Genomic DNA, 51,122 nt, shown 5'->3' on the forward strand with positions numbered 1-51,122 from the left:
GGATACCTATGGAGAACATTCTGCATTTAATGGAGATTTTGATCCTAATTCTACGTTATCGAGTTATAATGGAATGGGAAGTTCAAGTGCTCATGGAATGTATTTCGCTCAGGACGCTGGTGGTGGATAGGCTGGATCGGGATCTACAGGTTCTGTAAATGATCTTATAGATAAGATGTATGGATTAGGAGGGAGCTGGAATAATACAGGTGGAAGCTTTACAAGTTCTGAAAATATTAGTTTAGGGTATAGTGGTAATTTTTTAAGTCTCAATACTGGCTTTTCTGAGGGAGGAATTGGAGATGCAATAATAGATATTCCAGGTGTAACTTTAACTAAAAAAGCAGGATGGGGTAATTTATTACAGAATCATTTTAATTCTTATATGAATAAAATATGGAATGGGACTTTAGAAAGTAATGAAACTATTGATAGAATTATTAACCATCATTTTTTAAGATTTTATTAGATGATAACAATCATAAAAACAATTATTCAATAAAATAGAAAGGAGGTCTTTTTTATAAATGACCTCCATTTTTGTATGAAATAAACTTATTTTTGCATAAGACCGTCTAGACCTTGGCTCATTGCCTCAAACCCGCTTTGCTCTGCATCTTCATAAGTCATTTCTGTAATGAAAACTTCCTTACGGGTTCGTACTTTCTTCATATGGACCAACCAATCATTTGCTTCATCGCGATAGCCTAAAGGCAAGAGTACTGTGCTTCTATATCCTTGCTCCTTCAATTTGAGAAGAATGTCCAGTTGATCTGGCAGGAAACCTTCTATCGGTGTTGCATCCACCTTCTGCTCGGCTGCGGCAGCAATTGCCAAACCAAAAGAAATGTAACTTTGTTTTGCTGCGTGATGAACTTCCCATTCTTTTCCTTTCGTTTCAAACAAGTCCAGAATGACAGATTTGTAACTGTCCATCGTATCGTGAGGAAGTTGGCGTTCATCCATCATATCATTAAAAACTTGTGTGATTCGTTCATCAGTATATTCATCCCAAGCTGCAAATACAAGCAGATGAGAACAGTCCGTGATCTGGCTTTGATTGTATGCAATCCCCTTGATCTTTTCCAATAATCTAGGGTCAGAAACTACAATTATTTTATACTGTTGAAGACCCGATGATGAAGGTGCCATACGGGCAGCTTCTAAAATATATTCTAATTTTTCCTGAGGTACTTTTGTACCGTTCATTTTCTTTGTCGCATAGCGCCATTGTAAAGCTGTAAGTAAACTCATTATCTTTTTTTGTCAAAATTAAAGACTATAAATTAAAAAAAGTAACTTTGTGACAAAAAGTAACTGTTACTTGCGGATACCCTATGTGACAAAAAAGTAACCACATCAAATAAACTTAAGAATTATGGAGCCAATTCCTTTTAGTGAATGTCAAATTAAAATCCGGGCTATTGATGATACCATGGAGCTCTTGAGTGGAAAATGGAAAATTTCCATCATTGCAAGATTGTGCTATCAGCCGATGCGTTATTCCGAACTTTTAAAAAATCTCAACGGAATATCCGGTAAAATGCTCAGCAGGGAATTGCAGGAATTAGAGATCAATGGCGTTATTGATCGTACTGTAGCTTCCACTAAACCTCTCGCTGTAAGTTATTCTGTTACAGAATACGGAATGTCACTAAAAACTTTGACAGATACCATTGCTGATTGGGGACTTCTGCACCGCAAAAGAATTTTAGAAGACTTTTAAATCGAAACATCTTTAATCTCTTTGGCTGCTGGAAAATTAGTTTTGGTTTCCGGATAGTTTATCTGTATATTTCTTACTTTATTTTTGAAACTAAATTTTCAATCATCCATTCTTTAATAGTTGTTGACGTTGTACTGGCCTCCGTTCGCGGTTCTCTTTCATACAGCCCGCTGCCAATTGCCGTCAACATTTCTGTCAGAGAGATGGCAAATGCTTCGCTGGTATAATGTTGTTCTAAAAGCGTTTTTATATAGTCTTCTTTTGAAACTTCTTGAAAACGAATAGGCCTTCCTGTTAAATCACTCATTTGTTGCGCAATCTCATTGTAGCTTAAATCTGCCGGACCGTGAACTGCAAACCCTTCAACACCTGTCCAGGTTGTGTCGATTAGTAATTCTACCGCTTTTGATGCGATGTCTTTTATAGCAATTTGCGGGAATTTATAATTTCCATCTATGGGCAAAAAGAACGTTCCTGATTTTTTAAGGGATGCAGTCTGATACAATAGCGTTTCAAAAAATACCGGACAACGCAATGACCTTACCGATGCCCCGGATTGACTGATTATATCTTCGCCTCTGTGCAATGCTGTAATGAGACCTGCCCGCAGATCACTTTCTTTGCCGAGACCAGATAAATAAACAACTCTTTTTGTCCCTGTATTTTTAATGGCCTTTGAAGCTACTTTTGCAAAGTTTTCGTAATAGGTATTTACATCTTTCTGACTATTGCTTTGAGGTACACAGAAATAAAGAGTATCACAGCCTTTCACTGCTTCTGTGAATTCATCCTCATTCAGCAAAGAGCCTGTGGCAACTTCTACCCTTTCTAAAATGTCAGCTGGTATTTTATTCGGGTCTCTAACAAAAATTCTTACTTTTTGTTCTTGCTTAATCAGTTGTTGCAGAATCAGTGAGCCCGTATTGCCTGTTGGCGTTGTTACTAAAATCATAATTGAACTTTTAATTGTTTAATGAAGTACAAAGATGATAACAGTTAATTTTGTAAACGTTGTCCTATGTTCACATTTTCAGACCTTCGATTTTAATCTGCTTAACGTCTGAGGAGTGAGCCCTAAGTAAGATGCGACCATTTTGTTTGATAATCTGGTCAGTAATTTTGCTTGATTCGTTAAAACCCAACGAACTTTCTCTATCGCATCTAAACCTTGAAAACAGTAAATTCTTTCCTGTGATTTGATGTAAGCCAATTCTAAAATTTCTTTGTACACAAATCCAAACTGAGGAATTGTTTCAACCAGATGAAAGTAGTCTGCGTGAGTTATAATCAACAATTCCGATGGTTCAATGGTTTGCATAAATTCAAATGCAGGTTTTTGATTGATAAAGCTTGATAAAGCAGTTCCAAATGTATCTTCAAAATGAAAATATCTTGTTGCCTCTTCTCCTTCCCTATTAACGCTGAAAAGTCGGGCGCAACCTTTGTTTAGAAAATAGAAATGTTTACAGATCTCGCCTTCCTTCAAAAGAAATTCGTTTCTTTTGGTCTTTTTCAATTTAAAGTACGAAGAAATATAAGATAGTGTTTCATCGTCAATTTCAGTTCTTGCTTTGAAATATTTTTCTAATTGTCTATACATTTAAATATTTTATGGCTTTGTCAGTTGAATTGCAGTCTCAAAGTTACACATTATGTCATCTCTTTTATGATTTAGATAAATCCAGACAAGTTGATCCATAGTCCAGGCTCTCATAAATATTTTAAAAATGATAACGGAAGAAACATCACTGTTGTTATAGGAATGGCTCAAGGAATCCACCACGAATTAATTTTCGAGAAATACTGAGAAGCCGGAATGATCGCGTATAAGTTTTTCAGGGAACTTAAAAATACGATAATTTCCAGAAAAAAAAGATTTTCACAAAAAACATGTAGATCAGGAGATGGCTTTTGGCTACAACCAGTCAGGTTTTGGATACGTTTTCATTTCCGCATCGTTTTACCTTTGCTTCATATAAATATTAAAAACAAAAAAAGTATGTCATCTAAAAACAAAATTGCTATCGTTACTGGTGGAAGCCGTGGTCTCGGAAAAGATATGGTGCTGAGTCTTGCTAAAAATGGATTGGATATCGTTTTCACCTACAACAGTCGAAAAGAAGCTGCAGAAGAAGTGGTAAAACAAATTGAAGGACTGGGACAAAAAGGAATTGCATTGAAGCTTGATGTTTCAAATTCTTCAAGTTTCGATGAGTTTACAAAAACTTTGACATCCGAATTGCAGTCTCAATTCAATACAGACAAATTTGACTTTCTAATCAACAACGCAGGTTTCATCCACTATGCAGAATTTGAAAATATTACTGAAGAGCAGTTCACAGAAATGGAAAACGTACACTTTAGAGGACCATTTTTTCTTACTCAAAAACTGTTGCCTCAAATCAATCCTTTCGGTGGTATTGTGAATGTTTCGTCGGGTCTCACCCGTTTTGCCACACCAGGTTTTGCAGCCTATGCCGCATTAAAAGGCGCTATGGAAACACTGACCAAATATCAGGCCCAGGAATTAGGCAAGAGGAATATCAGGGTTAATGTGATAGCACCCGGAGCGATTGAGACCGATATTATGGGCGGTGCCGTTCGGGACAATGTGGAAATGAATCGACATTTAGCCTCTCAAACTGCTCTGGGGAGAGTTGGTCTTCCTGAAGATATCGGGGGCGTTGTGGCTTTTTTGTGCAGTGATGCCGCGGGTTGGATCAATGCCCAGCGTATTGAAATTTCAGGAGGTTCTAATCTTTAATACCTAAATCAAAATGGGAAATGGAGAAATTGAGCATGTTAAAGCATTAACGGAAACAGAAATAGATACGATCAAAAAATTTTACGGTGCATTCAAGATGAAGAATCCTGAAATTTTGGATGAGATCTGTATGCCGGATTGGAAGGATATTCCGCTGGCGCCCGGTCAGAAGGAAGGTCCGAAAGGTCTTCAGGAAATAATGAAACACCTTTTTGGGCTCTGCCCGGATATCGAGGTCGTCATTCACGAGATTTTCGGAACTCGCGAGCGCGTAGCGGTAAGGGCTTCAATGGAGTTCACCCACGTCAATGAAATTATGGGAATCCCGCCAACTCATCAAAAGGTTTCCGTAGCATTGCACGAATTTCATTACTTGAAGGATGGCAAGCTTACCCATACCTGGCATTTGGAGGACTGGTTCGGACTTTTAATGAAAAGTAAGTCAGCGGAAATCATATAATGGTCTTTCAGCATCTGAATACTGCCTTTTTTTTAAACTGTCTTTTTGCAAGAGGCAGATAAAACTTTAAATTTGCTTATATGGAAATCACGAGAATAAAATCCATCACAGAATATCATCGTTTCAGAGCACTCCACCAACCTGAACATCCCCTGATCAGCCTTGTCGATTATTCGCTGTTGCAGTTTGACGAAGATTCCCAAGCGGTGAATATCGTTATGGATTTTTATTCGATCGCTTTAAAGCGGGATATTGGCGCAAAGCTTTATTACGGGCAGCAAATCTATGATTTTGATGAAGGACTGATGTCTTTTATCGCGCCTGGCCAGGTTTTAAGGATAGAAAGAGATCCGGATTCGCAAAACAGCGGATCCGGTTATCTGCTACAAATCCACCCTGACTTCTTATGGGGGTCGCATCTGGCACAGAATATTAAAAAGTATTCCTTTTTCGATTATTCGATCCATGAAGCGCTTTTTCTATCCAGTAAAGAAGAAACGATCATCCTCAATATTTTCGAAAACATCAAACAGGAATATCACGCAAATATTGACGGCTTTTCCCAAGGTCTTATTATCGCTCAGATCGAACTGTTGCTCAAATATTGTGAACGGTTTTACAACCGGCAGTTTATCACCAGAAAAATCAGCAGCCACCAAATGCTGACCAAAGTTGAGAATTTTCTGAATTCCTATTTCTCTTCTGAAGAACAAGCGGAAGGTGGTCTTCTTTCTGTCAAAAAAGTTGCCGATGCTATGAATGTTTCATCCGATTATCTGAGCAGTATGCTGAAGCATCTTACCGGTAAAAATGCTCAGGAACACATCCACCAGAAACTGATCGAAAAAGCGAAAGAGAAATTATCTACCACTGATCTTTCAGTAAGTGAGATTGCCTATGAACTGGGATTTGAGCATCCCCAGTCTTTCAGCAAACTTTTCAAATTGAAGACGAGCGTTTCACCATTGGAGTTTCGGAAATCATTTAATTAAAAAATAATCGTGTTTGCCTAAAGTAAATCTCAATTTAAAAAATTGAGATTATTTAACTCTTACCATAAGTGAAAAATTATTATATTTTGCATGGCTAGATTTATCAGAAGCTTCAGAAATATCACCTATTGTTAAAATATAATCGTAGTCATCATCTTCCTCAGTATTGTCAATATTATAATCAGGAATTCTTTTAACAACCTCGTGACCTGAATCCCACAAGAATTCTGATATTGAATCTATTATATTCTGTTTACGCTCATTATGGTCTTTAAGTAATAAGAATTTCATTGGTCAATAAAATTATAATCCTTTTTTTCCTTCAAGCCAATATCCTTTAACATAGATTCTACCCTTATGGTTATTTAATTTCAAAGCTTTTCTGAAGTTCTGAACTGACTTAACATTACCTGTGAGTATTACATTTGCGTCTGACCATTCAGAATCATTTAATAGAGTCAATTGCTGTATTTCTTCTACATTACGAAATACATCCCTTTTCGAAAAAACCGTATAATTGTATAGACCAATTTCTTCAGGAATAATCATATTCTCCTCTTCTAATTCGATATAAAACATAAATTGATGATTATTTTTTTTGAGAAAGGGCAGAAAACTGAGCATTAAACTTAGGGAAGTTTCATCTCCAAAAATAAGTTGCTTTTCTACCTTTGGGTCATATTGTTTGTCACTTCCTAAGACTGCCAGCTTTATTTCTTGATCGTCGGGTTGAAGATTGTTTATATAATCAGCTCCAGCCGCATTACCGTGCAAATGGGCTATAAATTCAATGTATTTCTTTGAATCATCTGCACAAACAGTATAGTGACGCGACTCTGTGGGAGTAACCCGAAATGAAATCGTGAATCCCGGAGCAAAATCCAAAGAGGTAAAATTACCTTTTAAACGTACTTTCTTTAGATGAGGATTAAGATAAACGGATTTTTCCACTTTTACGAGTCGTATAAATGAAGGGGCTATTTTTTCAAGGGCATCATTGAGCCATTTTGGTGCTGTTGGCATATCTTTAATTTTGTTGTACAAAGAAATAAAGAAATGCAAAGCGTGAAAATAGACTGGAGAATGTAAGTATAGGACTATTCGAAGCTTTTCTTTCTGAATGTTAAAGCAGTCATCCCTGTTGATTTACTAAACAGACGTGAAAAATACGAGTAATCTTCATATCCCAGATAGTTTGCAATCTCTTTAACCGATTTTGAAGAATGAGACAAAAGACGTTTTGATTCTAAAATAATTCTTTCCTGAATATGATAGGAAACGGTCTTGCCTGTTACCTTTTTGGCGCATTCATTCAGATAAGATGTCGATATATTCAACTGCTCAGCATAAAACTTTGGATTCTTTTGTACAATGAATTGATCTTCCAATAAAGATTTAAAATTACTCATAATAACTTCAGAACGGTTAGGTGACTTAATTTGGTCAGAATCCGTTAGAAAGTTTGAAACAATCAGTCCTATCAAAGCGTTGCAACTATTTTTCAATATCGGATAATATAATTTCCTTTCATAATCCTTATACATTTTAATACAAATTGCTACGGTATCTGATAAAACATCGAAATTCTCAGTTTGCAACGGCAGGGGATCTGCCGGAGCTATTTTCTTTAAAAGATCAAGATATTCCGTATTCAGGTTTTCATCGTTTATAAGAATGACCGTAAAAATCCCTTCTTTAAAAGAAATTCCACGATGTACCTGATAAGGCTGAATATAGAGTATAGAAGGTGAAACGATGGTATACTGCCTGAAGTCTATTTCAAATATTCCACTGCCTTGTTCCAGAATAAAGAACAAATGGTAATTATCCCGGTGCGCTTTTTTTATTCTGTCTAATTCGAGATTTTCAACGGATGATCTTTCAATGATGATGCCTTTGCTTTCAACATCAGGAAAAGTATTTAACGGAATAAACTGTGGCTTAAATGACATACTTAATTATTACAATTCCAAGTTACAACACTTTATGTAGAAATAAGAACCAGTTCTTAATTTTTAGCAATCCTCTTTATTATTTTTCTAAGTGATTACGAAACCTTGTCCAAAATATCGGAGGCAATTTCAAAATTGATCTGAATAGTACTGATAAAAGATTTACTGAAATGATAACAACGACCTGGCATTAAGAGCTAGCACAAGACAAAACAACGATAATAAACCATACATTATTCCTATCAAAATAACCATCCTCACATCCTTAAGTACATAAAAGGCAAGTAATGGCAATAGCTGCAAAGCGTGCATCCCTACAAAATGGGCGATGCGCAGATCGCCATAGGTAAGGCTCCAGTTCAGAAACGGAATTGCGCCGCCGTCTGTACCGCCAACTCTTGGCGAACCATGAGCACCAATAACAGCACCTTCCAAAGCAAATATCACAAATAAAAAGATTCCTAAGCGAATGGCCCAAACATAATAATCCGGAAGTTCAGGGAACTTCTCGGTACAAAACAAAATGCCGATATAACCTGTATATAATGTAGCTGCTATTGCCGAAATTGCCATTGCAACAGTCAGTAAAGTATATAAAGTCGAACTGGTATTATAATGTGACAATTGACCTCGAGAAGCCTGAAGTGCAACATAGAAAACTTCGAATCCCAGGAAGATAATCAATGACCAATTGTACAGATTGATGCATTTATAAGAAAGATACCCTGTATACCAGCCCATCGTCCAGCTGAATATACCCATTGACAATGCAAATTTAAGTGGTTTGTACCAGGCATTTACCCCATTGATCTGGACATCGCTAAATTTTGATTTCATCAATATTAAAACGGCAGTGATCAGACATACAAATCCAAAGTAAAACAAGTATTCATTTTTTGATTTCAGTGATGCTAAAAAGTCGATCATAAGATGATTAGTGATTAAATTTAATTGAAAGAAGTCCGGAACTCCACCGGAGAAAGGTTGGTCTTACTTTTAAACAATTTGCTGAACGACTGCGGATACTCGAACCCTAGTTCAAAAGCAATTTCGCCTACACTAAGCGTCGTGGTCGAAAGTTTCTCTTTTGCCTTTTCAATGATCTTCTCGTGAATGTGTTGTTGAGTATTCTTACCGGTAAGGTTTTTCAACACACCACTGAGATAGTTGGGGGAACAATTGAGAAGTCCGGCAACATACGGTACGGTCGGCAACCCTTTATTGATGACATCTTCATCATCAAAATAATCATTAAGGATTTTTTCCAATTTGTCCAGGATTTGATTTCCCGATATTTTACGTGTAAGGAACTGACGCATATAAAACCTGTCCGAGTAATTAAGGAAAGATTCGATTTGTGAGATAATGATTGCTTCGCTGAATTTATCGATGTGTGAATAGTATTCCTGCTCGATATTTTTGATGAAACTGTTTAAAACAAGTTCTTCTTTTTCAGAAACAAAGAGAGCTTCATTTACCGCATAATTGAAAAATTCGTATTTCTTAATGGTTTTTGCTAACGGATTTCCCCACAGGAAGTCAGGATGAATGAGCAACATACTTCCTGAACTTTTAAAACCTTCATCCGCCCTAAATGAAAATACCTGATTGGGAGCAATGAAGAATAAAATGCCGTTATCAAAATCATATTTCTGCTGACCATATCCATAATACACCTCCCCACCCTCTGCTTTTTTAAGTGAGATGATGTAAAAATCAAAGATCACCCTTATCGTTTCTTCACTTTTGTAAGTTGTTATTTCGGCAAGATCTACGACACTTATCATTGGATGTTGCGGAGCACCAATTCCTAATATTTTATGGTATTCTTTGATGGTTTTTATTCTGTAAGGCTGCTGAGCATTCATTTTATTGAGTTTACAAGATTTAAATATAAGATTATTCTGCATCAACTCTTTCCAAAGTAAGACCTGGATTCAATCCGAAGAAGGAAAGTCCCCAAAATCCCTTAATATTTAGATGACCATTTTTGTTGATGGTAATATAAGAATCGTACGTATTTCCCTTATTCCCATCATAATCATAAAGCTTTCCTTTCCAGCTTTTCTTCTTGGCATCAAATGTAATATCAGTTAATAATAGAATTCCGACCAATGGCAATTTGCGTTTTAGCTCATCAGGATTATTCACGTCCAAAAGAGGTTTTCCCTGGCTGTCCAAAGAATGTTTTAGATAAATGAGTTTCCCAAAATAATTTTTTCCGCTTCTGAATATCTGCACATTACCTTCTTTCACCGGACTGTACCAAGTGCCTACAATATCATCGGCTTTCGATTGTGAAGATAGCCTTGTTGATAAATTAAGAAATAGAATGGTTAGAAATAGATGTTTCATTGTTTACTGTATTTGATGGCAAATTCTTCTGCAAAATCTTTTATTTTCACCCTGCCCAATATCGCTGGTCTGTTTTTAAAGTAATCCTCAAACAGGCTTCCATCGTGTATTGCCACATTCATTTCCGTAAATTCTTTGGCGATTTTGTCTGATGCTCCTATTTTTATAAAGGCATCCTTCATTTGCGCATCGCTGATAAGCACCCATTTCAAGTACGGCTTATCAATAGCATTCCCTAAAATGGTGGCTATTTCCTGGCAAGTAAGTTCTTCACTGGCAACATATCTTATTTTTCTGCCTTTCTGTTGAGCATTAATTTCCTCTGCGATGGCTGATGCTATATCGATCGGTGATACCCAGGCTATTTTGTCGGTTCCTCCGTAATTTGACAAGATGATTCCGGAATAGCCTTTTAGAAGGCCTTTAAAACCATAATGTTTAAAGTAAAGTAATTTCCCGATAATACCTTTCAAAAAACCATTGCCCTTTACCATATCCAGAAAGGCATACAAATTATAATCGTAAGATGCGGGACGAAGATGCGTCACATAAACGTCTTGAGAAAGTTCTTTAAAAACATTTTCTGCAATATAATGAAAAACCAAGACCCCTGTCCCACTTTGTTTTTCAGCACCCACACTGCTTAGATGGATCACCTTTTTTATGCCTGATTTTTGAATCGCCTGAACATAATTCGTACTGATCTTCAATGCCTTTTCCCTGTAATCAAAGTTTTGGTTCCCGAAAAAGTTAAAGGGTGGAATCATACAGTACGCCGCATCATGACCTTCGAAAGCTTTGGTCAGAAAAATGCGATCTTCAATTTCGCCGATTGCCGCTTGTGCTCCCAACTGCTCTATTTCTGATTTCCTCGCAGCCGAACTGCTGACTACGGTAACCTGATGCCCCTGTTTAATTAATTGTACTACCAACGGCTTGCTGATATTTCCTAGTGAACCTGTTACAATTATTTTCATTTTAATTTGTCATTTATTATGATAACAAATTTCAGTTTATTTAATTCGTAGCACGTGTTCAAATCCACGCTTTTTGTGTTCAAAACTTTACTTATCGTTGAACAATGGAAGCGAAATTAAGTAATACTAAGAAGTTAGAATTAGATTGACATATAATCTAGAATACTGATAGCCAATTCAATAATGATGATTGTAAAATTTCTTCCGTACCTTTCAGATATTACTTTGATTATGGATACAAGTCCAGAATTTTGCCCTACACATAAAATAGATATGATGATTTGAAAATAAAAGTTTAATATCTTACATTAGCAATATAAATTTAGAAGTAAATATGGATTCATTTCAGCCGCTCATCGATCACATCAGTAAAAAAATATCCTTTAACGAGGAGGAAATGAAAGAATTTATCTCCTATTTCAAAGTTACCAAAATCAAGAAAAGACAATTCATCATCCAGCCGGATTTTATTCCAAAATATAGAAACTATGTGGTACAGGGCGCATTCAGAGCATATGTTATTGGTGATGAAGGCGCAGAACATACGGTTCAGTTTGCCATTGAAGACTGGTGGATTTCAGATTACAACGGATATATCTCTCAGCAACCGGCATCAATGTTCGTTATGGCTTTGGAAGACAGCATCATTCTTCAGATCGATTACGAAAGTGAACAAAATTTAAAAGCTGCCAATCACAAATTCGAAACTTTTTTCAGAAAAATGGCAGAAAGCTCTGTTGCCGCAATGCAGAGAAGACTCATCAGCAATCTTACAAAAACTGCTGAAGAACGCTATGAAGAATTCGAACAAAAATATCCTTCCATTGCCCATCGTGTGCCTCAGTACGCACTGGCCTCATTTCTGGGAATGACTACACAATATCTGTCAAAGCTCCGAAACATCAGAGTTTCAAAAAAAAGTTAATCCAGTTTCATTTTTTATGTTCAACTGGTTTCTGTTGATTTCCTAATCTAGTTGATTGTACTCGCAGCGGTGATTGCAGCACCTTTGTAATGTCAATAATGACAAATAATTTACATATAAAGCATATGAGTACAACAGACAACAGAACATTTACAGTTCCTAAACGCAATGAAGTTTCTTCCAACAACCAAAACATTTTCGACAATCTTCAGAAAGGTCTTGGTTTCGTACCGAATCTATACGCCTATTTTGGTAAAAATGAAACCGCATTAGGCGATTATCTCGCTTTACAAAATCGCAAAAGCACCTTAAGACCTAAAGAAAGAGAAGTCATCAATCTTGTAACCAGCCAGATCAACGGATGTCGTTATTGCCAATCTGCCCATACGGTTTTAGGTAAAATGAACGGCTTTTCAGACGAAAATATTGTAGAGATCCGAGGATGTAAAGCTACTTTTGACAGTAAATTAGATGCGTTGGCAAAATTCACCGCTTCTGTCGTTGAAAACCGTGGTAAAGCGACCCAGGAAAACGTTGATGCGTTCTTTAAGGCTGGATATAGTGAAATCAACCTTATCGACGTCATTATGGTAGTGGGCGACAAGATCATCAGCAATTATATCCACAATCTTACGCAACTTGACATTGATTTTCCTTTAGCTGATCAGTTATAATCATCATTAATTAGTAAAACAATGAAAAATACAGAAAACTTTCAGTTAGAAACACGCCTTAAAAAACACAGAGATTTTTGGGGATCCAAATTATCACCTGAAGATAATGAAACCATGGAAAGACATATTGAATTTCTCCGCAATTCTGGAGCGTTGGATAAAGTGTTAAAGAAAGGCGATGCCGCTCCTGAATTTGATCTTAAAAACCAAAACGGAAAAATCATCTCATCCTCCGAATTATTAAAAAAGGGATCTTTGGTTGTTAGCTTTTACAGAGGAAGCTGGTGTCCCTATTGTGTGGAAGAAATAAAGGCATTAAACCTATTCTATCCTGAAATTCAGGAAAACGGGGCAGATCTCGTCGTATTGTCGCCACAAAGTTTTATCCGAACAGAAGAACAAGCCGAAGAATTACATCTCAAGTATAATCTGCTTGTAGATAATGACAATAAAACCGGAAAAGCATTCGGATTAGTATATGAATTTCCTCAATATTTACAGGATCTGTATATGGAAAGATTTAATAACAATATTCAGGAGATTAACGAAGGTTCTGCCTGGGAACTTCCTATCCCTGCTCGATTTGTAATCGGACAGGACGGAAAAATCCTGGACGTATTGGTAGATCCCGATTACCGTTTCCGTCCGGAACCTTCTACTACATTAGCATTTATCAAAAATTTAGCAAAATCATAGGACCTAATCCAAGCTGATTATGAATAAAGGTGCCAAATGAGGTTAAGGCCGTCAGGAAGAATCATTTATTTCTAAAATTCTTTCCAAATCTTTCACCAAATAATTTAAAATTGTTTGGTTTTTGGACAAGACCTGAACAGCCAATTAAAGGCTTGCTATTCCAATGATGAATGGTAGCAGTTCTCATAATTAAATTGCATTCATATTAGCTAAAAGAATTTGTTTGATAATTTTGAGGTTTGTAATTGATTTTTAATTTGGCTCAATCGAACCAAATCATCAATAAAAGTGTTTGAAGATACGCTCGTCTTGGTCACCTAACAGGATTATTTAATTCTACAATTCTTTCTAAATCTTCCACCAAATGTTTCGATATCTCTTCGGTTGTGGGTACAAAAAACCTCTGAAATAGATCATTTCAGAGGTTATTGCTTTTTATATTTTTATACCAAAAAATTCAAACGTGTAAAATATCGTGTAAAAACATATTTTCTCTTCAATGCATAAATTCATTGATAAACAAATTCTTTTAATCAAAAATTAAGGCACATTTCAAATCTTAAGCAAAAAAAAAAAGAAACTACCAAAAGATAGTCTCTATAATAAATTTTAAATTGGTTCACCATCAGGATCACCTGGTGATTTACAAACTTCGCCCACAGGGGCACAATAATAAGGTACTCCTCGCGTACAGCATTTTCTGTATCCTACAAAACAATTCTGAACACAAACTTCGATTCCTCCATTAATAGAGATTAATCTTTTTCTGGAAAGTTTTCTTAAATTTTTCATGGTTATTAATTTTTGTGATTAATTACGTTAAAAACGCTGTAACAAGTTACTAATTAATTTAATACAATTCTAAAATTCGGGAAATAATTAACAAAAAGAAAATCCTCAGCAAAAACTGAGGACTAATCGTAAAAATATATTGGTGTGTTTTTTCAATGTAAAATCCTCACAAAACTGCGAGGATTTTAATTTCATTTAATATTGTGTATGTGATTTGGTATTTATTCTTATTCAATTGCTGTGCCATAAAATTGCATTTTACTTAAAATTTATTTTTTGTGGTATTTTATTCTAATTTTAAGTAGTACAATTTAAAATATTCACAATAATAAATTAAAACAACACTAATCATTCATTACCTCCACTATTAATTATCAATGCTAAAATTATTATTTTTAAAAAGTAAAAAAGTTTCTTTTACATCTTTCGGAGTTTCACTCTTCAAAATTCCTTTGTCATTAATAATTTTAAAAGTTTTTGCTGCAGCGGAAGAAATATTGTTAGAAAGACCATCAAACTTTTGCATTTCAGACAGACCTTGCATTTCATCAATTCTTCTCAAAATATGATCAGGATATGTAGGCGTTGTTTTTTGCAAATCGTTGTAAGTTCCCGGTAAAAAATCTTTAAGACTTTCGATCATTTCATCAACAATGCCATAATGAGAAGCACCCATCATGGCTTCAAAGAAAACAGCATTAATTCCTTTATTCACCATCGAAAATAACAATTTGTAAGCGGAGGCAGATTCTATTTTTTCGCCCGCATCTTTTAATTTAAATATTCCATCAAATAAATCCATCAGCAAAACTCTTTCCTTCCCGCTAATGACTATCACTGCATCATTTTCCACACTTTTCGCAACTCCCATAATAGCTCCATTAATGAAAATTCCATTCTTCAAAGTTATAAGTTCTTCTATTTTTTTCGCCGATTGCGGAGTATTGGAATTGAGATCTACAAAGATTTGATTTCTTTCTGAATCCGACATATAATGAGAAACCTGTTCGGCAATCTGAATGCTACTTTTAGGACTGTTCACCGATAATATGATATCGCTTTGCTTCACAACGTTTTGTAAAGCTCCCACATCTTTTATCTGAGATTTTTCTATATTTTCTAATGTCTTCGCAGACCGACCTTCACCCGCCGTAATGACTTCAAAATTATTTTTTATCAATACATCAGCAACTGCCGATCCCATATCTCCCGGAAATAACAATCCTATCACAGGTTTTACTTTCATCATACTTTATTCGATTTTAACCAAAGGTATTAAAGTATTTTTGAAAAAGGCTTTACAACCATGCTAAAAATCCAACAATCCATCCGTCAAACATTTCCATTGAATTTTGGCAAATCCCATCATGCCTCCGATTGAGATTATGATGTTTCGAAGCATGTCTAAAAATGACGCGTTAAAATTTGGAGTTTCATTTCTTCCATAAATTCCAGCTTCGATAAAATCATTTTTCTTAACGATTCTAAATGTCGAACTGGCTCTTGATGAATAAAAATGAGCAATTTTAAAACTTTTTCTTTTTCCTGGTTTCATCGTTGGTTTACATGTAATTATAACCTCATCATCGTCACTAAAAATACTGATTACCTGAACCCAATCGTAGCCTTTTGCTTCCAATTCACCCGGTCCTGGAATATCGATTCTGATAAAATCTCCTATTTCACAAAATCGATTAACCTCATCTCCATACGCATCAAATAATTTAAAATCGGCAAAATCTTTATTACAATAGCTTTTCCATTGATTTACAGAAAATAATCTTTCTTTTAAAACTTCAAATTGCTTCTCACCAACTGCTTTATCAGCAAATGTTTTTCTGCTTTCGGTATCGTGAAATCCACCTTTTTTTTGCTCAGGAACTCCGGAAATTTTCTTCGCTTTCATTAGTTTAAAATTTTAAATTATTGAATTAAAGATGCTTTCAATCAAATTTAAAAATCAAAAAAACAAGGTTTTATGAGCGGAGTCATAATCAACAAAAAAAGCCACCATAAATGGTGACTTAAAAAAAAATTTGACAAAAATATTAATCTAACTTCCCTCCCAAAGCTTTAAACAACAGAACATTATTTCTCGTGTTCTGATGTCTGAACTGCAAGAGATCCAACTCTGCTTGCAATTTGCTTTTCTGGGAATTAATTAATTCAAAATAATTGGCATAACCCGTCACATACAAATCATTGGAAACCTCAACACCACGGTCGAGAAAGCCAACTTCTTCAGATTTTAGCTGTAAAACTCTTTCGTAAATTTTCGTTTGCTTTAAAATTGATTGAAGTTCATTGAATGCTGTAGTTACACTTTTCTGATAGGTTAAAAAAGCAATTTCCTGCTCTTTACTTGCCACATTGAATTCATATTTCAACTGGCCTTTATTAAAAACCGGAACCATTAAACCTCCTAATAATTGCCCGGCAAGCGAACTCGGATTAAAAAATGTTCCTGCCGAAAATGAATTCAAACCAAAACTTGCGCCCAGATCGATCTTCGGATAGAATGCCGCTCTTGCCGCTTTAGCATCAGCCTGAGAAGCTTCCAACACATAATAATTGGATGCCACATCCGGTCTGGAATGAATGACCTTTTCAACATTGATGTTTTTATTTAAAATTTCCATATTGGTGGGCATCAGCACGTTTCCGCGTTTGATCTCGCCGCCATAACTTCCCGTTAAGGTCGTGATCGCCTGCTCTACCGTAACAATTTCAACCTTAATATGTTCAATTTCTGCAAGCCAGTTGTTATTCTGAGCTTTAAACTGCTGAACCGCCAATTCTGTCGCTTTTCCGACTTCTCTTTGGGCCAAAACAATCTCGAAAGCTCTCTGCTGAAGATTATAGTTTTTCTGATAGATTGCCAATCGGTTATCTAAAGTCACCAATTGATAATACAGATTCGCAATATCGGTGAACAATTCAACCTGTAAAAGCCGTAAACCTTCTGCCGAAGCCAGATATTTCTTCTGGGCGGCCAGCTTTTTATTTTTCAGTTTTCCCCAAGCATCGACCTCCCAGCTGCTTCTTGCTCCCAACCAGTAATTAGGTGTAAAATCACTGTTGATTTTCTGATCTTCTGTGATGTTTTGTGAAAGATTGGTATCGTAATTTCCGACTCCATCCATCGTATATTTTCCGTAGCGGTCTCCTGAAGCTGTAGCTCCGATTTCCAGAGACGGTAACAGATCCATTTTAGAACGTTGCAGAAAACTATTAGCAATGTCAACACGTTGCTGCGCGATTTGAAAATCCTGATTCTCACGAACTACTTTATCAAAAAGAGCCAGCAAATGTTCATCTTTAAAATATTCCTTTAAATTAATCTGCTGAAAATCTGAATTTTCGGAAGCATTTTCTTTATTAACAATATGTTCAGGTAATTCTTTTGATTTTTTTAATTCCGTCACTTTTGGAACCGCACATGAAACTAAACTGAAAGCTGCGATTCCCAATATGATACTTCTATGATTTAATCTTTTCATCTTTCTTTTTATTTTCAAGTTTTGCAAAAAATATATACAATCCCGGAATGATGACCAATCCGAAAACGGTTCCGATCAACATTCCTCCCGCGGCAGCCGTACCAATGGAACGGTTCCCCACCGCTCCGGCTCCGGAAGCGATACATAAAGGAATTAATCCCGCGACAAAGGCAAAAGAAGTCATTAAAATCGGACGAAGACGCTGTTTTGCCCCTTCAATGGCAGCAGGAATAATATCAAAGCCTTCTTTATTTCGGGCAACGGCAAACTCTACAATCAGGATAGCATTTTTAGCTAAAAGTCCGATCAGCATTACCAAAGCCACCTGCGCATAAATGTTATTATCTAAACCTGCTAAAACCAACGCGATATATGAACCGAAAATTCCGGTTGGCAGACTTAATAAAACAGGCATCGGAAGAAGGAAACTTTCATATTGTGCCGCCAACAGAAGATACACGAAAAGAAGACAGATCATGAAAATATAGATCGTCTGATTTCCTGATAAAATTTCTTCTCTAGTCATTCCAGACCATTCAATATCAAAACCTTTAGGAAGGGTTTCTTTCGCAATTCTTTCCACCGCTGCGATGGCATCTCCTGAACTGTATCCTTCAGCAGCTTCACCATTAATCATCGCTGACAAATACATATTATATCGCGTTAAAACTTCAGGCCCATACACTTTTTCAATCGTAATAAATGTTGAGAAGGGAACCATTTCACCTTTATCGTTTTTCAGATATAAATTCAAAATACTTTGGGGGGTATCACGATGCTCCGGACTTGCCTGAACCATCACTTTATACATCTGGCTGAACCTGATAAAATTGGTCGCATAATAAGAACCCAACATGGTTTGAAGGGTCGACATCGCATTATCTACGGAAACCCCTTTCTTGGCAGCCATATCATAATCAATATTAATCATGTATTGCGGGAAAGTAGCATCAAAACTGGTAAAGTTGTTTTTAAGCTCAGGCGATTCATTCAGTTTTTTAACAAAATCTTTTGTGATCTTATCTGTATTTTCTACTGTTCCGCCAGTTCTGTCCAATAATCTTAGTTCAAAACCACTGGTATTACCAAAACCGGGAACCGTTGGTGGTGCAAAAATCTCAATCTGAGCATCCGAAATTCCTTTTGTTTTTTCTGAAAGCTCTGCAATAAAATCATTCACGGAAATATCTCTTTGTTTCCAGTCTTTAAGATTAATCATCGCCATTCCGTAAGAAGAACCTGCAATTTCCGTCACAATACTGTATCCGGCCAATGTTGTCACGTTTTCTACCCCTTTGATTTTCTTGGCAATAGCCGTCACTTCATCCAGTACTTTTTCAGTTCTTTCCACCGTTGCTCCCTGAGGAGTGGTAACACTTACATAAGCCATTCCCTGATCTTCCATCGGGATAAATCCTGTTGGTAAAAATCTACTGGTAAGCGCCGTTAATACAATAAACAGGAATAATAATCCAAAAGTAACCACAGTTCTTGTCGCAAATTTGGATAAAATACCGACATATCGGTTAGTTAATTTATCAAACCCTCTGTTAAAACTTTCGAAGAATTTATCAACAATATTTTTCTTTTTATGATGATTGTGAGGTTTTAAAATGATGGCACACAAAGCGGGAGTAAGTGTTAAGGCATTCACTCCTGAAATCACAATACTGATCGCCAGTGTTAAAGAAAACTGTCGGTAAAAAACTCCAACCGGACCATCCAGAAATGCTACCGGAATAAATACGGCAGACATCACAATCGTAATCGCCACAACAGCTCCCGCAATTTCTTTTGTAGCACTAATGGTTGCTTCCAAAGGCTGCATACCTTCTTCCATCTTTACGTGAACGGCCTCGACGACGACAATTGCATTATCGACCACAATACCGATGGCCAACACTAAAGCAAATAAAGTCAGTAGGTTGACGGAGAAATCCAACATATTCATGAAAGCAAAAGTTCCCACCAATGCCACCGGAACGGCTAGAACCGGAATTAAGGTGGAACGCCAATCCTGAAGAAAAATAAACACCACAATTCCCACCAGAATAAAGGCTTCAACAAGCGTTGTTAATACCGCACTGATGGATGCATCCAAAAATCGGGAGACATCATACGCCATGTTATATTCCATGCCGGGAGGAAAAGAAGACACCTTTAATTCTTCCATTTTGGTCTTTACACTTTCTATTACTTCAGATGCATTGGAGCCAGGACGCTGCTTCATCATAATCGATGCAGAAGGTCTTCCGTCGGTTTTGGAAACCATTCCGTAGTTCATAGCGCCAAATTCTACTTTCGCGATGTCTTTAAGCTTTAAAATAGTTCCGTTTTCATCAGCACGAATCGGAACTTCTTCATACTCTTTAGGCTCATAAAATTTACCTTTATATTTAATTACATATTGCAGCTGACTCGATGTTTTCCCAGAAGTTTCCCCCACTTTTCCGGGAGCTGCCGAAATATTCTGTTTTTGCAAAGAAGCAATGACTTCATCTGCCGAAATACGGTAGGCTGCCATCTTCTGAGGATCCAGCCATACTCTCATCGAATATTCTTTCTGCCCCATAATTTCTGCACGTCCTACTCCATCAATACGTTTCAATTCCTGAAGAACATTAATATCTGTAAAGTTGTAAATAAACTGCTCATCCTGGCTTGGGTCTGTACTGGTGATATTCAAATACATCAACATACTGTTCACCTCTTTTTCCGTGGTAACACCCGCCCGGATTACCTCTTCCGGCAATTCATCCAAAATGGTTGTCACCCTGTTCTGAACGTTTACCGCAGCAACATCGGGATCAACCCCTACTTCAAAGAAAACCTGAATCAGCGTTAGCCCATCATTGGAAGTCACTGTCGACATATACGTCATTCCAGGAACCCCGTTAATGGCACGTTCTAAAGGAAGCGCCACTGCATTCGCCGAAACCTCGGCATTAGCTCCCGTATATTTCGCCGTTACCGTTACGGAAGGCGGCACAATATCGGGAAATTGGGTAATCGGCATCTTCATCAATGCCATAATTCCCATCAAAACAAAAAATATGGAAATAACCAGCGAAAGAACCTTTCGCCTTATAAACATTTCTACCATCGCTATTTGATTTAAATTTTATGAAAGATTAAAGCTTCTTTTTAATGTTAACCATATCACCGTCTTTCAAAGACTGTGTTCCTTCATAAATGATCAAATCGCCATTTTTCAGACCGCCATCCACCAAATAAGAATCTCTTAAAGTGCTTGCAATCTGAATATTGGTCATTTTTACTTTATTTTTACCATCCACGGTAAAAACATACGTTTTATCCTGAATGGAGAACGTAGATTTTTGTGGAATTAAAATAGCATCCGGTTGATTTTCAGAAATAATCAATTTTCCGGATGTTCCGTGCTTTATTAAATGTTTCGGATTTGGGAAAGCTACTTTATACTGAATTGAACCTGTGGCTCTGTCGATATCTCCGTCAGCAGTTTTCAAAGTTCCATTATATTGATAATGTGCTCCGTTCGGAAGAGTAAGTGCGATATTTTGCTGTTTTCCCAGCTTGTCATTCGCCAACATTTCGAAATATAAGTTTTCAGGAATTGAGAAATAAGCATACACTTCATCTAACTGAGAAAGCGTGGTTAAAAGCGAACCGTTTTCTACCAAACTTCCATCTTTAAAAGGAATCACATCGATTACTCCGTCAAAAGGGGCTACTAGATTGGTAAAACTGATCTTTTGTAAAACCGTTTTCTTCTCAGCATCTGCATAAGCGCGCTTTGCTTTTGCTGAAGAAAGTCTTGCCTTCACCATCTCAAGCTCGTTATTGGCAACAAATTTTTTCGCGTGTAAACTTTCGATCTGTTTCAATTCTACTTCTGCAATTCGAACATCGGCATCGGCTTGTTTTAAAGCTGCATTGGCCTTTAAAAGATCCATTTGAAGTTCAGAATCATTGATTTTAAATAAAGGCTGTCCTTTTTTCACAAACTGACCTTCATTCACATACATTTTTTGAATAATTCCCGCAATTCGGGAACGGATCTCTACATTTTTCTTTGCCTGAATATCGGTTACAAACTGATTGCTCACCAGGGTATCTTTCACCTTTACTTTAAGGACAGGAACATCCTTTATTTGCTTATCATTTGTTTTTTTCGCTTTACTGCATGACACAGCGAATAATATTGCCGTACAGCAAATTATTATATTTTTTAAATACATCTTAGGTATATTAAGTTATAAAATTTGGTTGAAATAAACTGAATTTTAACAACTTAACTAATAGAGCTGGAGGAGATGCAGAAAAGATTTGACCCCACAAACGGTGGTCACGGAAATAATAGGAAGCGTAATCTTCTGAACAACTTTAATCGTTTTGAAAGTAGCTTCTGTGTAATATTCTTCTCTTTTTTGTGCTAGATATTTTACAACTTTTGAAGTGGCAGGAACTGCCTTGGCATTCATATCTGCCTGTTCGTAGACATCAAGAACGCAAATATTGGTAATCGGCGGTATGCAAGGAAGTTTATTTAATGATTTTTCTGCCCATCTCGAATTGAAAAGGGTAAAAACCAACATAAAATAAAAAAATATATACGACCTCAGACTTGCCATGCCAAATCAGAACATTTCGTTTTTTTCGAATAAAAACTGTGAATAGGGCAAAAATAGGGATTTTTTGAGGAGAAGGGAGAAAGATTTATGTTAAAAAAACTTAAACTTAGTATTTATTTTTGGTTAATAGTTTCTAGTTGATGGATATAATTTCGCTCTGCAATCTATCAACTAAAAACCATCAACTATAATTTAGCTTAATTTTCCTTTACAGCTTTTCCATATACTTCCAGCGCCCTTTTTCTTGCGAAAGTATGTTCCACCATTGGATTAGGATTATTAATTTCATCCTGAGAGAGCCAAGTTTTGATGTATGTTAAATCTTTATCAAATTTTTTAGTTTGCTCTGAAGGATTAAAAACCCTGAAGTAAGGAGCAGCATCACATCCACAACCTGCCGCCCATTGCCAGTTTCCGTTGTTTGATGACAATTCGTAATCGAGTAATTTTTCGGAAAAATAAGCTTCACCCCAACGCCAGTCGATCAAAAGATGCTTGGTTAAAAAACTGGCGACAACCATTCGTACTCTGTTGTGCATAAATCCGGTTTCGTTCAGTTGACGCATTCCGGCATCTACAATGGGATATCCCGTTTTTCCTTCACACCAGCGTTTGAATTCCTTTTCATCATTTCGCCAGGCGATATTTTCATATTTTTCTTTAAAAGAATGATGAACCACTTTTGGGAAGTGATATAAAATCTGCATGAAAAACTCTCTCCAAATCAATTCTTTCATCCATGTTTGATTATGCTGAGCTGCAAATTCCACACATTCACGAATGGAAATTGTTCCGAATCGCAGCGCAACTCCTAAATGCGTCGTGTGATCTAATGCAGGAAAATCTCTGTATTGATCATAATCATTAATAATTTTCTTTTCTAATGTTGGCTTTTTGAATTCAATTTCAGTTTTTTCAAAGCCAATATCTTTAAGTGAGAGTAATTTTGGTGCAGAATACTGTAGAAATTGAGAAAAATCTATTGTAAAGGTTTCAATTTTATTTTGGTGAAAATTTTCAAGCCATTTTTTAGAATAAGGTGTAAAGACGGTATAAGGATTTCCGTCATTTTTTACCACCTCTTCTTTTTCAAAGATTACCTGATCTTTACAATCATTAAACTCAATATTATTTTTAATCAACAAATCTTTGATCTCCTGATCTCGCTTTATTGCTTGTGGTTCATAATCTCGGTTACAGAAAACAGCTTCCACATCATACTCTTTCATCAATTTTTTAAAAACATCTAAAGGTTTTCCTTTAAAAGTCGAAAGTCCGCTTTTGTGAGACTTTAACTCATGATGAATTTCCTCCAAAGCCTGATGAAAATAATCAACTCTCCTATCCGATTTATTTTCAAGCTGATCTAAAATTTCTGTATCAAATATAAAAATTGGCAACACTTTCAGTCCGGATTTCAACGCATGATGCAAACCTGCATTATCATTCAATCTTACATCTCTGCGAAACCAAAAAATAACAATCTTTTCCATATTAATGATTAAAACGTTCTTCTAGGATTTTGTACCGATAATTAAAAATATCTTCCAGTTTCTTTTTCACCAAAATAGTATGCGCAATTTCTCCTAAAAAGCCTAAAGGGAGTTCATAATCAACCGTATCTTTCATTAAAACGCCATTTTCATTTTCAATAAATTCATGATGATGATGCCAAAGCTTGTAAGGTCCTTTTTTCTGGAAATCAATAAAACTTTTCTGAAAATCAACTTTGAGAATCTCCGTCTGCCATTTCATTTTAATTCCGAACAAAGGCGAAACAAAATAATCAATGATCATTCCTTCATAAATCTCATCGTTTTCAAACTTCGTTAAAACGATGAATTTCATATCTTTTGGCGTAATTTCTGGAAGATTATTGGCAGAAGAAAAAAATTTCCAGGCCGTTTGGATGTCACAGTTTAATTGCTGTTTGCGATAGAGTTGATGCTTCATTGATAAAATATTATTTTTCTTTAACAACAAAAATAAAACCGCTTCTCACGAAACGGTTTTTAAAATTATTATTTTTTAATGAATTTAAACGTTTTGCCGTTACTCAGTTTTAAAATATAACCACCGTTATTTAATTTTTCAATATTAATAACCTCATTTTGAGAAATATTTCCTGACAACACATTCCTGCCTTCAACATTATAAATTTCAAATTTTTCTTTTGTAGAAAGTCCTGAAAGTTTTATAAAATCTTGTGAAGGATTAGGATATAATGAGATTTTTTTTGCTGCTTTACGAGTTTCTCCCGTAGAAAGTGTAGAGGTAAAAGTAATTGGAGCACTGAAATTCTGTATAGCAGCTCCGCTTCCCTGTGCTGTTCTCCAAGAAAAATTATATGTTCCGATCGTAGAAGGATTTTTGATTAACCCTGAAACAATGATCTGAATTTGTGCTCCTGCAGGAATTGCTACTCCTGAAGTTCCACCGCTTGTCGAAAGCTGGATACCGGAAGCCCACGCTCCTCCTACACTTCCAAATGAAGTATTACAAGGATATGTCACCCCATTTACCTTAAAAGTGACATACGGATTTAGGTTTGCTCCTCCGGAAACGATTTGCGATATTGACGGATAGCCAGAAGGAAGCCCTAAAAAGAATACATTTGGCGTATTGGTTCCTGTTCCGATCGCCTGAGATGTTGTATACGTAAAAGTATACACTGCCGGCTGACCCAGGTCGTTATTACTTACCGAAAGAGTTTGTGCAATAGAAAAATTAAAGTTTAATAATAATCCTAAAATTAGCAAATAAAAATGCTTGTTCATAAAGTATATTTAAATATTTTTTTTGAGACACATACCACAAAAATCCTTTATTCATAGTATTTACAAAAGATTTAAGGGTCGCAAAAGTAGTATTTAAATAACAATATTTAAACATTTAAGATTATAAAGAAATAACAAAAATCGTAACTCTCACAAACCTATAAATTTAGAGAGTATTAAATTTTCATGAAAGATTTTAAAATTTAAATTATTTATAATGTAAAAATATCCCCGAATCGGTTGGTGTCCAAAATGCAGCTTTTTGTCCGGCAGCTTTCAGAGCATCATTTGCCCAAGTATTACAAGTATTCAGAAAACTATATTTTCCTTTGGCATCATAAAATGCGTCGTTATCGCTGTAAACCGCATTGGTAGGAATCAAAATAAAATTTCCTTTTTGATCTTTATCAAATTTATCATCCACAAACGTTACCAATTTTTTGTACTCATCACGGCTGATCATAATCTTCTTGCAATCATCACCTTCCTTCATAACTTTATAATAGGTACAATGCATCGCAGATTCGCTTAACCAGAATGCTGCTTTAAATGCTGTTGAAAATTTTAGATCTGCCCAGGTTGGTGTATCAAGATAAAAACCTTTATCGCCCCAACCGACCCCGACATAATTGTAATCTGTTCTTTTAGAAAGTGTATTAGCAAAAGGGATTTTCGTACTCCAGTCTTCCAGATCATTTTTCACGGGCATTACAATATCTGTGTGAACTCCGTTGGTATAAATATAAATCGGAATTTCTTTTTTCTGTCCGTCATCTTTTGCCGAAACTTCAATGAAAGGTAAAAGGTAGCCCAGAGCAACATACAGAACAACAATTCCTAAAATAATTCCTATTGTTTTTATTAAAAGGATGAACATTTTTCTCACCGTGATATTTAATTTAAGATTAATAAAACTTAATTTGTAATTTTTAGTAAAAGTATTTGTTTTAATCGAAAAAATCACTACATTTAGTTACGAAATATTCACAAATATGCGTAAAAATACCAAATCCCAGAAAAGATTTAAAGTAAGAGTAAAAGTAGCTCCAAAAAGAGTACAAAAAAGACGTTGATTTTCAGGAGAAATACTCTCATGAAAGTCAATTTTTCTTTTTAGGAAAGGCTTTTACAGAAATTTATTCAGTTAAATCTTAACCTCCTTATAACGTAAAGTGTAAGGAATGGACAATTATCCTCTTTAACTTTGGAAAGACAAAATTCCAAACGAGGTTTTATCACCAAAAATCTGAACTATTTTTTAAATGAAGATTTTTCCAGGAACTCAATATTTCTTTTCAAGCCCGCAAATTTGGTTCTTTTGACTGGAGATTTTCTGAAAATCTCTGAGAAAAGTTCCTGCGTAAGTTCCTTCCATTCTCCCTTTTTGAAATTTTTCAATGATTCGTTGGGCTGAAATTTACTTTGTTTATTAGGCGCTGAAAATCGATTCCACGGGCATACATCTTGGCAAACATCACATCCAAACATCCAGTCATCCATTTTATCGTGAAAATAATCCGGAATTTCATTTTTTAGCTCAATCGTTGCGTAAGAAATACATTTGCTTCCGTCTACAATTTTTTCAGAAATAATGGCATTCGTCGGACAAGCGTCAATACATTTCCGGCAGGAACCGCAATGATCTGTTGTTGGATGATCGGGAATAAGTTCTAAATCACAAATAATTTCTGCCAAAAAATAAAACGATCCGCTCTGTTTGGTAATCAGGTTTGCATTTTTGCCCACCCAGCCAATTCCTGATTTTTTGGCCCAACTTCTCTCCAAAACAGGTGCTGAATCTACGAAAACACGAAATCCAAATTCACCGATTTCATCCTGCAGTTCGGAAACCATTTCTCGGAGAATATCTTTTATCACCTCATGATAATCTTCAGCATAAGCATATTTTGAGATCTTAAAATTCTCTAAGGTGGAAATTTTTTCTTCGGGAAAGTAATTATAAGAAAGCGAAATAACAGATTTTGAACCTTCTACCAGTAATCTGGGATCTAATCTTTTATCGAAATGATTTTCCATGTATTTCATTTCTCCATGAAAATTATTCTTTAGCCATTGTTCGAGTTTAGGAGCTTCTTCTTCTAAAAAATCTGCTTTTGAAATACCACAATTCTGAAACCCAAAACTTTTCGCTTTGGCTTTAATAAGCTGTGAATATTTTTCGGCACTTGAATTCATAATTCGCCTTGCAAAACTAAGATTATTTTATAAATTTGTTTAGACTTTGGAATATTAAACAAAGGTATGCATCTTTGGAATACTCCATTTAATATTTTTTTTAACTCTAAATAGTAACAATTATGTCTTTAGCAGAAGTAATAAAATCAGGAAATTATGAATTAATTGATGTTCGTGAGCCAATGGAATTGGAAATGGACGGAAATATTGAAGGGGCTAAAAATATCCCGCTAGGTGAAGTAGAAGACAGACAGGAAGAAATTTTATCTATCGAAAAACCTGTTATTTTGTTCTGCAGAAGCGGAAACAGAAGCGGAAAAGCGTTGGAATATCTTAATTCGCAAGGCTTAAAAGACGGCTATAACGGCGGTGGTTGGGCTGAGCTTAAAGCGAATCTGGAAGCAAATCAAGGAACTTTTTAAAAGTTCCTTTTTTTATCTAAAATACTCAATGATGGAACTGAAAGAAAGATTTACACAAACCTGCTTTCCATTTACACAAGATCAAAATTTGATTGACTCTTTATGGCAGGAAATCGAAAAGAAATATTCTGGGAAAAGCAGACATTATCATAATTTGGAACATCTTGAAAATATGTTTGCAGAAGTTGACACCGTAAAAGATCAAATTTCAAACTTCATCAATATTTCATTTTCTGTATTTTATCATGATGTTATTTATGATGCTTCATCCAAAACCAATGAAGAGAAAAGTGCCGATTTTACAAGAAAAAGGCTTCAGCAATTAAACGTAAACACGGCTGATATTTCTGAAATCCATTTTCAAATCTTAGCCACAAAATCTCATCAGAAATCGGAAAACAAAGACACGAATTATCTTTTGGATGCAGATCTGTCGATTCTTGGGAAGGACTTGGAACTCTATTTAGATTACACAAAAAAGATTAGAAGAGAATATTCTATTTATCCTGATTTATTGTACAAACCGGGAAGAAAAAAGGTTTTGAAACATTTTTTAGAACTTGAAAATATTTTTAAAACGGATGTTTTTAAAGAAAAATATGAAAATAGGGCAAGAGAGAATATTTTATTTGAAATTGAGACTTTATAGATGAATTTTAAGCTTTGGCTAAAGCCAATTACTATCTGTTTTAAAAAAGTAAAGCGGACTAAAGTCCGCTCCTATTGATGCTTTAAGAATTCAAAACTGTAGTGATAAATTCTTTTGACCTTTCTAAAACTACCTCCGGCTTTTCCTTGTGCGGTGTATGCCCGATGTTTGGAATGATAAATTTTTCTGCGTTTCCACTTACTTGAGAAATTGTTTTTTCAACCTGATCCAAAGTGCCGTATTCGTCATCTTCGCCTTGAATGAATAATAAAGGAGACGTTATGTTTTTCAGCAAATATTCAATATTCCAGGTTCTGAATCGATCGCTTAACCAGATTTCAGTCCAAGCTTTTACGATTGTTTCTACTTTATCACCATGGTATTTTTGTAAACGCTCAGGAAGATTAGTTGTTTTGTAAGCTTCCAACACATCTTTTACGCCTTTTACCGTTACATCTTCCACGAAAATATGTCCGGCTTCGCAGAGGATAGCTTTTATTTTTTCAGGGTATTTTGAAGCTGTAATTAATGCAATTGTTCCGCCATCACTGTGACCGAAGAGAATGACATCATTTATATTTAATTCCTCCAAAAGACCATTCAGTAAATCGGCTTCTGATTCCATGTAATTATTTTCTCGTTCATGGGTAAGCATGGGAAAAGATTTCCCGTAGCCTAAACGATCATAAACCAAAGTATTACATTGCGTAGCTTCTGCCAATTTTGCAGGAAAATCTCTCCAAAGCTGAGTTGAACCTAAAGAATCATGTAAAAAGACAATTGTTGGTTTATTTTTAAATGAATTATTATATTCTGTATAAAGTTTTTTACCATTTACATCGATAATCCTTCCTTCCATTACTTTAAAATTTAATTATAAACTCGGATTGTTTGTTTCGTTAAATTCTTTCAATAAATTTTGGAAAACAGTTTCCACAGGGAGAACATCATCAATCAAAGCAGAAACCTGCCCTATTTCTAATTCACCATCTTCCATATCCCCTTCGAACATTCCTTTTTTGGCTCTTGCACGGCCTAAAGAAGCGATCAGAGATTCTTTATTTCTTCCAACGTTATAAATTTCTTCAAGCTCGTTAAAGAAATTATTCTTGACCATTCTTACAGGCGCCAATTCTTTCAAAGTTAAATGTGTATCGCCTTCCTGAAGTTGTGTGATTTTTTGTTTCCAATTATCGTGTGCACTGGCTTCTGTTGTTGCTGCAAAACGGGAACCGATCTGAACGCCGTCTGCACCCAAAATCATTGCCGCTTTCATCTGAGAACCTAAAGCAATTCCACCGGCTGCGATTAATGGTTTTGAAATATGTTTTCTGACGTTTGGAATCAAACAAAAAGTTGTTGTTTCGTCTCTTCCGTTGTGACCGCCTGCTTCAAAACCTTCCGCAACAATAGCATCAACTCCTGCATCTTCACATTTCACGGCAAATTTCGTAGAAGAAACTACGTGAGCGACTTTTACACCTTCCTTCTGAAGTGTTTCAGTATACGCTTTCGGGCTTCCGGCTGAAGTAAAAACGATCTTCACGCCTTCTTCCAAAATAATATTGATAATTTCTTCTAAATTCGGGTAAAGCAAAGCAACATTTACCCCAAAAGGTTTATCCGTAGCTTTCTTACATTTTTGAATATTTTCACGCAAAATATCAGGATACATACTTGCTGAACCAATTAATCCCAATCCTCCACAATTGGAAACCGCCGAAGCCAGTCTCCAGCCTGAATGCCAAATCATCCCAGCCTGAATGATAGGATATTGAATATTAAACAATTGTGTAATTCTATTTTGATTCTGATGCATATCGTGAAGTTTTTTAGCTGAATTGAAATCTATAAATTGGCTCATATTGTAAAAATAATAAAAACCACACTTCCACAAAGTGTTTCAGCACTTTTTTGCATAAAAAAACCTCCAGAACTTCTGAAGGTTTTTTGTTTATTTTTTTATGGCGTCTTTATTCCAGTTGCCTTTCAGCTGACAAGTATCGTAACGCTTGTCGATGGAAATAAAGGTAGTGGGCAGTTTTGAATTCACAAACTTTTCAACCATTTCACTTTTCTTTTTATTAAGCGCCATTTGCTTTATTCTGTCATAGTCAGTTTCAAGCTTAATCTGGTGCGCAGGAATTACGTCTTCCACTTTAATGATCTTTACCACTTTTCTTTCTCTGTCATCAACGTCATCAAAAGCTGTTGTAATATCATCTTTGTTAAGACCAGCTAATTCGTAGCTGATTGTTCCCGGAATACTTTCTCTTTCCAGTTTGTTTGAACCGTCAGATCCTGGAATTACCCCTCCGTTGAACTTCGTTCTTTTATCATCCGAGAATTTAAACGCGGCATCTTTAAAGGTAATTTTACCATCAAGAATTAACGTTCTGATACTATCCAGTTTCTTTTTAGCCGTTGTAATCTCCTCGTCTGTAGGAGTCGCTTTTAAAAGAATATGTCTTGCATCATACTGCTTTCCTGATTTTTTTATCAACTGAATTAAATGATAACCAAATTCAGATTCTACAGGATCAGAGATTTCTCCTTCCTGAAGGTTCAAAGCAGTTGCTTCAAACGCTTTTACCATCTGCCCTTTGTTGATGTTTTTATACAAACCACCGTTAGACGCAGATCCTGTATCTTCAGAATAAATTCTTGCCTGGCTTTCAAAAGTTTCACCTCCCTGAATATCTGCTTTTACTTTCTTCAGTCTGTTGATAATCTCCTGTTTGTGAGCTTCGGTAAGCTTCGGAGCCATCTCGATCTGAGCTAAAGAAACCTCATCCTTAATCTCAGGAAGCTGGCTTTTATATAAGTTATAGAAATCTGTTACCTCGTTTGGTGTAACGTCTGCCTTTTCAGTAACTCTCTGGTATTTAGCCTGTCCGTAATATTGGTCGGTATCAATTTTTTCAATGGCATTTTTCATTTCATAGCCATTTCTGAATTTATACGCTGCCAACATTGTTTTCTCGTCCGGAAACTGAGAAAGCATTTGCTGATATTTAGCATTTGCCTGATCTTTGATAGCCGCAGAACGGTTTTCAATTAAGGTATCTTTTTTAGCTTCATATACCAAAAGCTTATTGTTAAGAAGATTTTCAAGGAAATCGCACTTATCAACATTACTGGATGCCCCCTGTTGTTTTGCGTAATTTATCTGCTCGTTGATATCAGACTCCAAAACAATTTCATCACCAATTACAGCAGCAATACCATCCACTAATTCTCCTTGTTTTAACTGAGCTTTCATGGTATTTGTAGCAAATAACATGATGAAAACTCCAAAAAGAAAAGTGATTTTTAGTTTATTTATCATTTTACTATTTTAAACAAGTTGCAAATTTAGAATTCTTAATGAATTACACTAAATTTTTTATTATAAATATTTCTTAAAAAGATTTATTTATTGCAGTTCTACATCAAAAGTCGTCAATTCTTTAAATTGTCTCAATCTGTTGAACATATCCGCTTCGTTTACTTCCTGAATTCTTTCTGTTCCGAATTTTTCAACCGTGAAAGAAGCCATTGCAGAACCTACGATTAAAGCAGACTTCATAGTTTCGAAATCAATCTTTTCTTTTTTAGCCAAGTACGCTGCAAAACCTCCCGCGAAAGTATCTCCCGCTCCTGTTGGATCGAATACATCTTCTAACGGCAATGCAGGAATCGCGAATACTTTGTTATCATGGAAAAGTAAAGCTCCGTGCTCTCCTTTTTTAATAATTACATATTCAGGACCCATTGTATGGATTTTCTTCGCCGCTTTTACCAAAGAATATTCTCCTGAAAGCTGTCTTGCCTCTTCATCATTGATTGTGATCACATCTGTTTTAGCAATCATATCCATTAAGATATCCAAAGCAGAATCCATCCAGAAATTCATAGTATCAAGAATAACCAGCTTCGGACGCGTATTCATCTTTTCAAGAACTGAAAGTTGTACTCCCGGGTGAAGGTTTCCTAATAATAAGATCTCTGCATCCTGCATAGAATCTGGAATTTTCGGGTCGAAGTTCTCTAAAACGTTTACTTCTGTAGCCAACGTATCTCTCGTATTCAAGTCGTTGTGGTATTTACCTGCCCAGAAGAAAGTTTTTCCTTCTTTTACGATCTCAATACCTTCGATGTTTACGTCTCTGTCGGTAAACATATCAAGGTGTGCTTGTGGGAAATCTCCTCCTACTACAGAAACGATTCCGGATTTTACGCCTAAAATAGACGAAGTAATACCAATATAAGTAGCAGCACCTCCTAAAATTTTATCTGTTTTCCCAAATGGCGTTTCGATTGCGTCAAATGCAACACTTCCTACAACTAAAAGTTTCATATTTTTTTCAAAGTATATTTTAAAGACTAAATTATTTTTTCCATTCAAATGTATCCAGCAAATGCTTCATATCTTTTTTGATATAATCTACTGCCGGCGCTAGAGAATCCGGTTTCGGTCTCGTATTAAAGTATAGATAAGCAGTGACGAAATGTTTCGTACTGTCTGTAATGTAAAATTGAAGATTAGAAGCCGTCTGCCCTTTCAGTTCATAGAAATTTCCGTAAACCTTTTTTTCAGGATATTCGAAAGATTTCGTATCGATTGCACTGGCTTTAATGGTATGTTCGTACACCATTTTTTCAGCTTCTTTGATGTGGGCATCAAAATCATTTTGTATCGGATAATACGTCACAAAAACCTTTGCCTTCATTTTCGGATAGTTCAGATAATACCAACAAGGTCTTTTGGCATCCGCAATCTTGGCAAAATCTGAATATTCAAAAGTATAAGCACAGTTGTTTTCAAATTTCTGATATTTCGGAGCCGGATATTCTAAACGAAGTTCTCCGTATGGCTTGGGAATAGGATCTTTTCCACAAGACAGCAGCAGTAACGACGCGAAAATAAAAATGACTTTTTTAATCATTTTGCAAAAGTACAAATTAGATTTCAGATTTTGGGAGACAAATTTCAGCATTTCAATGCGTTTTGAATTTGAAAATTGAATTTTATTAAGATGGCTTTGTTTTTAACGCAAAGGGCACTAAGATTTTTTCGACTGGTATGCTTTTTTAAGTTCACAAAGGCGTTTCACTTAACTAAGATCGCAAAAATTTTAACAGTATGAATCATCATACGGTTTGTCATTCCGTAGGAATCTAAGCAATCATTTTTTTAATTCAATGCTAATACTTTGTCTAGATTCCTACGGAATGACAACTACGTGTGATTTTTTGTATTACAAAATTCCGTAAGCCTTATCATAACTCTGAATATAATTTTCCAACGGTTTTGGAAAAGACATTTCGTGAGAGCCTTCAACATTGGTTATTTTATATTCATTTTCAGTTACAAATTTATTCCAAGCGTCTTCTGAATCTACCTCAACATTAAAGATTTCTATGCTTAAATTCTTGTGTGTAAGTTTATGATTAACCGTTTTTATGCTTTTAATAAAAGGAATTAAATCATCCGAAATCGTCGGCGGAAATTCAAACAGTTTCTTCCAGATAAAATCATCTTTTCTCTGTTGAATTAAAAACTGTCCGTTTCTGTGAACGAAATAATATTTCAGATCTAAATCTTCTGCTTTTACTTTTTTCTTCTTAACAGGAAGTTCTGAAATTTTATGTAATGAAAAAGCTAAACAATCATTATTTAAAGGGCATTCTCCGCAAAGAGGATTTTTAGGCTTGCAGATTTCCGAACCTAAATCCATCATCGCCTGATTAAAATCGCCCACATTTTCAGGTAAGATTAAATGAGCCAGTTCAGAAAAATAATTGAAAGCTCTGGAATTGGAAATATCAAAGTCATCCGCAAAAAGTCGGCTTAATACACGATAAAAATTACCGTCAACCGCAGGAATCTTTCCATCAAAACAAATACTGGAAACCGCAGCAGCCGTATATTTCCCTACTCCTTTCAATTTTAAAATTTCATCATATTCATCAGGAAAAACACCTCCAAATTCGTTCATAATCTGCTGAGCCGCTTTATGAACATTGATCGCTCTTGAATAATAACCCAAACCTTTCCAATATAATAAAACTTCATTTTCATCGGCTTCTGCCAAAGTTTTTGCATCGGGAAACCTTTTGATGAAATTATTATAGTGATTCAGCCCCTGTTGGATTCTCGTCTGCTGAAAAACAATCTCACAAATCCATATTTTATAAGGATCTTTGGTTTGTCTGAACGGTAAATCACGGGCATTTTTTTTATACCATACCAGAAGTTGATTTCCGATATGTTTGAAGTCTGCGTTTTCTATCTTTTCCAAAAGTTTTTGTCTTCTTCATTTTAGATGCTTCGACAAGCTCAGCATGACAACGCTACAAATTTGCTGCTATAAAACAGCTATCATGCTGAAGCCTGTAGAAGCATCTATTTATTAATGCAAAGATAATTTAATTATTTTTCACAGGATAAACAGGAGCGCCGGTAACCCATTGATATTTTATTTTCTTCTCTTCCGCAATAAATTTAAAGCCTTTTAATTTTTGAAGGAAAATATAAGAAGAATCTTTTTTAAACTTTAATTTTTGCGTCGAAAGAATTTCAATCGGAAAAGTCACTATAGAATCGCGTGTAGTTTTCTTTACGCTTCCAGCATTAATTTTATAAATGAAAAAAGATTTTCCGCGTCCTGCAGAGCTGTCGATGAGCTGTGTATTTGTGCTGGAAAGTACCATATCGCTTTTGTCATACGCTTCATCTTCACTCATAACGTAAGCTTGATTTTCAGATCTTTCGTCTTTAAAAAGATCAACCTTATACTCATCCGGTCTTTGATATTTTTTTTCACAGCTGAATAAAAAACCCATAAAAAGTACAGGCAAAAAATGATTCAGCCTTAATTTCATATTCAATTTCATAAGATTTGGTAGAAAAAAACCGATGTTTGAAAGCATCGGTTTAGTATTTATAATTCGGTTATATTTAATCCTGAATATATTCAGCGTCCCACTCGTTACCATCGTCTCCCTTATGTCCGTCCAGTTTAATAACGAAACTTTTTGTAGGGAAATAAGGCGTTAAACGAATATCCAGCCAAACTCTGTCTTTGTTCACTTTATCCTGCTCGAAACGAACAATTTTGAACTTTTCAATCAATTTATCAGCACCTTTGATACCATCTAAGAACGTCACAATCTGTCTTCTCAAATCGTCCTCGTTTCTCGCATTCCAGTTTTCGAAAGCTCTTCTGTTCAGGAAATCAAGCAAAACTTTGGTTACGTAATCGAATACACGAACCACAGAATAAGTCTGAAGCCCGATATTATCTCCTGTAAACAATGTTTTTGCCGAGAAAGCCATGATCTTCCCATATTCGTTGACCATAGGAACCAGTCCCATTTTTTCCAACTGAGAAATTTCACTTTTCTTCAATTCAAATTTCACGGCATCTACTTCATTGATATTACCATGCTTTTTACCTGCCGCAACCTGAGACATCAATGTTTTATGAATCTTTCCAGCCAATGAAGTTGAAGGCGGAAGCTCTACATTTTCCTCTTCTCCTACTTCTTCAGCTTTTCCACGACCTACAAGCCAGTTACACGTCATGATGACATTACTTCTGTGCAACTCACCACCAGTCAAATTAGCAGAATGGAATAAATCCACAACATCATCCGGCTTATCAAGATTAGCAAAATCCGTAACCATCATTACTTTGTTTTCGTTACAGATTTTAGCCCATTTTTCAATGACTTTATTCGATCCTAAATACCCTGGAATTGCCAAGATAGAATAGTTATCTCGAAGATCTAAACGGTCATAATAATTTTTAAATTCTTCGGAAATCGCATCGATAAACAAAGGATTGTCTAAATCTGAAACCTGCTCCAGACTTGCATTAACAATACTTACGTTATCAACCTTATCAAGCTCGGTATTTTTGTAGAATTGCGCTACCGTTCTGTAGTTGGTTTCCAACAGACGTACTGCATCCAAAGCGTTTTTTAAGTTTGATTTTAAATTCTGATCTGCAGCCTGTGCTTTAGATTTGCAGGTATCTGCCATTTTATCAGCCGATTCATTTTTTTCCAAAAGATCTATCCAAAGGTTAATTTTTTGAAGCAATTCTTTTCTTTCGTCTGATTTATTATTATCGTTAAGGAAGATTTCTTTCCTCGCCTTTCTCGTAGGGTTCATATTGGCGATTCCGTCTACAACAGATTCCACAAAACCAAATCCTCCTATTTTATTGAGTTCGGCAAGCGGATTACCTTTCGGTTGCCCCGCATGTTGCTGCTGTTGTCCTTGTTGTTGGTTCTCAGCTGCCTGTAATTTACTATCCATGATTAATGTAAAGTCTTTAGTTATTTTTCAAGTTCTTGTGCCACTTCTTTCAATACTTCCACAAACGCAGCTCTTGTCTGATCGTTTTCCAGCATATTACGCAGAATTTTATTTGTTTTCAGCTGGCGCACAATTTTGTTGTATTGCTCCTGCTCCATGCTGAGTTGCTGTAAATAGTCAGATTTTTGCGTAAGATTTTTTGGGGTGAAGTCCGCAAGATTTTGAAAACGGAACTCCTCTTCCACCACATTACCGTCCTCCGTTTCGTGTTGTACGCTTACAGAAGGTTGGAAATGTTTGAAGACGTCGTCCACAGTTTTTAATCCTGTTACAATTTCAGGAACGTATGTCTCGTCTGTTGTAAGCTGGCTCACAATCAGCGACTTATTTTCCTGAATTTCCTGGATAGCTTCATTAGCGTCTACTTTTACTTCGTTTCCGCCAACGCCATAATTAAACATTGCCATATTATTGTTATTTTGAGATTTGCTGTTTTGGTATGAATTGGTTTTATCTGCATCAAATAACTGACCAATCCAGTGTTTAAATTTAAAAAAAAACTGTAACATACAAAATATTGTTAAGATTTTTCTTGAAATATTTAATATAATTAACTAAATATCGGTTTAAAATTAATATTTTATGGATTACTAAGCTAAGGAAAAATAAATAAAAAAACGCACCATTTCTGATGCGTTTTTCTTTTCTAACAATTTTTGGCTTGTCTTACCAAATTTTTATTCTGTCTGCCGGAGCTTTATACATTTTATCCCCAGGCTTGATATCAAATGCTTTGATGAAGGCGTCCTGATTCACCAATGGGCCGAACGCTCTGTAAATTCCCGGCGAGTGCGGATCTGTCTTCACCTGATTCGTCATATACTGATCGGTAGCTTTTGTTCTCCAAACCGTTGCCCAGCTCATGAAAAATCTCTGATCTTGTGTGAAACCACTGATTAATCCAGGATTTCCTTTATCTTTAAGATACATTTGAAGTGCATCGTAAGCCACTGCTACACCACCAAGGTCACCAATATTTTCTCCGCTTGTAAATTTACCGTTTACAAAGCTTCCTTTTACGGGTTCGTAAGCGCTATATTGAGCAGCGAGCTGACCAACTTTAGCATCAAAGTTTTTACGATCTGCATCCGTCCACCAGTTATTCAGGTTACCATCACCATCGAATCTTGAACCGCTGTCGTCGAATCCGTGAGAGATTTCGTGACCGATAACTGCTCCGATTCCACCGAAATTAACTGCAGCATCTGCTTTTGGATTGTAGAAAGGAGGCTGAAGAATCGCTGCAGGGAATACAATTTCGTTGTTTGAACCGCTATAATAAGCATTTACCGTTTGCGGAGTCATTCCCCATTCTGTTTTATCAACAGGCTTTCCAACTTTGTCTAAACTTCTCTGATACTGCCATGCCGCAACATTTTGCAGATTAGAATATAAAGTTGCTCCTTCTTTTGGTGCATCTACTTTCAATTGAGTATAATCTTTCCACTTATCCGGATAAGCGATCTTCACTGTGAATTTTGATAATTTTTCCTGAGCTTTAACTTTGGTTTCAGGAGACATCCAATCCATATCATTAATATGTGTTTTGAATGATTTTAAAATATACTGAATATACATCTCCATCTGCGCTTTTGCTTCAGGTGTGAAATATTTTTCAACATATAATTTACCGAAAGCCTCACCCAAAACGCCATTCACTAAAGAAAGACCTCTTTTGTTCATCGGGCGCTGCTCTTTTTGTCCCTGAAGATATTTAGAATAGAAATCAAATCGTATTTGCTCTAATTTTTCGTCCAAATTGCTTGCGTTTCCGTTAATCAGATGATATTTAAGATAATCTTTCAACAACGGAAGATTCTTTTGAGTAATGAACTGATCCATATTCTGGTAATATTTCAGTTCACCGATAATTACTCTGTTTGTATCTACACCAGCATCTTTAAGATATTTAGCAAGGTTTACATTTTTAACCAAACCTCCCAATTCAGATATATTTTTAGGATTATATCTTAAATTGGCATCTCTGTTTTGCTCAAGCGTCAATAAATAATTTCCTAATTGCTTTTCGAAATCAACTACATTTTTTGCAGAAGCTTCAGCATTTTTATATCCTAAAACACCAAATAGCTTTCCTACATACGATTGATATTCTGCTAAAGTTTTGGTGTTGGCTTCATTTACTTTCTGATAGTAATCTCTTCCCAATCCCAAATCTGGACCGCCAAGATATACGGCATTCATTTTAGAATCTTTCAAATCTGCACCAACTCTCCATCCGTAGAAAGAATTGTCACCTAATTTTGTAGCATCTAAAAGATATTTCTGTAAATCGTTAAGATTTTTAATGGCATCGATTTTTGCTAAATCAGCTTTGATAGGTGATAATCCGTCTGCATTTCTTTTATTGGTATCCATAAAAGAAGCGTATAAATTCTGAATTTTCTGACCTTCAGAACCAGCAGGATAAGATTCGGATAAAATTCCGCTTAAAATTTCCAATGAAGCATCGTCTACATTTTCTCTCAACGCATTGAAAGATCCCCAACTCGCTTTATCAGAAGGAATTTGAGTAGTTTTTACCCAATTTCCGTTTACGTAGCTAAAAAAGTCATCTTGCGGACGCACACTTTTATCCATATAAGATAAATTGATCCCCTCCTCTTTTACTTCTTCTTGTCTCACCGGTTCTACAGATATTGTTGATTCAGTTTTTTGAGCTGCATCTGCGGTTTTGGTTGTACCACATGAATTTAAAAATACCAAACCCGAAAAGGCAAGTATTCCAATATTTAGCTTTTTCATTAAAGATAATTTTTGATTTTACACAAACTTACCAAATATACGAATTAGTTTATAAATGATAAGGGATAAATAATAATTGATGAAAAGGATGAAGTTTAATTCTTTATATGGTTTAAAATTAATGAAATAAGTTTAGGCTTTCCATGCTTCAATAGGCAACTGTTTTTATAATGACACCTTCCCTAGCCCCGATTGACACGACATCCTTTTTGGTTGCGGGCGCAGCGAAGCGGAGCCCGTAACCAAAAAGATAAAGTAGAAAGCGGGAAAAAGCTTCTAAAAAAAATTAGAACATCTTCCAACAAAAAAACCGCTCATTGCTGAACGGTTTTCAATATTATTAATCTGATGATTACCAGATTTTAATTCTGTCTGCAGGAGCTTTGTATAATTTATCTCCTTGCTTCACGTCGAATGCTTTGTAGAAAGCATCAACATTGATGATAGGTCCGAAACTTCTGAAATATCCAGGAGAGTGCGGATCTGTTTTTACCTGGTTTACCATGTATTTTTCGCTAGATAAAGTTCTCCAAACGGTTGCCCAGCTTAAGAAGAATCTTTGGTCTTGTGTAAATCCGCTGATTGATCCAGGATTTCCTTTATCTTTCAAATACATTTGCAATGCATCATAAGCGATATTTACACCACCAAGGTCAGCGATATTTTCGCCGTTTGTGAATGTTCCGTTTACGAAAGTTCCTTTTACAGGCTCATATTTATCATACTGAGCAGCAAGTGCTTTTGTCGCTTTTTCGAAGTTAGCTTTATCTTCTGGAGTCCACCAGTCTACCAAGTTACCGTCTGCGTCGAACTGCGCACCTGAATCATCAAATCCGTGGCTCATTTCGTGACCGATTACAGCACCAATTCCACCGAAATTAACCGCAGCATCAGCTTGTGGGTTGAAGAAGGGAGGCTGAAGAATTGCAGCAGGGAATACGATTTCGTTGTTTACTGGGTTGTAGTAAGCATTTACCGTTTGTGGCGTCATTCCCCATTCAGATTTATCAACCGGTTTTCCTATTTTTGCTAAATCTTTGTTGTATTGCCATTCTGTAATATTCTGAAGATTTGAATATAAATTTCCACCTTTTGCTTCAGAAACAATATTTAATTTAGAATAATCTTTCCATTTATCAGGGTAAGCAACTTTTACCGTGAATTTGTTTAATTTCTCCGTTGCTTTCACTTTTGTGGTAGCAGACATCCACGCCAGGTTATTGATGTGAACGGCAAAACTTTTCTTTAAATAATCAATTAGCTCAACCATCTGCGCTTTAGCTTCTGCAGGGAAATATTTTTCAACATATAGTTTTCCGAAAGCTTCACCCAAAGTACCGTTGATGATCTCATAACCTCTTTTGTTAAGCGCTCTCTGCTCCTGCTGACCTCTTAAATATTTACCGTAAAAAGCAAACTTCATGTCACCTAATTTTTCGCTTAGGTAGGAAGCACTTCCGTGGATCATGTGGAATTTAAGATAATCCTTGATTACAGGAAGATTTTTAGCATTGATGAAGGTATCTAGGTTTTTGTAGTATCCTAATTCCCCAATGATTACTTTATCTGTATTTACTCCTACTTTTTTAAGATAAGCCGGAAGATCTACATTTTTCACCAAAGCTGAAAGTTCAGCCATTGTTTTAGGATTGTACTGAAGCGTGTTGTCACGGCTTTGCTCATTCGTTAAATACGTTTTAGCAATGCTTTTTTCGTAATCTACGATCCCTTTTGCAGCTGCATCAGCATTTTTATATCCCAATTCTTTCAACATAGAAGCCACATATTTTGTGTATTCTGCGATAGCTTCTGTATTTTTTTCGTTTACTTTCTGGTAATAATCTCTTCCTAAACCAAGCGACGCATTTCCTAAATAAACAGCGTTCATTTTAGAATCTTTCAAATCTGCATCTACACCCCATCCGTAGAAATTATTTTCACCTTCTTTCGTTACAGAAGTTAAATAATTCTGAAGATCAGCAACTGTTTTAATCGCATCGATTTTGTTGATATTCTCCTGAATAGGCTTGATTCCATCAGCGTTTCTCTTCTGCATGTTCATATACGTTGCATACAGATCCTGGATTTTTTTACCTTCCGTTCCGTCAGCAAATTTGTCTTTCAAAAGAGAATTCAAAATCGTCATGGAATTATTGTCTGTATCCTCAGCCAATTTGTTGAAACTTCCCCAAGTCGGTTTATCAGAAGGGATTTTAGCAGTCTTCATCCAAGTACCACTTACGTAGTTATAAAAATCATCTTGCGGACGTACAGATTTGTCCATCAAGCTAAGGTCAAGACCTTTATCCGTTCCAGCTACCGCCGTTTTTGTAGCAGTTGCCTGAGCATTCACATTTTGTGAGCAAACTCCTGCCAACAAAAATAAGGAAAGCGTTAATTTTTTCATTATAATAACAATTTTTACAATATGTCTACTTTTTCTACAATTTGTTACGGGAAATTTTCATTTTTCAAAAATCGCCATTAACAACTGATTTTCTTTAATTTATGATTCGAAATTTTACTCAGAAATTAAAATTCCTACCACATCCTGAATAATTTTCTGCGAAACAAAATTCATGAAATCCCCACGATCGAGATGCGGCATATATAATTTTGAAGTCACCACTTTATCATTCACTTTAATCGCATAGAAAACCGTTCCGATATCTTTTCCGTCCTCTCCTTTTCCGGGGCCGGCAACACCTGTGGTTGATAAAGAAATATTCGTATCAAATAATTTCTGACAACCTTCCGCCATTTCAGCAGCTACCTGTTCGCTTACCACAGTAAACTCATCAACGGTTTCTTTTTTTACATTTAAAATCTGAATTTTCTTTTCTGTAGCATACGGAATAACTCCGCCAAGAAAATATTTCGAGCTTCCGGAATTAGAGGTAATTAATCTTGCCAATTCTCCGCCTGTACAGCTTTCTGCTGTTGAGATCGTCAGTTTTCTTTCATTTAAAAGTTCACCCAGAATTTTTTCAATCTTATCTTCAGACGTTGCGATTACATTCTCTTTAATTAAAGGCAACAATTTTTGAATTTCTTCTTCCAATTGCTGTTGTAAAAACGCTTCATTCTCACCACTCGCCGTGATTCTCAACTTTACACGGGTTCCCACCGGAAGGTAAGATAAAGCCATGTTTTCAGGCAACGCCAGTTCCCAATCTTCAATGGTATCAGCCAAAATACTTTCAGGAATTCCGACAACAGAAACAATTCTTGTGGAAATATAATTTAAACTAAATTTTTCCTGTAAATATGGAACAATCTGGTCTTTTATCAATGGTTTCACCTCATAAGGAACGCCGGGAAGACTGAACAATAACTTTCCGTCCTGCTCCATCATCATACAAGGTGCTGTCCCGAAATGATTCTGAAAAACCGTAGATTTCGTAGGCACAAAAGCCTGTTCGCGGTTTCTTTCCAGAATTTCCAGACGACCGCGTTTTTCCATATAATTTTTAAGATGATTAAAAGTAACCTCATCCAAGGCAATTTCATCATTAAAAAATTCGGCAATGGCTTTCTTGGTTTTATCGTCTCTTGTAGGACCTAAGCCGCCTGTTGTAATAATTAAATCACCAATTTCAAAAGCAGATTGAATGGTATTTTTAATGGTTTCAATTTCATCAGAAATCGTAAAAATCTGTGAAACTTTTATTCCTATATTTTTAAGTTCGGTAGCAATGAAGTTAGAGTTGGTATCAATTGTATTTCCGGACAGGATTTCGTCACCAATAGTGATCAGAACAGCATTTTCCATATTTATTTTCGAAAAAAATCTTTTTTACAAATGACGGAAAATTCTGTATCACGGACAATATAAATTGATTTTTTCTATTTTTGACAGAAATTGTTTAAAACTATAATTAAAGATTATGTCTAAATATGATGATGCTTCCTGGCATTATGGCGGTGATTTTCCGGAAGGTCTTCCCGAAAAAAATGGAGCTACACACACCGGAATGTTTTTGAATTGGTGTATTGAAAAAGATTTAATTTCTGATGAACTTAAAGAGGATGGTGAAGAGGAAATTGAAAAATTAAAAAGAAGAGAAATCACCGGAGCCGAGTTTATCATGGATTCTATGGATGGTAAATTTTCCGAATATGATCTGAACGAGCTGGGAAATGCTTTTGCGCAGGATTATTATAAAGATGACACAGATTTTGGCAATCGTTTCAGTTCATTTGCTGATGATTATGTGAATATTTTTGATGCGAAAGCCGAAGAAAACGACTATGAATATGAAACATTTTACCACATCGAAGATAGCTATGATAATTATGATTTGATGAAATTAGTGATTGATCATCGGTATGAGGAATGGAAGGAATATAGAAAATTGAGCTAAATTTCTTTTGTTTTTCTGAAAAAGTCGTAGTTTATTTTCATATTAATTTTGAATCATGTTTGTCATGCTGAAAGCATCTAAACAACACTTAAATTAAAGGTTGAGATGCTTTCAGCATGACAAATTAAATGTATATTTCTTTAATGAGTTTGCTTTATTTCGGCAGACTCATTGCCATAATTTAATCATGCTTCACCCAGATAAGATCATCTACATTATAGCCGATATTTTTAGCTTTTTCTAAAAATCTTTGTTTGATACTTTCAGGAATTTCTTTTGTTCGGGATAAAATCCAAATATATTTTGTACTGTTTCCGACAACTAATGCATATTGATAATTTTCATCAATGTCAATAACATTATAACCCGCCCAAATTGGCTTGAAGAATGAAACTTTCAATCGCGCCTCGGTTTCTTTATTCACAAATTTTGCTTCGCCAATAGATTCTTTCCATTCTTTTTTAATATAGTCATAACCTTTATTGTCAACGCGAATGGTTCCCTTCTCATTTTTGGAATACGTTGCGGTTACATTATCCATATTTTTCTCGAATTTATAATCGAAACGAGCAATTTCATACCATTTTCCAAGATATTTTTCAGCATTAAAATTTTGAATGGCAGTTGCTCCCTTTGGAATTCCGACTGAGCAGGAATTGAATATTAATAATCCTAAAACACCCAGCGATACTGGAACTGCTATTTTTTGAAAGGTTGTCATAGTAGAATATTTTGTGTGGTTATTAAGTAAATGTTCAAAAATAATGCCTGACTTTTTAAAAGTAAAACACTTGACGTTTTTCCAGAAGACAAAAGCTTAACATCAATTCAAATTCTGTTAACAGTCAATGATTTAGCATTGATTATCTTTGATAAAACAACATAGCTATGAAAAAACATTTTTACTTTTTACTCTTTCCCGCATTGTTTCTGCAAAGCTGCTCTTTCCTGGAGCAAAGTAATTTTATCGAAACAAAAATTATTTCGAGTGATCTGAACGAAAAGATCATTTATAAGTATTACCAAACCGGAAATGACAACTACAAGGTGGATTTCTACTCCATTCACCAATCTGATTCTACAAAACTGTTTGAACATTCCATTGATAAATCGCTTTTCAGTTCAAATATGTACAAAATTTCGGAAGATGAAAATGAAATTACCATCAGCACCCAATTGTTTTCCGAAGCCAGAAAATTCGTCACCCGAAATGGTAAATCTATTATTCTAACCAATCAATAAGCAGTTCTTTCTGAACTGTTTATTTTATTTTCCTAAAATTATCTTCCAAATTTAAAATATTTTGAAAGCGGATGCTTTTTCCCTTTCATAAATTGGGAAGCCATTTCCATTCCCGCAACCGAAAAAGTAATACCATTTCCTCCAAATCCGAGTACAAAATAGGAGTTTTTAAAGTTTTTGTGCTCCCCGATATAAGGCAGTCCGTCTTTTGTTTCCCCGAAAGTTCCTGCCCAGACAAAATCGGTGTAGAAATGATAATCTGGTTTTATTTTATTGAGAACTTTTAAAATTTCTTTTTCTTTTTTATCAAGAAGAGCATCGCGTTTTTTAGCATCATAAAAATCTTCATCACCTCCACCAATCAGAAGTCTTGCATCGTCTGTGGTTCTCATATAAATATAAGGATCGTCGGTATTCCAGACTAAAGTATTGGTTATATTTTTGAATTTATCGTGGTCTATTTCAGAAACAATAGCGTAAGTACTTTTTAAATCAACAAAACGTTCTTTGATTAAATTTTTACTTTCATAGCCAATACAATAAATAATCTTTTTTGCTTTAATCTGATATCCGGAATCAACAGTTATCAAATTATATCCTTTAAAATATTCAACTTTTGTCATTTCTGTTTTATCGAATATTTTTAATCCTTTCTTAGTATTCAATTCAAATAATTCATGAGAAAATTTAAAAGCATCGATGCTTGCTCCCTGCTCAGAAACAATTCCGCCAAATGTATTTTCGAATCCGAATTTTTTAAATACCTCATCAGATTCCAGCCATTTCACTTTAAATCCTACCTTTTTTCGGGATCTATATTCCTCCTTCAACCAATTAACATCTTTCTTTTTGGAGGCAAAGTATAAAGACTGTTTTCTTTTAAAACCCGCTTTTGATTTAATTTTTAATGAAAGTTTTTCCAGCTGATCAATAGAATCTGAACACGCTTTATAACTTTCCACAGCTCCTTTTTCACCAATCTTCTCTATCAATTCAAAAAGAGGAACATCAATTTCATACTGAAGCATAGATGTTGTTGCGGAAGTGCTACCATTACAAATTTCACGTTTATCAATCAAAATTGTTTTATGACCGTCGGCAATCATTTGATGAGCAATTAAGCTTCCGGTAATTCCGCCTCCGATAATTAAAACATCACATTCTTCATTAGATTTTAAGGACGGATATGAAGAAACCAACCCGTTTTTTAACAGCCAAAAAGGTTCATTAGATTTAAGATTCATAGAATATTTTTCATAAAAACATTCAATAACCTTGCCTTTTATGAATTCATAATTAAATAATGGTTTAATTATTGTTATGACTTAAAAATCAAACCACATTAAAATATATACTATGATAACGATTATTCCAGAAGCTCCGGAGAATGTTGCGGCATTCAATGCGACGGGCGAGGTAACGAAAGAAGATTTTGATAATTTAGTAATTCCGCGTGTAAAAAAGAAGGTCGACGAGTTTGGAGAGTTGAATTACTTGCTGTATTTGGATACCGATCTGGATAATTTTACCATGGGCGCGTGGATTAAAGATGCTCTGCTGGGTCTGAAAAATTTAGCAAACTGGAACAGAGCGGCTATCGTAACGGATAAAGAGGGCGTACAAAAGTTTACTGATATTTTCAGTGTTATTATGCCCGGAGAATTTAAATCTTTTCCGAAAGAAAATTTATACAATGCCTTGTATTGGTGTAAAAACGGCAATGAAGTAGAGGCATAAGCATTATTTATTAAAGAGGAAGGGAAGCAATTTGCTTCCCTTTTTTTATTTGTCACATGTCACAGCTTCCACAGGAATTTCTTCCTGATGAAGAACCTGCGATCCGTATAATTGTTTATATCTGAAAGCGATAATCAATCCTATTAAAGTCATCCCAACCCCAACCAGAGACGGATAATTATAAGAATATCCTTTTTCAAGAGGCAAACCTCCCAAGAAAGCTCCCATTGCATTGGCACAGTTGAACGCTGCCTGCATAAATGCTGCGGCCATCATTTCGCTTTTGGGTGCGGCTTTCATCATCATAATGTTGATAGGTGCTGCTACCGACATCGATAAAGCCCCACAAATAAAGGTTAATGCCAATGATAAATAAGTATGTTCTGAAAGGAAAAATACACCTGCTAAAGAAACCATCATTAATGTAAGTAGCAAAACGCAGGTTTTTTCAGGACTTAATCTGTCGGATAAATAACCCCCAACTAAATTACCAACTACCATTCCGCCGCCGGCAAGAATCATGACGTACGCCATCTGGCTTTCTTTGATACCTGACATTACCGTCATTAAAGGCGTGATATAACTGAACCAAGTGAAAAGTCCGCCAAAACCAATGGCTGTAATCATCAATACAAACCAAGCCTGTTTTCTTTTAAGGAATTTAATTTCTTCTTTAAAATGCGTGTCTTCATTGGTTTCAATTACCGGAAGCCAAAGTTTCAGGAATAATAGGGCAATCAATCCGATCACGGCAACGATTGCAAAATACCATCTCCAATGGAAAGCATGCCCGATATAGGTTACCAAAGGAACCATCGCGAGATTCGCTACGGTGAGACCTGTGAACATTAAGGAAATATAAAAAGCTTCTTTTCCTTTGCCCGCCATTCTCGCAGCAACCACCGTTCCTACTCCGAAAAATGCACCATGCGGCAATCCGGAAAGAAATCTTATGATGAGCATCGTTGTATAATCAGGAGCTACTGCCGATAATGCATTGAAAAGTGTGAAAATCACCATCAACGAAAGCAATACTTTTTTGGGTGGAAACTTTACTGAATAACCAATAAGAATCGGAGCTCCGATCACCACTCCCAATGCATATGCAGAAATTAAATGTCCTGCTTCGGGAATCGTAATCTGTAAGGTTTTTGCAATATCCGGAAGCAGACCCATTACGGTAAATTCTGTTGTTCCAATACCTAAACCACCGATAGCCAGCGGTATAATTCTTTTATCTATCTTCATTTTTTATGTAAACCTTTTTTTGAAACTATTGTAGAAAGAGTTAATTATGATAATTAACTCTATTTTGAAAGTGCAAAAATCGTCAGAAATTATGATTTAAACTTTAACTCAGCTAACCTAAATTTGCTCCGTATTAACCTTTTTAATTAAATTTGAATTAAATATTAATCAAAAGAGAACATAATGAAAATTCAGAAAGAAATCATTGAGTTTGAAGAAGGTAAGTCTTTTAAATTATTTTCTCCATCACTGAAGAATTGCTTTTTCTGGCATTACCATCCGGAAATCGAGCTGGTATACGTAGAAGCATGCAACGGCATCCGCCATGTCGGAAAAAATATCTCGGATTTTGAAGGAAGTGATCTTTTATTGATTGGCTCTAATATCCCGCATCTTAATTTCGATTATAAAATACAGACCGAATGTAAACAGTTGGTTCTTCAGATGCGTGAAGATTTTCTTCAGAATATTATTCTTCCCGTTCCTGAATTTGATATGATAAAAAAATTACTGGATCGTTCTTATTTAGGTTTATCTTTTTCAGGAGAAACCAAAAGAATTGTGGTTGAAAAACTTCATCTTATCAAGGATAAAAATTCTTTTGAGTCTTTGATAGGTTTGATTAATATTTTACACATTCTCGCCCATTCCACCGAAGTGAAAGAATTAAACAATGAAGATACCAGAATCAAATGGTTTTTAAATGATAAAATCAGAATGGGAACGATCTACGATTATATTCACGAGAATTATGATAAAAATCCGAACGTGAATATTATTGCTGAAAATGTGAATCTGAGTACGCCCGCTTTTTGTCGGTATTTTAAAAAACAAACGAATATGACCTTCACTGATTTTGTGAATAATTACAGAATCAATCAGGCGAAATTGCTGCTTCTTCAAAATGAAGGCATAACCGAAGTCTGTTTTCAGGTGGGTTTTGAAAGTCTTTCTTATTTCAATAAACTGTTTAAAAAATTTATGAATGAAACGCCTACAGAGTTTAAGAAAAAACATTTGAGTAAAGTTGTATAATTATTTTTTGAACTTAAACACGAAAAGCACTAATATTTGCACAAATAAACACAACCGTCTGCGAGAGATTGCTTCGTCGCTTCGCTCCTCGCAATGACAAAAAAAATCGCTCCAAAAATTGAAGCGATTTATATATTAATGAATATGTTTCTCTGCGTGATAAGAACTTCTCACCAAAGGTGAACTTTCAACGTGTCTAAAGCCTAAGCTTCTTGCAAAATCTCCGAATTCATCAAACTCTTCAGGAGTAATGAATTTCTTTACCGGAAGATGTTTTTTCGTTGGCTGCAAATACTGACCTAAAGTAATCACGTCAACATTTGCATTTCTGATGTCCTCTATAGTTTGGAAAACTTCATGTTTTTCTTCACCCAAACCAAGCATTACACCAGTTTTCGTTCTTCTCTGTCCTGCTTCTTTTAAATATCTTAGAACCTCAAGGCTTCTTTCATATTTTGCCTGAATTCTCACCTCTCTTGTCAAACGTTTTACGGTTTCCATGTTGTGAGAGATCACTTCCGGAGCCACATCTACCAATCTGTCAAGGTGTTTTGTCAGACCTTGAAAGTCTGGAATTAATGTTTCCATCGTGGTTCCCGGAGAAATTCTTCTTACCGCATTTACGGTTTCCCCCCATAGAATAGAACCCATATCTTTCAAATCATCACGGTCAACAGACGTTAAGACGGCGTGCTTAATCTTCATTAATTTGATCGAACGTGCTACTTTTTCAGGTTCATCCCAGTTTACATCAAGCGGCTTTCCGGTTTTTACCCCACAAAATCCACAACTTCTTGTACAGATATTTCCAAGAATCATAAAAGTGGCTGTTCCTTCTCCCCAACATTCGCCCATATTCGGACAGCTTCCGCTTTGGCAAATTGTATTTAATTTATATTTATCAACCAAAGATCTTAATTCTCTGTAATTCTTACCAGTAGGCAATTTTACACGAATCCATTTTGGTTTTTGAACGGTAGTATCTTGAACTAAATTTTCCATTTATTTCTCAAATTGAGGTTCAAAGTTAGTGAATTTTTTATCGACTTCATCTACGATATGAATTGATGAAAATGATAATTTATTTTTAATTATTTATAGCCACGAATATTAGTTCATAAAATTAATTATCCTCAAACTCGTTATTCTTCAGCAATTCGGCTAAGACTTTTTTCGCTCGCATAACCCGAACTTTCGTATTGGCAACAGAAATCCCCAATTCATCAGCAATTTCTTTGATGCTTTTTTCTTCAAAAAATCTCAGTTTGATAATATCCTGATAATTGGCATCCAGAGATTCGATGGTCTTGATGATTTTTTTTTGTTCTTCATCTGAAATCATCAACTCTTCAGGAGATTTGGCATATTGATTCTTTACTTCATCTAAATTTTCCGTCGGATCTTGGTTTTCTCTTGATTTTTTCCGCCAAAAATCGATGATAGTATTTTGAGCAATCGTTAATACCCAAGTTTTAAACTGAAAATGCGGATCGTACATCTCCAGTTTTGAAAGAACTTTTGAAAAGACATTCACCGTGATTTCATCTGCATCATTTTCATCCCTTACTTTTTTCATCACAAAAGAAAAAACATCCACCCAAAAGATATTGATGAGCTTAGTCTGAGCTTTCTGGTCTTTTTCCTTTGCCTTACCGATGAGCTGGAATAATTGTTCGTCGTTCATTAATAACAAATATAATTGATTTTGGATAAAAATACAATGGAATTATTTCTATGAATTTTTTACTAACTTTTGTTTAGATGAACTGCTCCCTAGCCCAGATCGCAGCATTTGTTTGAGCTCATTTTGGTTGTTTTTTTTTGGGGGGGGGGGGGGGGGGGGGGGGGGGGGGGGGGGGGGGGGGGGGGGGGGGGGGGGGGGGGGGGGGGGGGGG

The 51,122-nt window shown here is 35.6% G+C and carries 53 protein-coding genes; 14 read left to right on the forward strand and 39 right to left on the reverse strand.

Annotation, left to right across the window (positions count from 1 at the left end):
• The first annotated feature begins 175 nt into the window (after positions 1–175).
• Positions 176–469 carry a hypothetical protein gene (locus ABEG63_RS17810; RefSeq protein WP_346586602.1) on the forward strand — a complete coding sequence of 98 codons (294 nt, stop codon included), beginning with the start codon at positions 176–178 and terminating at the stop codon, positions 467–469.
• Between the two features lie 86 nt (positions 470–555).
• Here ABEG63_RS17810 and ABEG63_RS17815 read toward each other — a convergent pair whose 3' ends face one another.
• Positions 556–1,254 (reverse strand): nitroreductase family protein, encoded by a 699-nt coding sequence (locus ABEG63_RS17815; protein WP_346586604.1) that lies wholly within the window; start codon positions 1,252–1,254, stop codon positions 556–558.
• 124 nt (positions 1,255–1,378) lie between these two features.
• Here ABEG63_RS17815 and ABEG63_RS17820 point away from each other — a divergent pair, with 124 nt between their 5' ends.
• Positions 1,379–1,726 carry a helix-turn-helix domain-containing protein gene (locus tag ABEG63_RS17820; protein WP_346586606.1) on the forward strand — a complete coding sequence of 116 codons (348 nt, stop codon included), beginning with the start codon at positions 1,379–1,381 and terminating at the stop codon, positions 1,724–1,726.
• A 73-nt stretch (positions 1,727–1,799) separates the two neighbouring features.
• On the opposite strand, the gene ABEG63_RS17825 is transcribed toward ABEG63_RS17820, so the two are convergent.
• Both ABEG63_RS17825 and ABEG63_RS17830 read right to left on the reverse strand, forming a co-directional pair.
• Positions 1,800–2,678, reverse strand: a complete 879-nt coding sequence (locus tag ABEG63_RS17825; protein WP_346586608.1) for an NAD(P)H-binding protein — start codon at positions 2,676–2,678, stop codon at positions 1,800–1,802.
• A gap of 78 nt (positions 2,679–2,756) precedes the next feature.
• Entirely contained in the window at positions 2,757–3,326 is a 570-nt protein-coding gene (locus tag ABEG63_RS17830; RefSeq protein ID WP_346586610.1) for a Crp/Fnr family transcriptional regulator, read from the reverse strand.
• A gap of 399 nt (positions 3,327–3,725) precedes the next feature.
• On the opposite strand from ABEG63_RS17830, the gene ABEG63_RS17835 reads away from it, so the two are divergent.
• From ABEG63_RS17835 to ABEG63_RS17845, 3 genes are all read left to right on the forward strand, one after another.
• Positions 3,726–4,490, forward strand: coding sequence for an SDR family oxidoreductase (locus tag ABEG63_RS17835; protein ID WP_346586612.1), 765 nt, complete (start codon positions 3,726–3,728; stop codon positions 4,488–4,490).
• A gap of 13 nt (positions 4,491–4,503) precedes the next feature.
• Entirely contained in the window at positions 4,504–4,950 is a 447-nt protein-coding gene (locus tag ABEG63_RS17840; protein ID WP_346586614.1) for an ester cyclase, read from the forward strand.
• 80 nt (positions 4,951–5,030) lie between these two features.
• Positions 5,031–5,942: a helix-turn-helix transcriptional regulator gene (locus tag ABEG63_RS17845; RefSeq protein ID WP_346586616.1), complete on the forward strand. Its 912-nt coding sequence runs from the start codon at positions 5,031–5,033 to the stop codon at positions 5,940–5,942.
• Positions 5,943–5,990: 48 nt separating this feature from the next.
• Here the strand turns inward: ABEG63_RS17845 and ABEG63_RS17850 are convergent, their stop codons facing one another.
• From ABEG63_RS17850 to ABEG63_RS17880, 7 genes are all read right to left on the reverse strand, one after another.
• A complete protein-coding gene (locus tag ABEG63_RS17850; RefSeq protein ID WP_346586618.1) occupies positions 5,991–6,233 on the reverse strand; it encodes a hypothetical protein in 243 nt (80 codons plus the stop codon).
• 12 nt (positions 6,234–6,245) lie between these two features.
• On the reverse strand, positions 6,246–6,965 hold the full coding sequence (locus ABEG63_RS17855) for a hypothetical protein (RefSeq protein WP_346586620.1): 720 nt from the start codon (positions 6,963–6,965) through the stop codon (positions 6,246–6,248).
• A gap of 74 nt (positions 6,966–7,039) precedes the next feature.
• Entirely contained in the window at positions 7,040–7,894 is an 855-nt protein-coding gene (locus tag ABEG63_RS17860; RefSeq protein ID WP_346586622.1) for a helix-turn-helix transcriptional regulator, read from the reverse strand.
• Positions 7,895–8,056: 162 nt separating this feature from the next.
• Positions 8,057–8,821: a hypothetical protein gene (locus ABEG63_RS17865; RefSeq protein WP_346586623.1), complete on the reverse strand. Its 765-nt coding sequence runs from the start codon at positions 8,819–8,821 to the stop codon at positions 8,057–8,059.
• A gap of 20 nt (positions 8,822–8,841) precedes the next feature.
• Positions 8,842–9,762, reverse strand: coding sequence for a helix-turn-helix transcriptional regulator (locus ABEG63_RS17870; protein WP_346586625.1), 921 nt, complete (start codon positions 9,760–9,762; stop codon positions 8,842–8,844).
• 31 nt (positions 9,763–9,793) lie between these two features.
• Positions 9,794–10,249, reverse strand: coding sequence for a DUF2147 domain-containing protein (locus tag ABEG63_RS17875; protein WP_346586626.1), 456 nt, complete (start codon positions 10,247–10,249; stop codon positions 9,794–9,796).
• Positions 10,246–11,226 (reverse strand): NAD(P)H-binding protein, encoded by a 981-nt coding sequence (locus ABEG63_RS17880; protein ID WP_346586628.1) that lies wholly within the window; start codon positions 11,224–11,226, stop codon positions 10,246–10,248. Before ABEG63_RS17880 ends, ABEG63_RS17875 begins: the two co-directional genes overlap by 4 nt.
• Positions 11,227–11,560: 334 nt before the next feature.
• On the opposite strand from ABEG63_RS17880, the gene ABEG63_RS17885 reads away from it, so the two are divergent.
• The 3 genes from ABEG63_RS17885 (at position 11,561) to ABEG63_RS17895 (ending at position 13,521) form a co-directional block, all read left to right on the forward strand.
• Positions 11,561–12,151 (forward strand): Crp/Fnr family transcriptional regulator, encoded by a 591-nt coding sequence (locus ABEG63_RS17885; RefSeq protein WP_346586629.1) that lies wholly within the window; start codon positions 11,561–11,563, stop codon positions 12,149–12,151.
• A 125-nt stretch (positions 12,152–12,276) separates the two neighbouring features.
• The gene (locus tag ABEG63_RS17890; protein ID WP_346586630.1) at positions 12,277–12,825 is read left to right on the forward strand and encodes a carboxymuconolactone decarboxylase family protein; all 549 of its coding nucleotides are present in this window, start codon (positions 12,277–12,279) and stop codon (positions 12,823–12,825) included.
• A gap of 21 nt (positions 12,826–12,846) precedes the next feature.
• On the forward strand, positions 12,847–13,521 hold the full coding sequence (locus ABEG63_RS17895) for a peroxiredoxin-like family protein (protein WP_346586632.1): 675 nt from the start codon (positions 12,847–12,849) through the stop codon (positions 13,519–13,521).
• 609 nt (positions 13,522–14,130) lie between these two features.
• Here the strand turns inward: ABEG63_RS17895 and ABEG63_RS17900 are convergent.
• The 12 genes from ABEG63_RS17900 to queG form a co-directional block, all read right to left on the reverse strand.
• Complete coding sequence (locus ABEG63_RS17900; protein WP_346586634.1) at positions 14,131–14,313, reverse strand: hypothetical protein; 183 nt, start codon at positions 14,311–14,313, stop codon at positions 14,131–14,133.
• 367 nt (positions 14,314–14,680) lie between these two features.
• Positions 14,681–15,562: a DUF1932 domain-containing protein gene (locus ABEG63_RS17905; RefSeq protein ID WP_346586635.1), complete on the reverse strand. Its 882-nt coding sequence runs from the start codon at positions 15,560–15,562 to the stop codon at positions 14,681–14,683.
• A 60-nt stretch (positions 15,563–15,622) separates the two neighbouring features.
• Entirely contained in the window at positions 15,623–16,219 is a 597-nt protein-coding gene (locus ABEG63_RS17910; RefSeq protein WP_346586637.1) for a hypothetical protein, read from the reverse strand.
• A gap of 142 nt (positions 16,220–16,361) precedes the next feature.
• Positions 16,362–17,813 carry an efflux transporter outer membrane subunit gene (locus ABEG63_RS17915; RefSeq protein WP_346586639.1) on the reverse strand — a complete coding sequence of 484 codons (1,452 nt, stop codon included), beginning with the start codon at positions 17,811–17,813 and terminating at the stop codon, positions 16,362–16,364.
• Positions 17,794–20,916, reverse strand: coding sequence for an efflux RND transporter permease subunit (locus tag ABEG63_RS17920; protein WP_346586641.1), 3,123 nt, complete (start codon positions 20,914–20,916; stop codon positions 17,794–17,796). Before ABEG63_RS17920 ends, ABEG63_RS17915 begins: the two co-directional genes overlap by 20 nt.
• A gap of 28 nt (positions 20,917–20,944) precedes the next feature.
• On the reverse strand, positions 20,945–21,985 hold the full coding sequence (locus ABEG63_RS17925; RefSeq protein WP_346586642.1) for an efflux RND transporter periplasmic adaptor subunit: 1,041 nt from the start codon (positions 21,983–21,985) through the stop codon (positions 20,945–20,947).
• Positions 21,986–22,090: 105 nt separating this feature from the next.
• Positions 22,091–22,390 carry a hypothetical protein gene (locus ABEG63_RS17930; protein ID WP_346586644.1) on the reverse strand — a complete coding sequence of 100 codons (300 nt, stop codon included), beginning with the start codon at positions 22,388–22,390 and terminating at the stop codon, positions 22,091–22,093.
• 233 nt (positions 22,391–22,623) lie between these two features.
• Positions 22,624–23,919 (reverse strand): deoxyribodipyrimidine photo-lyase, encoded by a 1,296-nt coding sequence (locus tag ABEG63_RS17935; protein WP_346586646.1) that lies wholly within the window; start codon positions 23,917–23,919, stop codon positions 22,624–22,626.
• A gap of 1 nt (position 23,920) precedes the next feature.
• Entirely contained in the window at positions 23,921–24,379 is a 459-nt protein-coding gene (locus tag ABEG63_RS17940) for an SRPBCC family protein (RefSeq protein WP_346586648.1), read from the reverse strand.
• Positions 24,380–24,447: 68 nt separating this feature from the next.
• Positions 24,448–25,203: a T9SS type A sorting domain-containing protein gene (locus ABEG63_RS17945; protein WP_346586650.1), complete on the reverse strand. Its 756-nt coding sequence runs from the start codon at positions 25,201–25,203 to the stop codon at positions 24,448–24,450.
• A gap of 208 nt (positions 25,204–25,411) precedes the next feature.
• On the reverse strand, positions 25,412–26,089 hold the full coding sequence (locus ABEG63_RS17950; protein ID WP_346586651.1) for a TIGR02117 family protein: 678 nt from the start codon (positions 26,087–26,089) through the stop codon (positions 25,412–25,414).
• 365 nt (positions 26,090–26,454) lie between these two features.
• Entirely contained in the window at positions 26,455–27,399 is a 945-nt protein-coding gene (queG, locus tag ABEG63_RS17955; protein ID WP_346586653.1) for a tRNA epoxyqueuosine(34) reductase QueG, read from the reverse strand.
• 122 nt (positions 27,400–27,521) lie between these two features.
• Between queG and ABEG63_RS17960 the strand changes: the two genes are divergently transcribed.
• Together ABEG63_RS17960 and ABEG63_RS17965 are read left to right on the forward strand one after the other, a co-directional pair.
• Complete coding sequence (locus ABEG63_RS17960; protein WP_267405190.1) at positions 27,522–27,821, forward strand: rhodanese-like domain-containing protein; 300 nt, start codon at positions 27,522–27,524, stop codon at positions 27,819–27,821.
• A gap of 28 nt (positions 27,822–27,849) precedes the next feature.
• Positions 27,850–28,470 (forward strand): hypothetical protein, encoded by a 621-nt coding sequence (locus ABEG63_RS17965; RefSeq protein ID WP_346586656.1) that lies wholly within the window; start codon positions 27,850–27,852, stop codon positions 28,468–28,470.
• 82 nt (positions 28,471–28,552) lie between these two features.
• Here ABEG63_RS17965 and ABEG63_RS17970 read toward each other — a convergent pair whose 3' ends face one another.
• The 12 genes from ABEG63_RS17970 to ABEG63_RS18025 form a co-directional block, all read right to left on the reverse strand.
• Positions 28,553–29,329, reverse strand: a complete 777-nt coding sequence (locus ABEG63_RS17970) for an alpha/beta hydrolase (protein WP_346586658.1) — start codon at positions 29,327–29,329, stop codon at positions 28,553–28,555.
• A gap of 15 nt (positions 29,330–29,344) precedes the next feature.
• Positions 29,345–30,334 carry a nitronate monooxygenase gene (locus ABEG63_RS17975; RefSeq protein WP_346586660.1) on the reverse strand — a complete coding sequence of 330 codons (990 nt, stop codon included), beginning with the start codon at positions 30,332–30,334 and terminating at the stop codon, positions 29,345–29,347.
• A 90-nt stretch (positions 30,335–30,424) separates the two neighbouring features.
• On the reverse strand, positions 30,425–31,798 hold the full coding sequence (locus ABEG63_RS17980; RefSeq protein ID WP_267405186.1) for a peptidylprolyl isomerase: 1,374 nt from the start codon (positions 31,796–31,798) through the stop codon (positions 30,425–30,427).
• An 87-nt stretch (positions 31,799–31,885) separates the two neighbouring features.
• The gene (locus ABEG63_RS17985; RefSeq protein ID WP_346586662.1) at positions 31,886–32,809 is read right to left on the reverse strand and encodes a PfkB family carbohydrate kinase; all 924 of its coding nucleotides are present in this window, start codon (positions 32,807–32,809) and stop codon (positions 31,886–31,888) included.
• A gap of 31 nt (positions 32,810–32,840) precedes the next feature.
• Entirely contained in the window at positions 32,841–33,398 is a 558-nt protein-coding gene (gldD, locus tag ABEG63_RS17990; RefSeq protein ID WP_312391198.1) for a gliding motility lipoprotein GldD, read from the reverse strand.
• Positions 33,399–33,710: 312 nt separating this feature from the next.
• Positions 33,711–34,754: an A/G-specific adenine glycosylase gene (gene mutY / locus ABEG63_RS17995; RefSeq protein ID WP_346586664.1), complete on the reverse strand. Its 1,044-nt coding sequence runs from the start codon at positions 34,752–34,754 to the stop codon at positions 33,711–33,713.
• 127 nt (positions 34,755–34,881) lie between these two features.
• Positions 34,882–35,337: a hypothetical protein gene (locus ABEG63_RS18000; RefSeq protein WP_346586665.1), complete on the reverse strand. Its 456-nt coding sequence runs from the start codon at positions 35,335–35,337 to the stop codon at positions 34,882–34,884.
• Positions 35,338–35,413: 76 nt separating this feature from the next.
• A complete protein-coding gene (locus ABEG63_RS18005) occupies positions 35,414–36,778 on the reverse strand; it encodes a DUF5458 family protein (RefSeq protein ID WP_267405181.1) in 1,365 nt (454 codons plus the stop codon).
• Positions 36,779–36,798: 20 nt separating this feature from the next.
• On the reverse strand, positions 36,799–37,347 hold the full coding sequence (locus ABEG63_RS18010) for a type VI secretion system contractile sheath small subunit (RefSeq protein ID WP_267405180.1): 549 nt from the start codon (positions 37,345–37,347) through the stop codon (positions 36,799–36,801).
• 157 nt (positions 37,348–37,504) lie between these two features.
• Positions 37,505–39,601: a M13 family metallopeptidase gene (locus ABEG63_RS18015; RefSeq protein WP_346586667.1), complete on the reverse strand. Its 2,097-nt coding sequence runs from the start codon at positions 39,599–39,601 to the stop codon at positions 37,505–37,507.
• Positions 39,602–39,953: 352 nt separating this feature from the next.
• Complete coding sequence (locus ABEG63_RS18020; RefSeq protein WP_346586668.1) at positions 39,954–42,008, reverse strand: M13 family metallopeptidase; 2,055 nt, start codon at positions 42,006–42,008, stop codon at positions 39,954–39,956.
• Between the two features lie 114 nt (positions 42,009–42,122).
• Positions 42,123–43,373 (reverse strand): CinA family nicotinamide mononucleotide deamidase-related protein, encoded by a 1,251-nt coding sequence (locus tag ABEG63_RS18025; protein ID WP_346586670.1) that lies wholly within the window; start codon positions 43,371–43,373, stop codon positions 42,123–42,125.
• Positions 43,374–43,488: 115 nt separating this feature from the next.
• Here ABEG63_RS18025 and ABEG63_RS18030 point away from each other — a divergent pair, with 115 nt between their 5' ends.
• The gene (locus ABEG63_RS18030; RefSeq protein ID WP_267405176.1) at positions 43,489–43,965 is read left to right on the forward strand and encodes a hypothetical protein; all 477 of its coding nucleotides are present in this window, start codon (positions 43,489–43,491) and stop codon (positions 43,963–43,965) included.
• Positions 43,966–44,146: 181 nt separating this feature from the next.
• Here ABEG63_RS18030 and ABEG63_RS18035 read toward each other — a convergent pair whose 3' ends face one another.
• The gene (locus ABEG63_RS18035; RefSeq protein ID WP_346586672.1) at positions 44,147–44,686 is read right to left on the reverse strand and encodes a lipocalin family protein; all 540 of its coding nucleotides are present in this window, start codon (positions 44,684–44,686) and stop codon (positions 44,147–44,149) included.
• 167 nt (positions 44,687–44,853) lie between these two features.
• On the opposite strand from ABEG63_RS18035, the gene ABEG63_RS18040 reads away from it, so the two are divergent.
• Positions 44,854–45,207 carry a hypothetical protein gene (locus ABEG63_RS18040; protein ID WP_267405174.1) on the forward strand — a complete coding sequence of 118 codons (354 nt, stop codon included), beginning with the start codon at positions 44,854–44,856 and terminating at the stop codon, positions 45,205–45,207.
• Between the two features lie 38 nt (positions 45,208–45,245).
• Here the strand turns inward: ABEG63_RS18040 and ABEG63_RS18045 are convergent, their stop codons facing one another.
• Positions 45,246–46,451, reverse strand: a complete 1,206-nt coding sequence (locus ABEG63_RS18045) for an FAD-binding oxidoreductase (protein ID WP_346586674.1) — start codon at positions 46,449–46,451, stop codon at positions 45,246–45,248.
• 112 nt (positions 46,452–46,563) lie between these two features.
• On the opposite strand from ABEG63_RS18045, the gene ABEG63_RS18050 reads away from it, so the two are divergent.
• Positions 46,564–46,944: an STAS/SEC14 domain-containing protein gene (locus tag ABEG63_RS18050; RefSeq protein WP_346586676.1), complete on the forward strand. Its 381-nt coding sequence runs from the start codon at positions 46,564–46,566 to the stop codon at positions 46,942–46,944.
• A 45-nt stretch (positions 46,945–46,989) separates the two neighbouring features.
• Here the strand turns inward: ABEG63_RS18050 and ABEG63_RS18055 are convergent, their stop codons facing one another.
• Positions 46,990–48,192, reverse strand: coding sequence for an MFS transporter (locus tag ABEG63_RS18055; protein WP_346586678.1), 1,203 nt, complete (start codon positions 48,190–48,192; stop codon positions 46,990–46,992).
• Between the two features lie 183 nt (positions 48,193–48,375).
• Between ABEG63_RS18055 and ABEG63_RS18060 the strand changes: the two genes are divergently transcribed.
• On the forward strand, positions 48,376–49,227 hold the full coding sequence (locus ABEG63_RS18060) for an AraC family transcriptional regulator (protein ID WP_346586680.1): 852 nt from the start codon (positions 48,376–48,378) through the stop codon (positions 49,225–49,227).
• 135 nt (positions 49,228–49,362) lie between these two features.
• On the opposite strand, the gene lipA is transcribed toward ABEG63_RS18060, so the two are convergent.
• Together lipA and ABEG63_RS18070 are read right to left on the reverse strand one after the other, a co-directional pair.
• Positions 49,363–50,229: a lipoyl synthase gene (gene lipA, locus ABEG63_RS18065; RefSeq protein ID WP_267405169.1), complete on the reverse strand. Its 867-nt coding sequence runs from the start codon at positions 50,227–50,229 to the stop codon at positions 49,363–49,365.
• A 121-nt stretch (positions 50,230–50,350) separates the two neighbouring features.
• Positions 50,351–50,911 carry an RNA polymerase sigma factor gene (locus tag ABEG63_RS18070; protein ID WP_267405168.1) on the reverse strand — a complete coding sequence of 187 codons (561 nt, stop codon included), beginning with the start codon at positions 50,909–50,911 and terminating at the stop codon, positions 50,351–50,353.
• Positions 50,912–51,122 lie beyond the last annotated feature (211 nt).

Source organism: Chryseobacterium sp. C39-AII1, from assembly GCF_039672645.1.
In the GTDB taxonomy this organism is placed as follows: domain Bacteria; phylum Bacteroidota; class Bacteroidia; order Flavobacteriales; family Weeksellaceae; genus Chryseobacterium.

Bases quoted from the DNA above. Each gene is read 5' to 3' on its own strand.
- ABEG63_RS17810 (WP_346586602.1), top strand. From the start codon at position 176: ATGTATGGATTAGGAGGGAGCTGGAATAATACAGGTGGAAGCTTTACA.
- ABEG63_RS17815 (WP_346586604.1), bottom strand. From the start codon at position 1,254: ATGAGTTTACTTACAGCTTTACAATGGCGCTATGCGACAAAGAAAATG.
- ABEG63_RS17820 (WP_346586606.1), top strand. From the start codon at position 1,379: ATGGAGCCAATTCCTTTTAGTGAATGTCAAATTAAAATCCGGGCTATT.
- ABEG63_RS17825 (WP_346586608.1), bottom strand. From the start codon at position 2,678: ATGATTTTAGTAACAACGCCAACAGGCAATACGGGCTCACTGATTCTG.
- ABEG63_RS17830 (WP_346586610.1), bottom strand. From the start codon at position 3,326: ATGTATAGACAATTAGAAAAATATTTCAAAGCAAGAACTGAAATTGAC.
- ABEG63_RS17835 (WP_346586612.1), top strand. From the start codon at position 3,726: ATGTCATCTAAAAACAAAATTGCTATCGTTACTGGTGGAAGCCGTGGT.
- ABEG63_RS17840 (WP_346586614.1), top strand. From the start codon at position 4,504: ATGGGAAATGGAGAAATTGAGCATGTTAAAGCATTAACGGAAACAGAA.
- ABEG63_RS17845 (WP_346586616.1), top strand. From the start codon at position 5,031: ATGGAAATCACGAGAATAAAATCCATCACAGAATATCATCGTTTCAGA.
- ABEG63_RS17850 (WP_346586618.1), bottom strand. From the start codon at position 6,233: ATGAAATTCTTATTACTTAAAGACCATAATGAGCGTAAACAGAATATA.
- ABEG63_RS17855 (WP_346586620.1), bottom strand. From the start codon at position 6,965: ATGCCAACAGCACCAAAATGGCTCAATGATGCCCTTGAAAAAATAGCC.
- ABEG63_RS17860 (WP_346586622.1), bottom strand. From the start codon at position 7,894: ATGTCATTTAAGCCACAGTTTATTCCGTTAAATACTTTTCCTGATGTT.
- ABEG63_RS17865 (WP_346586623.1), bottom strand. From the start codon at position 8,821: ATGATCGACTTTTTAGCATCACTGAAATCAAAAAATGAATACTTGTTT.
- ABEG63_RS17870 (WP_346586625.1), bottom strand. From the start codon at position 9,762: ATGAATGCTCAGCAGCCTTACAGAATAAAAACCATCAAAGAATACCAT.
- ABEG63_RS17875 (WP_346586626.1), bottom strand. From the start codon at position 10,249: ATGAAACATCTATTTCTAACCATTCTATTTCTTAATTTATCAACAAGG.
- ABEG63_RS17880 (WP_346586628.1), bottom strand. From the start codon at position 11,226: ATGAAAATAATTGTAACAGGTTCACTAGGAAATATCAGCAAGCCGTTG.
- ABEG63_RS17885 (WP_346586629.1), top strand. From the start codon at position 11,561: ATGGATTCATTTCAGCCGCTCATCGATCACATCAGTAAAAAAATATCC.
- ABEG63_RS17890 (WP_346586630.1), top strand. From the start codon at position 12,277: ATGAGTACAACAGACAACAGAACATTTACAGTTCCTAAACGCAATGAA.
- ABEG63_RS17895 (WP_346586632.1), top strand. From the start codon at position 12,847: ATGAAAAATACAGAAAACTTTCAGTTAGAAACACGCCTTAAAAAACAC.
- ABEG63_RS17900 (WP_346586634.1), bottom strand. From the start codon at position 14,313: ATGAAAAATTTAAGAAAACTTTCCAGAAAAAGATTAATCTCTATTAAT.
- ABEG63_RS17905 (WP_346586635.1), bottom strand. From the start codon at position 15,562: ATGATGAAAGTAAAACCTGTGATAGGATTGTTATTTCCGGGAGATATG.
- ABEG63_RS17910 (WP_346586637.1), bottom strand. From the start codon at position 16,219: ATGAAAGCGAAGAAAATTTCCGGAGTTCCTGAGCAAAAAAAAGGTGGA.
- ABEG63_RS17915 (WP_346586639.1), bottom strand. From the start codon at position 17,813: ATGAAAAGATTAAATCATAGAAGTATCATATTGGGAATCGCAGCTTTC.
- ABEG63_RS17920 (WP_346586641.1), bottom strand. From the start codon at position 20,916: ATGGTAGAAATGTTTATAAGGCGAAAGGTTCTTTCGCTGGTTATTTCC.
- ABEG63_RS17930 (WP_346586644.1), bottom strand. From the start codon at position 22,390: ATGTTGGTTTTTACCCTTTTCAATTCGAGATGGGCAGAAAAATCATTA.
- ABEG63_RS17935 (WP_346586646.1), bottom strand. From the start codon at position 23,919: ATGGAAAAGATTGTTATTTTTTGGTTTCGCAGAGATGTAAGATTGAAT.
- ABEG63_RS17940 (WP_346586648.1), bottom strand. From the start codon at position 24,379: ATGAAGCATCAACTCTATCGCAAACAGCAATTAAACTGTGACATCCAA.
- ABEG63_RS17945 (WP_346586650.1), bottom strand. From the start codon at position 25,203: ATGAACAAGCATTTTTATTTGCTAATTTTAGGATTATTATTAAACTTT.
- queG (WP_346586653.1), bottom strand. From the start codon at position 27,399: ATGAATTCAAGTGCCGAAAAATATTCACAGCTTATTAAAGCCAAAGCG.
- ABEG63_RS17960 (WP_267405190.1), top strand. From the start codon at position 27,522: ATGTCTTTAGCAGAAGTAATAAAATCAGGAAATTATGAATTAATTGAT.
- ABEG63_RS17965 (WP_346586656.1), top strand. From the start codon at position 27,850: ATGATGGAACTGAAAGAAAGATTTACACAAACCTGCTTTCCATTTACA.
- ABEG63_RS17970 (WP_346586658.1), bottom strand. From the start codon at position 29,329: ATGGAAGGAAGGATTATCGATGTAAATGGTAAAAAACTTTATACAGAA.
- ABEG63_RS17975 (WP_346586660.1), bottom strand. From the start codon at position 30,334: ATGAGCCAATTTATAGATTTCAATTCAGCTAAAAAACTTCACGATATG.
- ABEG63_RS17980 (WP_267405186.1), bottom strand. From the start codon at position 31,798: ATGATAAATAAACTAAAAATCACTTTTCTTTTTGGAGTTTTCATCATG.
- ABEG63_RS17985 (WP_346586662.1), bottom strand. From the start codon at position 32,809: ATGAAACTTTTAGTTGTAGGAAGTGTTGCATTTGACGCAATCGAAACG.
- gldD (WP_312391198.1), bottom strand. From the start codon at position 33,398: ATGATTAAAAAAGTCATTTTTATTTTCGCGTCGTTACTGCTGCTGTCT.
- ABEG63_RS18000 (WP_346586665.1), bottom strand. From the start codon at position 35,337: ATGAAATTAAGGCTGAATCATTTTTTGCCTGTACTTTTTATGGGTTTT.
- ABEG63_RS18005 (WP_267405181.1), bottom strand. From the start codon at position 36,778: ATGGATAGTAAATTACAGGCAGCTGAGAACCAACAACAAGGACAACAG.
- ABEG63_RS18010 (WP_267405180.1), bottom strand. From the start codon at position 37,347: ATGTTACAGTTTTTTTTTAAATTTAAACACTGGATTGGTCAGTTATTT.
- ABEG63_RS18015 (WP_346586667.1), bottom strand. From the start codon at position 39,601: ATGAAAAAGCTAAATATTGGAATACTTGCCTTTTCGGGTTTGGTATTT.
- ABEG63_RS18020 (WP_346586668.1), bottom strand. From the start codon at position 42,008: ATGAAAAAATTAACGCTTTCCTTATTTTTGTTGGCAGGAGTTTGCTCA.
- ABEG63_RS18025 (WP_346586670.1), bottom strand. From the start codon at position 43,373: ATGGAAAATGCTGTTCTGATCACTATTGGTGACGAAATCCTGTCCGGA.
- ABEG63_RS18030 (WP_267405176.1), top strand. From the start codon at position 43,489: ATGTCTAAATATGATGATGCTTCCTGGCATTATGGCGGTGATTTTCCG.
- ABEG63_RS18035 (WP_346586672.1), bottom strand. From the start codon at position 44,686: ATGACAACCTTTCAAAAAATAGCAGTTCCAGTATCGCTGGGTGTTTTA.
- ABEG63_RS18040 (WP_267405174.1), top strand. From the start codon at position 44,854: ATGAAAAAACATTTTTACTTTTTACTCTTTCCCGCATTGTTTCTGCAA.
- ABEG63_RS18045 (WP_346586674.1), bottom strand. From the start codon at position 46,451: ATGAATCTTAAATCTAATGAACCTTTTTGGCTGTTAAAAAACGGGTTG.
- ABEG63_RS18050 (WP_346586676.1), top strand. From the start codon at position 46,564: ATGATAACGATTATTCCAGAAGCTCCGGAGAATGTTGCGGCATTCAAT.
- ABEG63_RS18055 (WP_346586678.1), bottom strand. From the start codon at position 48,192: ATGAAGATAGATAAAAGAATTATACCGCTGGCTATCGGTGGTTTAGGT.
- ABEG63_RS18060 (WP_346586680.1), top strand. From the start codon at position 48,376: ATGAAAATTCAGAAAGAAATCATTGAGTTTGAAGAAGGTAAGTCTTTT.
- lipA (WP_267405169.1), bottom strand. From the start codon at position 50,229: ATGGAAAATTTAGTTCAAGATACTACCGTTCAAAAACCAAAATGGATT.
- ABEG63_RS18070 (WP_267405168.1), bottom strand. From the start codon at position 50,911: ATGAACGACGAACAATTATTCCAGCTCATCGGTAAGGCAAAGGAAAAA.